This is a genomic window from Bacteroidales bacterium, assembly GCA_013141385.1.
GTDB lineage: Bacteria > Bacteroidota > Bacteroidia > Bacteroidales > Tenuifilaceae > UBA8529.
Map to the genome: position 1 here is coordinate 1 of JABFRB010000031.1, position 45,899 is coordinate 45,899.

The 45,899-nt window shown below is 35.3% G+C and carries 40 protein-coding genes; 15 read left to right on the forward strand and 25 right to left on the reverse strand.

Annotated elements, in window-relative coordinates:
- Positions 1-405 precede the first annotated feature (405 nt).
- On the forward strand, positions 406-702 hold the full coding sequence (locus HOO91_16715) for a nucleotidyltransferase (protein ID NOU19201.1): 297 nt from the start codon (positions 406-408) through the stop codon (positions 700-702).
- A 249-nt stretch (positions 703-951) separates the two neighbouring features.
- Here HOO91_16715 and HOO91_16720 read toward each other — a convergent pair whose 3' ends face one another.
- Positions 952-1,380: a GxxExxY protein gene (locus tag HOO91_16720; protein NOU19202.1), complete on the reverse strand. Its 429-nt coding sequence runs from the start codon at positions 1,378-1,380 to the stop codon at positions 952-954.
- A gap of 320 nt (positions 1,381-1,700) precedes the next feature.
- Between HOO91_16720 and HOO91_16725 the strand changes: the two genes are divergently transcribed.
- Positions 1,701-2,267 carry a dihydrofolate reductase gene (locus HOO91_16725; protein ID NOU19203.1) on the forward strand — a complete coding sequence of 189 codons (567 nt, stop codon included), beginning with the start codon at positions 1,701-1,703 and terminating at the stop codon, positions 2,265-2,267.
- Positions 2,268-2,759: 492 nt separating this feature from the next.
- Here HOO91_16725 and HOO91_16730 read toward each other — a convergent pair whose 3' ends face one another.
- From HOO91_16730 to HOO91_16745, 4 genes are all read right to left on the reverse strand, one after another.
- Positions 2,760-3,515 (reverse strand): triose-phosphate isomerase, encoded by a 756-nt coding sequence (locus tag HOO91_16730; GenBank protein NOU19204.1) that lies wholly within the window; start codon positions 3,513-3,515, stop codon positions 2,760-2,762.
- Positions 3,516-3,911: 396 nt separating this feature from the next.
- The gene (locus tag HOO91_16735) at positions 3,912-4,994 is read right to left on the reverse strand and encodes an ABC transporter permease (GenBank protein NOU19205.1); all 1,083 of its coding nucleotides are present in this window, start codon (positions 4,992-4,994) and stop codon (positions 3,912-3,914) included.
- Positions 4,995-5,144: 150 nt separating this feature from the next.
- A complete protein-coding gene (gene mazG, locus HOO91_16740) occupies positions 5,145-5,942 on the reverse strand; it encodes a nucleoside triphosphate pyrophosphohydrolase (protein NOU19206.1) in 798 nt (265 codons plus the stop codon).
- Between the two features lie 332 nt (positions 5,943-6,274).
- Positions 6,275-7,066, reverse strand: coding sequence for an SAM-dependent chlorinase/fluorinase (locus HOO91_16745; GenBank protein ID NOU19207.1), 792 nt, complete (start codon positions 7,064-7,066; stop codon positions 6,275-6,277).
- Positions 7,067-7,354: 288 nt separating this feature from the next.
- Between HOO91_16745 and HOO91_16750 the strand changes: the two genes are divergently transcribed.
- From HOO91_16750 to HOO91_16770, 5 genes are all read left to right on the forward strand, one after another.
- Positions 7,355-8,317 (forward strand): AAA family ATPase, encoded by a 963-nt coding sequence (locus HOO91_16750; GenBank protein NOU19208.1) that lies wholly within the window; start codon positions 7,355-7,357, stop codon positions 8,315-8,317.
- Positions 8,318-8,436: 119 nt separating this feature from the next.
- Positions 8,437-9,387 (forward strand): phosphoribosylaminoimidazolesuccinocarboxamide synthase, encoded by a 951-nt coding sequence (locus tag HOO91_16755; protein NOU19209.1) that lies wholly within the window; start codon positions 8,437-8,439, stop codon positions 9,385-9,387.
- A gap of 467 nt (positions 9,388-9,854) precedes the next feature.
- Positions 9,855-11,024, forward strand: coding sequence for a hypothetical protein (locus HOO91_16760; GenBank protein ID NOU19210.1), 1,170 nt, complete (start codon positions 9,855-9,857; stop codon positions 11,022-11,024).
- Positions 11,025-11,291: 267 nt separating this feature from the next.
- On the forward strand, positions 11,292-11,537 hold the full coding sequence (locus HOO91_16765) for an AbrB/MazE/SpoVT family DNA-binding domain-containing protein (protein NOU19211.1): 246 nt from the start codon (positions 11,292-11,294) through the stop codon (positions 11,535-11,537).
- Positions 11,528-11,851 (forward strand): type II toxin-antitoxin system PemK/MazF family toxin, encoded by a 324-nt coding sequence (locus HOO91_16770; protein NOU19212.1) that lies wholly within the window; start codon positions 11,528-11,530, stop codon positions 11,849-11,851. The genes HOO91_16765 and HOO91_16770 overlap by 10 nt, the downstream gene beginning before the upstream one ends.
- Positions 11,852-12,111: 260 nt before the next feature.
- On the opposite strand, the gene HOO91_16775 is transcribed toward HOO91_16770, so the two are convergent.
- Positions 12,112-13,152, reverse strand: a complete 1,041-nt coding sequence (locus HOO91_16775; protein ID NOU19213.1) for a hypothetical protein — start codon at positions 13,150-13,152, stop codon at positions 12,112-12,114.
- A 251-nt stretch (positions 13,153-13,403) separates the two neighbouring features.
- The gene (locus HOO91_16780; GenBank protein NOU19214.1) at positions 13,404-14,120 is read right to left on the reverse strand and encodes a hypothetical protein; all 717 of its coding nucleotides are present in this window, start codon (positions 14,118-14,120) and stop codon (positions 13,404-13,406) included.
- 673 nt (positions 14,121-14,793) lie between these two features.
- On the opposite strand from HOO91_16780, the gene HOO91_16785 reads away from it, so the two are divergent.
- The 4 genes from HOO91_16785 (at position 14,794) to HOO91_16800 (ending at position 19,668) form a co-directional block, all read left to right on the forward strand.
- Entirely contained in the window at positions 14,794-15,579 is a 786-nt protein-coding gene (locus HOO91_16785; protein NOU19215.1) for a hypothetical protein, read from the forward strand.
- A gap of 24 nt (positions 15,580-15,603) precedes the next feature.
- Entirely contained in the window at positions 15,604-16,854 is a 1,251-nt protein-coding gene (locus tag HOO91_16790; GenBank protein ID NOU19216.1) for an ammonium transporter, read from the forward strand.
- 108 nt (positions 16,855-16,962) lie between these two features.
- A complete protein-coding gene (locus HOO91_16795; GenBank protein ID NOU19217.1) occupies positions 16,963-18,729 on the forward strand; it encodes a HAMP domain-containing protein in 1,767 nt (588 codons plus the stop codon).
- Positions 18,730-19,005: 276 nt separating this feature from the next.
- Entirely contained in the window at positions 19,006-19,668 is a 663-nt protein-coding gene (locus tag HOO91_16800; GenBank protein ID NOU19218.1) for a response regulator transcription factor, read from the forward strand.
- 396 nt (positions 19,669-20,064) lie between these two features.
- Here HOO91_16800 and HOO91_16805 read toward each other — a convergent pair whose 3' ends face one another.
- From HOO91_16805 to HOO91_16855, 11 genes are all read right to left on the reverse strand, one after another.
- On the reverse strand, positions 20,065-21,147 hold the full coding sequence (locus HOO91_16805) for a hypothetical protein (GenBank protein NOU19219.1): 1,083 nt from the start codon (positions 21,145-21,147) through the stop codon (positions 20,065-20,067).
- A 329-nt stretch (positions 21,148-21,476) separates the two neighbouring features.
- On the reverse strand, positions 21,477-22,070 hold the full coding sequence (locus HOO91_16810) for a hypothetical protein (protein NOU19220.1): 594 nt from the start codon (positions 22,068-22,070) through the stop codon (positions 21,477-21,479).
- Positions 22,071-22,662: 592 nt separating this feature from the next.
- A complete protein-coding gene (locus HOO91_16815; protein ID NOU19221.1) occupies positions 22,663-23,058 on the reverse strand; it encodes a hypothetical protein in 396 nt (131 codons plus the stop codon).
- A 121-nt stretch (positions 23,059-23,179) separates the two neighbouring features.
- Entirely contained in the window at positions 23,180-24,220 is a 1,041-nt protein-coding gene (locus tag HOO91_16820) for a hypothetical protein (protein NOU19222.1), read from the reverse strand.
- An 80-nt stretch (positions 24,221-24,300) separates the two neighbouring features.
- Positions 24,301-25,311 carry a hypothetical protein gene (locus HOO91_16825; protein NOU19223.1) on the reverse strand — a complete coding sequence of 337 codons (1,011 nt, stop codon included), beginning with the start codon at positions 25,309-25,311 and terminating at the stop codon, positions 24,301-24,303.
- Positions 25,312-25,462: 151 nt separating this feature from the next.
- Positions 25,463-25,888, reverse strand: coding sequence for a hypothetical protein (locus HOO91_16830; GenBank protein NOU19224.1), 426 nt, complete (start codon positions 25,886-25,888; stop codon positions 25,463-25,465).
- 74 nt (positions 25,889-25,962) lie between these two features.
- The gene (locus tag HOO91_16835) at positions 25,963-26,685 is read right to left on the reverse strand and encodes a hypothetical protein (GenBank protein ID NOU19225.1); all 723 of its coding nucleotides are present in this window, start codon (positions 26,683-26,685) and stop codon (positions 25,963-25,965) included.
- Positions 26,686-26,705: 20 nt separating this feature from the next.
- On the reverse strand, positions 26,706-26,945 hold the full coding sequence (locus tag HOO91_16840; protein NOU19226.1) for a hypothetical protein: 240 nt from the start codon (positions 26,943-26,945) through the stop codon (positions 26,706-26,708).
- Between the two features lie 20 nt (positions 26,946-26,965).
- Positions 26,966-27,826 carry a DUF2589 domain-containing protein gene (locus HOO91_16845; protein NOU19227.1) on the reverse strand — a complete coding sequence of 287 codons (861 nt, stop codon included), beginning with the start codon at positions 27,824-27,826 and terminating at the stop codon, positions 26,966-26,968.
- A gap of 15 nt (positions 27,827-27,841) precedes the next feature.
- Positions 27,842-28,564, reverse strand: a complete 723-nt coding sequence (locus HOO91_16850; protein ID NOU19228.1) for a hypothetical protein — start codon at positions 28,562-28,564, stop codon at positions 27,842-27,844.
- 121 nt (positions 28,565-28,685) lie between these two features.
- Complete coding sequence (locus HOO91_16855; GenBank protein ID NOU19229.1) at positions 28,686-29,639, reverse strand: DUF2589 domain-containing protein; 954 nt, start codon at positions 29,637-29,639, stop codon at positions 28,686-28,688.
- A gap of 439 nt (positions 29,640-30,078) precedes the next feature.
- Here HOO91_16855 and HOO91_16860 point away from each other — a divergent pair, with 439 nt between their 5' ends.
- The 3 genes from HOO91_16860 to HOO91_16870 all read left to right on the forward strand — a co-directional run bounded on the left by HOO91_16860 (position 30,079) and on the right by HOO91_16870 (position 33,510).
- Positions 30,079-30,534, forward strand: a complete 456-nt coding sequence (locus tag HOO91_16860) for a hypothetical protein (protein ID NOU19230.1) — start codon at positions 30,079-30,081, stop codon at positions 30,532-30,534.
- Positions 30,535-30,585: 51 nt separating this feature from the next.
- The gene (locus HOO91_16865) at positions 30,586-32,616 is read left to right on the forward strand and encodes a tetratricopeptide repeat-containing sensor histidine kinase (protein NOU19231.1); all 2,031 of its coding nucleotides are present in this window, start codon (positions 30,586-30,588) and stop codon (positions 32,614-32,616) included.
- Positions 32,617-32,760: 144 nt separating this feature from the next.
- Entirely contained in the window at positions 32,761-33,510 is a 750-nt protein-coding gene (locus HOO91_16870) for a response regulator (GenBank protein NOU19232.1), read from the forward strand.
- A gap of 217 nt (positions 33,511-33,727) precedes the next feature.
- Here HOO91_16870 and pckA read toward each other — a convergent pair whose 3' ends face one another.
- From pckA to HOO91_16885, 3 genes are all read right to left on the reverse strand, one after another.
- Entirely contained in the window at positions 33,728-35,344 is a 1,617-nt protein-coding gene (gene pckA / locus HOO91_16875) for a phosphoenolpyruvate carboxykinase (ATP) (GenBank protein NOU19233.1), read from the reverse strand.
- Positions 35,345-35,520: 176 nt separating this feature from the next.
- The gene (locus HOO91_16880; GenBank protein ID NOU19234.1) at positions 35,521-36,204 is read right to left on the reverse strand and encodes a superoxide dismutase; all 684 of its coding nucleotides are present in this window, start codon (positions 36,202-36,204) and stop codon (positions 35,521-35,523) included.
- Positions 36,205-36,668: 464 nt separating this feature from the next.
- Entirely contained in the window at positions 36,669-38,597 is a 1,929-nt protein-coding gene (locus HOO91_16885) for a LysM peptidoglycan-binding domain-containing protein (GenBank protein ID NOU19235.1), read from the reverse strand.
- A 359-nt stretch (positions 38,598-38,956) separates the two neighbouring features.
- On the opposite strand from HOO91_16885, the gene HOO91_16890 reads away from it, so the two are divergent.
- Positions 38,957-41,890: a DEAD/DEAH box helicase gene (locus tag HOO91_16890; GenBank protein ID NOU19236.1), complete on the forward strand. Its 2,934-nt coding sequence runs from the start codon at positions 38,957-38,959 to the stop codon at positions 41,888-41,890.
- Positions 41,891-42,067: 177 nt separating this feature from the next.
- Here HOO91_16890 and HOO91_16895 read toward each other — a convergent pair whose 3' ends face one another.
- From HOO91_16895 to HOO91_16910, 4 genes are all read right to left on the reverse strand, one after another.
- Positions 42,068-43,591 (reverse strand): IS1634 family transposase, encoded by a 1,524-nt coding sequence (locus HOO91_16895; protein NOU19237.1) that lies wholly within the window; start codon positions 43,589-43,591, stop codon positions 42,068-42,070.
- Positions 43,592-43,818: 227 nt separating this feature from the next.
- Positions 43,819-44,202, reverse strand: a complete 384-nt coding sequence (locus HOO91_16900) for a glyoxalase/bleomycin resistance/extradiol dioxygenase family protein (protein NOU19238.1) — start codon at positions 44,200-44,202, stop codon at positions 43,819-43,821.
- Positions 44,203-44,287: 85 nt separating this feature from the next.
- Positions 44,288-44,644, reverse strand: coding sequence for a hypothetical protein (locus tag HOO91_16905; GenBank protein ID NOU19239.1), 357 nt, complete (start codon positions 44,642-44,644; stop codon positions 44,288-44,290).
- 99 nt (positions 44,645-44,743) lie between these two features.
- A complete protein-coding gene (locus HOO91_16910; GenBank protein NOU19240.1) occupies positions 44,744-45,442 on the reverse strand; it encodes a DUF4145 domain-containing protein in 699 nt (232 codons plus the stop codon).
- Between the last annotated feature and the right edge of the window lie 457 nt (positions 45,443-45,899).

Sequence of the window (45,899 nt, forward strand, 5' to 3'; positions counted from 1 at the left end):
TGATTCCATTGTAAGCCAAACAAGGGAAATTGTTCGCCCTGGCCGAAAGCATGAAAGAAAAAAACGCCCAAAGAAACTCTACTATATGAATTACAAACCTTTATAGCTTAAGTCAACGACATTGATACAAATATTAGAAATAACCACCTTAAAAATGCCAGTCACTAACAAAGGCTCATACGCAATGCTGGTTTTCTCCCGCTCTTCGAAGTTTAACGAAGCGTAACTTCGTCGTTTTTAAATAGCGGTCTTAGACCGCACCAATACCAAATTAAAATCTATTGATTTATTAGAATACCATTACTTTAATACGAGAATGTCAGGTTAAGAGCAATTAGGTGTTTTCGTGCTTTTGTGGCATTACCACTATTTGGCAACATCTTCCAAATTAACTATCTTTGTACTATGAACCTGATTGAACGAAATATTGACAAGATTCGTGACTTGTGTTCAAAGCACAAGGTTAAACGGTTATTCGTATTTGGTTCAGTACTGACCGATAGATTCAAAAAGGATAGTGATGTTGACTTAGTTGTAGATTTTCAGGGCGTAGATCTTTATGAATATGCTGACAACTATTTTGACTTAAAAGAATCACTAGAAAAACTTTTTAAACGTGAGGTGGATTTATTGGAGGAAAAAGCAATAAAGAATCCGTACCTACGACAATCCATTGATTCATCAAAGCAACTCATTTACTGATAGCGAACATTGTTATCAATCACCTTCCAAAGTTGAAAGAAGAAATCACCTCGAAATTAGAAGAATAAAAGGCTACACACAACCTACCTAACCTAGGCATTCAAACAAATATACAGGTAAAACTAAACAGTCATTTTTGTATTGCCAGTTCTCAGGTAAGAGCAATTTGGTGTTTTCGTGATTTTGTAGCATTAATTTTATTTAAACAGTTCTAGCCACCAAAACACCAAAGCACAAAAAACCACTAAACTATAACACAAAACGTTTTATTCCTTGCCCGATATTAACAACATTAAAGTTGATTAAGTAACCCAAACGTTTATCTGTTAATTTCATGTGGCTTAATACTTGGGCTTCCCAAACAGGATTTACTAAATCTACCGCCTTAATTTCACAGATTATTCTGTCCTCAACCAGAACATCTAATCTTAACCCTTCGTTAAAGGTGATTCCATCATAAACAATGGGAATATCAATTTGGCGAAGGCACTTTAACCCTCTTTTGGCTAGCTCGTGGCAGAAACAAATTTCATATACCTTCTCAAGCAAGCCTGGACCTAAATTCTTATGAACCGTATAAGCAGCATCAACTATTTTCTTACCCATAATATCTAGTTCATCAGGAATGGGCGTGTACTTTTTTTGGTGTAATTTGGTGTCTTCGTGATTTTGTGGCATAACCTCTAGTTTTAAACAAAGTAAATATTTTTCATCAATTCCTCAAAACCTCCGCTTGTCGAAATCTGTATGTTAACCATAACTTAGGCGAGCAAAGTTTAGCCACCAAAACACCAAAACACAAAAAGTTGGGTTAAGAACAATTTGGAGTTTCGTGATTTTGTAGCATTAACTTTATTTAAACATTTCTAGCCGCCAAAACACCAAAGCACTAAATTTGCTTGCTGCCCCTGCTCTCCGATAACAAACTATCGCCAAGAATTATTCAAATCAAACAAAAGGGATTAGAGTATTGTTTTACAGTCAAAATTGATTGCAAAATGAGAAGCTTAGTATATTTTATGCACGCATCACTCGATGGTTTTGTTGCTGGATTGAATGGTGAACTGAACTGGGTAACTGTTGATGATGAAATATTTGATTTTGTTACAACGTTGACAGACCAAGCAGATACGGCGTTATATGGTCGGGTTACATATCAAATGATGGAAGCATACTGGCCAACAGTAGGTGAACAGCCTAATGCAAGTAGACATGATAAGGAGCATTCAATTTGGTATAAGAATGTTTCAAAGGTTGTTCTATCAAAAACAATTAGCGAGGCGGGATTATTGAATACAAAGGTTATAAGTGATAATCTTGCAGAGAATATAAAGGAATTAAAGCAACAGTCGGGTAAAAATATATTGATTTTTGGTAGTCCAAGAGCGTCTCATTCACTTTTAAATGCTGGATTAGTAGATGAGTTTTGGATTTTTGTAAATCCAATTCTATTAGGAGAGGGTATTGCGTTATTTAAAAATGTACCGGAATCAATCAAACTAAAACTTTTGGATTTTAAAACATTTGCCTCTGGTGTGGTTGCGCTTCATTATGGAAAAGAGTAGAAGAATTCACGTCAACCCTCAGCATCACACATTAGCAATTACTTTCCTAAAAATCGCAAATTGCGATATCCCATGATACTTTTTGCTTACACGGTGGTTTGCTTCGGAGGGGATAAATGGTTGTGAGGGTGTAACACTTTTATTGGATTTCAAATTGTGTGAATTATGTTGATCCTAAGTTTAGGATCAGATTGTTGCTTTGTCATGCTGAACGGAGTGAAGCATCTAAGTTCCTTCGCTTCGCTCAGGATGACAGGGGGAGATTCTTGGCTTTGTTGATAACCGATTTTGCAAACCGAATGTAGTGAGTTCATCTAAGATCCTTCGCTTCGCTCAGGATGACAAAGGTTTCATATTACAGCTCATCATCATTAAGGAAAGGGGTTGAAATTTTCAGAGCATACTGTTTCTTGTCATGCTGAACGGAGTGAAGCATCTAAGTTCCTTCGCTTCGCTCAGGATGACAATGTACATTGAATTGATGCTATTCTACTAAAACGAGCAGGCAATAGCAATAAAATCATCGGCAACTAGTGATGCTCCGCCAATTAAACCACCATCAACATCAGGTCTTGCAAATATCTCCTCGGCATTGGATGGCTTGCAGCTTCCGCCGTAAAGTATGCTGATGCTATCGGCAACCTCTTTGCCAAATTTCTTGGCTATTGTAGTACGAATGAATGCATGCATATCTTGTGCCTGCTGCGAGGTAGCATTTTTCCCAGTACCAATTGCCCAAACTGGTTCGTAGGCAATTACAACCTGCATCATTTGTTCTTTGGTAAGTTCAAATAGCGATTCGCTTACCTGTTTCTCAACAACCTCAAAGTATTTGTTGGATTCGCGTTCATTCAGCTTCTCACCGCAGCAGTAAATAGGAATTAAGCGGTTCTCCAATGCTTGCTTTATTTTTCGGTAAAGCATTTTATTATCCTCGTTAAAGAACTCTCTTCTTTCAGAATGTCCTATAACAACATAGGTTGCACCAATTGATGAGATCATTGTTGCAGAAACTTCACCCGTGTAAGCTCCTTTTACCCATTCTGCGCAATTCTGTGCTCCAACTTTAACAGCAGTACCCTTGGTGAGTTTTGTAATCTCGTTGATACTTGTAAAAGGGGGAATTAAAACAAGTTCAATAGTTTTTGGAACAGTAATCGATTTTTCAATTACACTTTTAGTTAACTCCATCCCTTCTGCAAGGGTTGTATTCATTTTCCAGTTTCCTGCAACAATTCGTTTTCTCATAATCTTAATGTTTAAAATATCAATCTATATAAAAGCCAAAAGTACAAAAATTAGGAGTTGTAGGTAGAACGATTTAACAACAAAGTATTAATCTATATTATTTTATTGTGATGCTGTTATATTGTGTAGCAGTTTTGCTGTGGGGCTGTGATGATGTTTTGCTGTGATGCGGTTTTGCTGTTTTGCTGTTTTGCAGTGGGGCTGTGTTGTAGTGGTTTTGTAGGGCTATGGTGGAGTATTGCATCTAACACAACGTCTTTCAATATCCTTACAAAGTACAACATCAGTACAATAACAAAAACTCACGGCAAAACAGCCTCACAGCAAAACGGTTTCACTGTTGCACAGCCTCACGGCCTCACAGCAAAACTGTATCACTGTAACACAAACCTAGTTTTAAGTAAATTTGATTCGAGGATCGAGCATTGCGTAAACAATATCCACAAGTAAATTCACAATCACAAAAATCAAGGATATTGCAATAACGCACCCGATAACGAGTGGAACATCATAGCTTGTTAGGGCATTAACCATTACGTATCCAAGCCCTTTCCAGCCAAAGATATACTCAACAAAAATTACCCCAGCCATAAGCGAGGCAAACCAACCCGAAATAGCAGTTACAACAGGGTTTAATGAATTACGAAGTGCATGTCGCCAAAGAACCTTCCCAAACGATAGCCCTTTGGCTTTTGCAGTTCTAATATAATCCTGCGAAAGAGTTTCGAGAAGCGAACTTCTGGTAAGTTGGGTAACAATAGAGAGCGGCCTCAGACCCAGTGTAAGCGTTGGTAGGATTAGGTTTTTCAATTGAAGATGTATTCCCTCTCCAAAATCATCAACCACCCAAAGGTTACCAGTTAGATTTAATCCCGTGTATTTCCCAAGGACAAATGCAAAGAACCAGCCAATAAGTATTGCCGCAAAGAACGATGGGAGCGACATGCCAATTGCTGAGAATACAATGGAAAATCTATCGATAAATTTGTCCTTTTTGATTGCTGAGATCATCCCCAATGCAATGCCAAATATGGTTGCAAAAATCATGGAGGTAAAAGCAAGGATAAATGTATTTGGTAGCGTCTCGCTTATAATGGACGTAACTGTTTTCTGACTTTGGTAGGAGCGACGCAGGTATGGCGATTTGATTACTATTACTCTCGATTTTGTAAGTTTAACCAGTTTGATGTAATTCTTATAGGATGTTTTGTCTAAATATATATAGCTTGATTTTGAGCGTGGGTTATGGATGGAGATAGGAGAGATGTCGTTCAAATATTTAAGATATTGAGAAAAAACAGGTCTATCAAGACCAAGATCATGACGAACAGCTGCAAGTGATGTTGAATCGGTACGTTGACCCATCATCATCCTTGCAGGATCACCTGGTACTAGGTTGAAAAGTATAAAGATCAAAGTAACTACTCCCCAGATGATGAGGATGCTGTAGAGTAATTTTTTGATGAGGTATTTTAGCATAGTCTTTTAAGTGAACAGATAAAAGATAAAAGATAAAAGTGAAAAATGAAAAATGGTAAGTGTCAAGTGACAGGATAAACTAAGGAACTTTCTTTGACTCCCGTCTTCGGACTTCCAACTTTTCACTTTTCATTTTTCACTTTCCTCTTTTCATTTATCATATTTCTTTGCTTCTTCCCAAATTACATTCATTTCATCGAGTGTCATATCCTTTAGGGAGCGACCCAGTTTTATGGTTTTCTCTTCAAGGTAACCAAATCGTTTAATAAACTTTCTGTTTGTGCGTTCTAGTGCTGTTTCGGGCTCGATATTATAAAGCCTTGCAGCATTTACTAGAGAGAACAGAAGATCGCCAAATTCGGCCTCCATTTTATCAGGATTGTTAGCAGATATCTCGGCCTTTAGCTCATCCATTTCTTCTTCAACTTTCTCCCAAATTTGTGAGCGAACCTCCCAATCGAAACCAACAGCCTTGACTTTTTCCTGAATTCTATTCGCTTTTATCAATGCTGGTAATGCTTTGGGAACCCCTGAAAGGATTGTTTTATTCCCATCCTTTTCTTTTGTTTTTAGTTGCTCCCAGTTTTCAATCACATCGTTTGAGCTATTAACCTTTACCTCCCCAAATACGTGTGGGTGGCGGAATATCAATTTATCACAAAGACTATTGATAACATCAGTAATATCGAAAGCATTTTTCTCGGAGCCAATCTTAGCGTAAAATACGATGTGTAATAGGATATCACCTAATTCCTTTTTAATAAGGTTGAGATCATTATCGAGTACCCCTTCGGAGAGTTCATATGTTTCTTCAATAGTATTAGGTCTTAAACTTTCCAGTGTTTGCTCCCTATCCCATGGGCATTTCTCTCTCAATTCATCCATAATGTTAAGCAACCTTTCGAAGGCGAGGAGAGCATTTTTTTTGTTTGAATCGTTTAGGTTCATTGTTTTTGTTTTGCTTTGTTACTGTGAAGCAAGTTATTGATTTTGATTAATCGGTTAAATATGAAATATAAGCCATGATCCAGTTCGTCTATTGTTTTGAATACATTTCTGAAATTAATAGTATCTCAAACTGCGTCTATTGTTATGTTAACTTTATAACTCAATAAAAAACCACCCCTACCCCTCCTTAATAAGGAGGGGAATCAACCGAACTACTCTGTTATAGCCCCTTTTTAAGGGGTTGGGGTTTATTCTTCATATTAGATTCACATAACATTATCAACCTATGCTAATAATTTTAAAATATAATTTTTTACAGCATCACAATGTCACTAATCATAAAACTTAATCCTAATGCTCGATCCATTATTCAGGTTAAGTAGCTGCGATGCGTAGCCACTATTAATGGCAATTTCCAGCAATCCTGCTGAGTTAAATAAGGCTACGAGTTCACCAGCATCAACATCATTGTAATTAATTGATATTGTGTTAACCTTGTTATGTTGACTTTGAACGTGGATTTCGAATTTCCTACCTTGACCCACCTTATCGAATAAATCCTTAGAAACATTGGTAATGGCATTAAAGTAGGAATCGATATAAATTACGCCTCCTGTAATCGCATTGTTCTCATTTGTTGCTCTTAGTGGAATTCTCTGATCGAAATTATTCACTAAACTGGCAACTTCCGATAAGTCTTTGCCCTTGTAAAAAGCATCGATAGCAGCAATGGATGAACCAAGAGAAGCGAAACTTCCTTCGGCCTCAAACGGGAATGCAAATACGTTTTGTGGCGGTTCTTTGAACATCAAACCTATAATCCCATTATCAGGCACTACAAAATGATGATCGTTATGGCTAAAGGCAAGCATTCTATGCGATTGGCTCTCACTATTTACCATTACAAGGTGAATAGTTCCTTTAGGAAAGTGCTTGTAGCTGTATCTTAGAACAAAAGCCGCATGGTTTAGGTTGAAAATGGGTACTTGATTTGTAATCTCAACAATTTTCAGGTCAGGGCATGTGGTTACAAGTTTACCCCGAAGGACTCCATTGTAGTAATCGTGCTGGTTCCAATCGGTTGTTAGAGTAAGTATCTTGTTTGCCAAAACTTCGTTATCCATTCACATTCCTGATTATTCTACAAAGTTGTAAAAAATAAAGTAGCTACCCATAAAGATTGTAAAAAAAGGTTATCAGTTTTAATTAACATCAAACCATCAAGTATCTCTAAATTGTTAAATTTGGATTTTTATTTGAATGAAGAGATTTTGGAATAACGGAATGATGGAATTGTTGCTTTCTTCGATTTGTTCTTCTAGTATTCCAACATTCCAATGTAAGTTAGAACTAAAAATTGTTTCTATTTCACAGTGGTTATTACAATTAAATAATAAATACAACCTGCGAACATGGGTGAACGCATAATACTTATTGAAGGAATTGATCCTTTAGTGCTTTTTGGAGTTAAAAATGCTAAATACGACTTAATTGCCAAACATTTTCCTAAACTTAAAATTGTTGCAAGGGGTCACGAAATAAAGGCCATTGGTGACGAAGCGCAGATTAATATTCTGGAGGAGAAGATCAATAAGATGATCGAATTTTTCACCCGTTATAAATACCTTACCGATGCTAATATCCAGGATTTTCTTAGTGAATCGATGGAAACCATTGCTCAAGCAGAGGAAGATGCAACGGATATTCTAGTATTTGGAAATCATGCCAAGGCTATTAAGGCCAGAACCGTTAACCAACGTTTACTGGTTGAGATGTACCAATCCAACGATTTGCTTTTTGCAATTGGTCCTGCCGGTTCAGGGAAAACGTATACAGCAATTGCCCTTGCAGTAAGGGCTTTAAAGAACAAAGAGGTAAAGCGGATTATTCTCACCCGTCCGGCAGTTGAGGCAGGGGAGAGGCTTGGATTTCTTCCGGGGGATATGAAGGAGAAACTTGATCCATACTTGCAACCCCTATACGATGCGCTAAACGATATGATCCCTGCAAAGAAACTCCAAGAATATATGGAGGATGGAACAGTGCAAATTGCACCCCTTGCCTATATGCGTGGACGAACTCTCGATCATGCTTTTGTTATCCTTGATGAAGCGCAGAACACAACAATTAGCCAACTTAAAATGTTTCTAACCCGAATGGGTAAAAATGCTAAGTTTATTGTTACTGGCGATATCACCCAGATTGATTTACCCCGCAAGGAGGATTCTGGCTTGGTAAAAACCATTGGGTTGCTCAATGGCATTAAGGATATTGCAGTAATTTATTTTGATGCTCGTGATATCATTCGCCATACGTTGGTTAAGTATATTGTTAATGCATTCGAGAAGCAAAGTGAATCTAAGGAAGGGATTTAGGCTTTTGATTTATAAATTGGCAAAATTTTATCCTAAAGAAGAGGTTTATAGATTAACATCACAGATTAGATGGGGTACCAATAACCCAATAACTTGATAACTCAATAACCCAACTAAAAATGGAAAAGGCAATCGTTCGTACCGATTTTAACTTTCCCGGACAAACCGGAGTGTACCATGGTAAAGTGCGCGATGTATACAACATTAACAACAAAATGTTGGTGATGGTTGTATCCGACCGTATCTCGGCTTTTGATGTTGTTCTGCCAAAGGGAATACCATACAAAGGTCAGGTTCTGAATCAGATTGCATCTAAGTTTTTGGATGCAACAGCCGATATTGTTCCTAGTTGGAAGATTGCAACCCCCGATCCAATGGTAACCGTAGGGCACTTCTGTGAGCCATTCAAGGTTGAAATGGTTGTGCGTGGATATCTTACAGGTCATGCATGGCGCGAGTACAAAGCGGGGAAACGGAGTATCTGCGGGATGCCAATGCCCGATGGCATGAAAGAGCATCAAAAATTTCCAAAACCTATTATCACTCCAACCACCAAAGCCGTTGAGGGGCATGATGAGGATATTTCAAAGGAAGAGATTATCAAATTGGGTTTGGTTAGCAAAGCGGATTATGAGCAGTTGGAGAAGTACACCCTTGCTATATTTGAGCGGGGTACTAAAATGGCTGCTGCAATGGGGCTAATCCTTGTTGATACCAAGTACGAGTTTGGTAAAAAGGATGGTAAGATATACCTAATTGACGAGATTCACACCCCCGATTCATCCCGATACTTCTATGCCGATGGGTATGAGCAGCGTTTAGCAAAGAACGAGCAGCAGAAGCAGCTCTCAAAGGAATTTGTTCGTGAGTGGCTTATGGAGAATGGTTTTCAAGGGCAGGATGGACAAAAAGTTCCCGAGATGACCGATACTATTGTAAACCAGATAACTGAAAGGTATATTGAGCTATTCGAGAATATCACAGGCGATAAGTTTGTAAAAGCTGAAGGCGCTGATGTTGTGAAGCGAATTGAAAAGAATGTAACAGAGTTTATTAATAAGCATAAGTAGTATTTAAGTAACTTTAGATTCCTTAACTCAGACAGGGTTCAAAACCCTGTCTGAGTTTTTTATACCTTCCACCTCAAGTCCCTCGTTTTCCTCCTTTGGTTATAAAATCAAATTCCCCTTTGATGGGTTATATTTTTGGCTAACTTTGAGATATAGATTACAGGAAGGTATACATATCCATTAAAATTTAATGTATATAAATACTTTTGGGTATACGTATAAATAAGTTACCAATAATGCTAAAATGACAAAATGATTGCATATTTGACAAGGTTGAAAAAACTCAAATTCTATTGATAATTTTGTGAATAGACAAAGTTATTTAACAGTAAAATGACTTCATGCAATTTGTATGAAAAATTAGAATTGATGACGCAATTTTGAAATGTGTAAATGTAAATAATTTAACATCATCACTTTTAAGAAAGAATGAAAATTAATAAATTCATTTACCAAAAAAAATAATTATGCTTCCAATAGGAATTATTGTAATAGTCATTTCATCCATCATCAGTATTATTGCTATTTTTTTGGGCGATGAGACATTAAATAGTAATCTTAAAAAAATAATAAAAATAAGTGCAATTACTCTGAATATATTGCTTGCTTCAACTTCAATTATATTTTACTTAGCAGACTATAAACAAAAATCTGAAGATAAAATAATAGATGATAATAGATTTAAAGAAAATATTTCCAAACAAGAAAATTCATTAAAGAAGTTGATAGAAACTACTTCAAAATTAGATACTATTTCAGATAATCTTCAAAATAGTTTAGCTATTGAAAAATCGTTACTATATCAAAATCAAAGAAATTTAACATTACTTAAAGATATAGCAATTTCTTTTGAGTACGTATTTTCATGTAATCAAAAAGATATTAAAGGTTATTCCGATTTTGTCAAAGAGTACATTAGAAATAATGTTGTATTCAAAAAAAATATTGGTAGTATTATTGAGTTTTATAGTATGATTTATAAAAAATCAAGGGTACCTAGAAATGATTCTGATTTTTTAAATAAGACTTTTACTATAAGGGAAATTAATGATGTAAAGGTATATGTTAAATTTAGAAAAGATTCTAGTGAAAATATAGAATTTGATATAAGAAAAATAATAATTGAAAATGGTTTTGCTGAAAAAATTGATTCTCTTATGAAATTAAATCCTCAAAAATATCTTGATGAAAATTACTATAAAGTAATAGAAACAATTAGTAATTTTTCTTCAATTCAAGCATCATTTGATGATTTACTGATTCTACAAGGCGAAGATTATAAGAGGAATATAATTCTAGATTTTGATTATAGTACATTATCTCTAGGTTTTGACACGCTACACTTACAAAAGAGAATTATTGATGAAGGCTTGATAATTAGTTTTTTAGATTTATTTGATAAAAAATTCTCTTTAAGAAATGTAAGCAGTATTATTGGCGGTGGAAAAAACTGGCAAAACAGTACTGTTATTTTGCCAGATAAAATTAGTGATGTTAGAATTTACTATGGTAATAATTTTACACAGAAATTAGGCATTAATTCAAAAATATTTATTCCAAATTCACCAAATGGTTTGTACAAATATTTCGATTGTATACTTACTCCTCAAAATATGGAACTTAACATTTGGAAATAATAAAAACTTGAACAAAAATTAAGGATAGTAAAAGAAATCTCTATAAATAGCACTATTGGTAACACGTGGTTAAAAATATTGGGGTAGATGCGCAGATAAGCAGGTTTTTATTACTTTAGTAAAAGTTTAGCGTGGGACAGATGTTTGGTTTTTAACTCCCCAACATTTCCAACCACGGAAACGTTACCCACAATTTGATTCCCGAAATATTTTTGCTAAATCGAAATAAATGTAATAACTTTGTAGTTACATTTTAATATCTTAGTTATGGACATTTCAATTGTACAGATAGGAAATTCGAAAGGGATAAGACTAAGCAAGACCCTTCTTGAAAAATACAACATCAAGGATACTGTTGAGTTAATTCTTGAGAAAGGATACATTATTATTAAACCAAAAGCAACTCCTAGAAAGGGTTGGGAAAAGGCTTTTAAGAAAATGCATGAAAACCAAGATGACAAACCCTTAATGGCGGACATTTTTGAAGACGAAAACTTCGAAGAATGGAGTTAACTCAATATTGTATCGTGCTTGTCAATCTTGACCCCACGATAGGACGTGAAATAAAGAAAACGAGACCATGCGTGATAATCTCTCCTGACGAGATGAATAAGCATTTACAAACGCTTATTATTGCTCCTATGACGAGTCAGTCAAAAAACTATCCGACTAGGATTGAAGTAAAACACAATCAGAAAAATGGTTGGATAGTTTTAGACCAAATTAGAACGATTGACAAACAAAGAGTTTTGAAATCACTTGATAAACTTACAGAAAAAGAGATTGCCAAGGTAAAGTTAATCATAAAAGAAATCTTTGTCGACTAAATAACAAACTTTAGGTAACAGCGTATTTATTGGCTTCGGCGGACTAACACAAAACGCTCGGTTGTATTTGGGTTGATATCGCATTTGGAGTTCTTAACGCTTTTTAATAATTTTATTATCATGGGACGAGAGAGATTGGTCTCAAACTCTATGGCAAAACAAGAGTATTGATTCCAGCCGATTTACCAATGGCTGATTTTAATAAAATTATGACTGCATAGTACTAGGAGCTTTATAACAAACGGTATACTATACTCCAATTAATCAAGAAACATTGCATGCATTACCGCTTTATCAGGCTTTTCTTCAAAAACCCATATTAGACTATTCCCTTTTAAGTATGGTTTTCCTATTTTTCCAACCTCTAAATCAACAAGTTTATTTGTAGCTAAATTATAGGCAGGAACCCTATCAAAAGCGGGTGATTCCCATACCACATAATTTTGGTTTATCTGTGGGGTTTCGCCTCCTGTTGGATTGGTAGAGAGGGTAACCTTTTGTTGAGTTTGTATATCAAAAAGTTGAATTTTACCGTATTCATAGGGTGAAGAGCATTCCTTATAAACTAACTTTTTACCGTAAAGTGCAGGTTGAAAACCTGAACCTGATATATCGAGAATTGTCCATTTACTCTGTGCAATTTGGTATATGGCAATTTTGGAACTTACATTCTTTTCTGCATCTAATGAAATCAAATTGCAAACTATCTCATTATTATCAGTTCCATTAAATGATGGGTTATACAAATCATGCCCTTTGGGGGCATTAATCACCGTTGTTGCATTATTGTTTATGTCATATAAAAGAAGCGGGGAATCAACGCTATCGGCACCTGAGGGAATAAAAAAATCAAGAATTATTAGGTTGTAAGAGATATCAAAGTGAGGAAATTCAACCTTTGGATTTTCGATATTATGCTTAATTACTTTTACATCAGCACTATCTGAAAGTTCTTTAGTTAAGAGTTTCCAAGTCATAGGACTTCCTTCTTCAAAACCATATTCAACCCAAACTGCTTGGTTTTCGTATAGTTTTACAGGCATTACATTTTTGCTCTTATCGGCAACCTCATATAAAAGAACGGGCTTATTTTTATCTAAATTGCAGTAATAAATTCTTTTCGAATTTTTTTCGGCCTTTGTACCTGTGCTGTAAATGGCTGTATTTTTAAAAACAGAAACTGAATAGATATTTCCCTTTGAATGAAGAGTTAAAATATTGTTTTTTTCTTTGCACCCAATAAACATGCATAGTAAAAGGGTTATTATGTAAATTGGTGTTGAAACTAAGTTGTTTTTCATAAAGATAATTTTTTTCGCTGAAACTAACCGTAATTATATTAAAAATACTGATGTTTTAAAAAGGCGATTGTGAGAATAGGGGCTATATCAAAAATCATTATAAAACAATATTCTATATATAATTAGAGCAAACAGCTTTCAGTTGAATAATGCTTTAAATGTTTTGATATAGCCCAGATTTTCAATTTATTTTTAAATGTTTTTTGATTACTAGTATTGAATAAATAAACAGAGTACTTTTTTTATACTAATTAATAAATCATGCAGTTAGCATTTGCAGTAATACAATAGTACATTGTATAAGCATCAATAGTTTTGTTAGCACCACCACCAGTACCATACCAAGGATCTTGATAGTATACTTTGGAATTTGCAGTGAAATCATATCCTCTACCAGCAACATAATGGCCGCAATTTTGGGTCCAACCTGGTAAATGGTATGTTGAACTAGGATAAGTCATAAGAAGCCAAACTTCAGGTGCTGAGTAACCTCCAAATGACCATTGAACTTTATTTTTGAAATCGGTGAAACTTGCCAAAGAAGTAACTTCCCATACCCACCAGCTTGGTAGTACTAAATAACCAGTTAGTGGTGCACTATTAAACCAATCACAAAGTGGTCCAATATAAGTACCATAGCCAGGCCCAGAACCACAATAGTTAGCTATTGTAGTTTGCGAAGCTGGCTGATTGAAATAGTAATTTACCATTTTAGCGCTAGCTGGTCCACACCAGTAACTGGTTTCTTGTTTATAATAAGGAACAGCGATTGTTTTTGATGTTGGATATTTGCTTTCTCTACCAATGGTTTTATCCACATTTTTAGCAAATTCCCCTTTTGGGAAACCTTGGTTGAATTCTTTGTTAGTTGACATAGTTGGTCCTTCATTTTGAGTTAACTGATCTTTTGAGCAACCCAAAACGAGTAATGCCATAGCTGAACTAATAAATAATAGGTTTAATTTCATTTTTATTCCTCCTAAGTTTAGATTAATAATTAAAAATATACTAATAATCAAAAAATAATATTAAATAATTAATCTAATGTAATAAAATATTTAAAAATGTTTAAAATATGTTTAAATAAAAATTATTCTATAATGATTTAAAAATAGAAATAATCGATATTAATTATATAATATGCTATAACATAATATAATAACAAATAAACATTTTGACTAATATATTATTTGTCAAAAATACTAAAATATAAAATATGATCATAAAATGACAAAATGATATTTTAATACAAAATATAATTAAATAACAAACAATAATATCTTAATAGATGACATAAAAATATATAAAATATATTGCAATTAAATCATTTGTAAATATTGAATATATGAAAAACTTAATGGAGAAAGGCAAAGCACCTAAATAAACTCATATCGCATTTTGCGATATTTTAAGGAAACCCAATAGGTTAAATGGAGGGTTAATGTCACTTACAATTACTTTATAACGAGGATGTATGGTGTATTTGACCAAGGTGCGAAGATTAAATTGACTGTTTTTCCAACCTGTCAAAACATTCCTAAAACTACAACAAAGTATTAGTATACTTTCATACCAAGTTCTATTGATAGCCAAATAGGCAGCAGATACTTTTGATGCTCTAAACCTTAAACTTTTACTTTTATGAATAGATTCTTAAATGCATTCGCAGCATTGATATTCCTTTCAATGATATCTGTATGTGCCTTTTCCCAGAGCGAATCACCTGTTCAACTCGGAGCAGATGTTATGAGTCGTTACATTTGGAGGGGCGTAAATCTTGGCGGGAGTAGCCCAAGTATTCAACCATGGATTAAGTATAACATTTCGAGCAAAGATTCATCACATGTTATAACAGCAGGAGCATGGGGTGCCTACACCTTCTCGCAAACATCAAACCAAGAGGTTGACCTTTATCTTACCTATACCTACAAGAGTGTAATTAGCTTAACCGTTACTGACTATTTTTTCCCGGAGTATTACAGCACCAAGGGACGTAGTAGATATTTTAGCTACGATAAGGATAGTACCTGTCATGTTTTTGAGGGGGTTATAAGCTTTAACGGAACCGAAAAAATTCCTTTCACATTTCTATTTGCTATGAATTTTTATGGTAACGATGCTCGTAAAATCAATAACGATGGTAGTTCTGGAGATATATTTATGACAAAATACATTGAGATTGGTTATAAAAAGAATATCAAAGGAACCGATTTTAATGCATTTATCGGTGCTGCATTGGATAAACCAAACAAGGATAAAGGTGAACTTGGATTTTATGGAAATAAAACTTCAGGTATTATAAACCTAGGGGTGAAAGTATCAAAATCAATTCAAATCTCAGATAAATACGCTTTACCTGTTCAGGCTTCAATCATTACAAATCCTGAGGCAGAGAATATCTTTTTAACATTCGGCATATCATTTTAATCACACAATTAAAACACAATAAACATGTTAAACACAATTTTATTACAAACAGGTGTTCTTGATACAGGCTCAACTGGCTTTATGCTACTTGCAACAAGCCTTGTTATGCTTATGACTCCTGCACTTGCCATGTTCTATGGTGGTTTGGCAACTAAGCGAAACATTCTGGCAATTATGATTCAGAGTTTCGTTTCTTTAGGTTGGACAACCGTACTTTGGGTTATTTTTGGCTACTCGCTATGCTTTAGTGGTGGCGAAGGTGGCATTATCGGAAACTTCGATAAGGCATTCCTTGCAGGAATAAGCATGGATACGCTTTGGGCTGGTAACGGTAAAATTCCAGAATTCGTTTTCATTGCTTACCAGATGATGTTTGCCATTATTACCCCTGCGCTTATAACCGGTGCATTTGTAAATAGAGTTTCCTTTAAGGCTTACTTTATCTTCCTTACTGTTTGGCAAATTTTTGTTTACTACCCATTCGTACATATGATTTGGGGTGGTGGACTACTTGCTCATTGGGGAGTACTTGATTTTGCAGGTGGTATTGTTGTTCATGCTACAGCAGGTTTTGCTGCTCTTGCTTCGGTATTGTATGTTGGTGCTCGTGTTGATAAGAATTCAACTCCAAACAGCATTCCATTGGTTGCAATAGGGAGCGGTTTGCTGTGGTTTGGATGGTATGGTTTTAATGCTGGTAGCGAGTTACAAGTGGATAATATAACCTCATTAGCATTCTTGAATACTGATATTGCTGCTTCATTTGCCACAATTGCATGGTTGGTTGTCGAATGGTCAAGGGAAAGAAAACCCAAATTTGTAGGATTGTTAACCGGGTCAATTGCTGGTTTGGCAACCATTACCCCTTGCGCTGGATTTGTACCACTGTGGGTATCACCAATTATTGGAACCGTAGCTGGATTGGTTTGTTACTATGCTGTTCAATTTAAGAATAAGATGAAATGGGATGATGCGTTAGATGTATGGGGAGTTCATGGAATTGGTGGAGTACTTGGAACAATTCTTCTTGGTGTATTCGCATCAAAGGCTGTTAATGCAGCTGGTGCCGATGGTTTACTTTTTGGTTCTTCTTCATTCTTTTTAAAGCAAATTATTGCCGTAGTTGGTGCATCAGCATACGCTTTTGGATTCACTTACCTTATGCTTATCATCATCAACTTAATAACCCCTGTTCGTGTTTCGGAAGAGGAGGAACTTGCAGGGTTAGATAACGCTTTGCATGGCGAGAAAGCTTATGATGAAGGGGCTTTATAGTAACTATTGAGATGCATTGATTGATAGGGGCTCTGAAATATGAGCCCTTATTTTTTTAATTGTTTAGATAATTTCTTTCCTTTGATTAAACTTATTAAAATTTGGAGAATGTTTAGTCGGTCAATTAACAGAAAATTGATGGTGCTATTCTTTGCAGTGGGCGTATCGGCTCTTTCTGTAATTGGAATATACTCCTACTTCAACGCAAAGAATGCTTTGCTTAAGCGTACCCTCGATCAGCTTACATCAATTAGGGTAATTAAAAAGGGTCAAATTGAATTCTTTTTTAACGAGCGGTATAAAAACATTACACTCCTTTCGGAGAATCATTACCTAAAAAGCCTAGCCACGGTTTTAAACCATAAACTTAATGATCAACCTTCTAAGCAATACCCTTCATCGTATCTAAACTACAGCCAATTAGGATTCAATAGCATGTATTTAATTTTAGGTATTGAAGAGAGCAAACTTCAGATATTTAAGTTTCAAGGTACTGAAATTATTAAATTTGATACCGATTCTGTTTCCCTCAAGCAGATGATTAAGCTATGGAAAGAGTCTGTAAATACCAACAACCCTACAATTGTTGATTTCTGTAAACAATCTCTTGATGATAATGATCCATTATGTTTAATTGGTAAGCGGATTGTTAATCAGGATAAAAAAACAATTGGGGTTTTAGCCCTTCAAATTCCTATTAATGATATCAATAGTATTATGCTTGAGGATAGCCCCGAGAATGGGCTTGGAAAATCGGGGGAAGTTTATCTTGTTGGCGATGATTTTCTTATGAGGAGTAATTCAAGGTTTATTCCAAATTCTGTTCTGAATACCTCAGTAAAAACGAAAAGTGCAGTTAATGCGTTCAAAGATAAAATTGGTTCACAGATAATTGATGATTATCGAACTGTTGCCTGCTTAAGTTCCTACGATAGATTATCCATGCGGGGCTTAAACTGGGCAATTATTGCCGAAATTGATTACAGCGAAGCAATGATTCCCATAGTTTCCTTAAGGAACGATATTGTATTTTTATCTTTGATAATCTGTGTTTTCCTTTTCTCCATAGCGCATTTCATCTCCCGAACTATTACAAATCCTATCGTTAAATTAAAGAATGCTGCGCTAATGATTGGCGAAGGTGATTTGGATATTAAAATCAAGTCCTATTCATGTGATGAGATTGGTTTACTTACCGATGCCTTTAATACCATGGCAACGCAGCTTAAGGATGAGCGGCTAAAACGGATGTCGGCACTGTATGATGGGCAAGAACTTGAAAGGCAGCGTATTTCAAGAGAGTTGCACGATGGTCTTGGTCAAAAACTTATTGCCATTAAGCTTCTGCTTGAGAGCACAAGCAAGCAGAATATAGATGAAACAAGAGCCACACTCGAAGATGTAAAGGGCAGTTTCCTTAAAACAATTGAGGAGGTTCGGCAAATATCAAATAACCTTGCACCGAACATTCTTAACGAGTCAGGGATTGATATTGCGCTTAAAAACCTTTGCGATTCTGTTCAAAAATCAGCAAAAATTGATATTGAACTTTCTGCTCATGGCGATTACTCTACCCCTGATTCCAAGGTTAAGTTTTACATTTATCGGATAGCGCAGGAAGCACTTAATAATGCCGTTAAGCACTCCACTGCTTCAAGAATTCAAATTCAGCTAATCGGGAATTCGGAGAATATTATTCTTGTTATTGAGGATGATGGAAAAGGGTTTATTTACGATTCAAACTATTGTTTTCCCTGCAATGGAATTTACAACATGAAGGAGAGGGCACGGCTACTCAATGGTACAATCGATATTGAAACCGAACTATTAATGGGAACAACCATAAGGCTTAAAGTACCTAAAAAGCACGATTAAGGCTAATAGCCGAAATTCGTTTTAAGAAATATGTTAATATGTTTATTTGCAGGAACATATATTTATTTGGTGTGATATTGGAAGTTTGGAATGATGGAACTGGAGCGAATCCCGCAGGGATCGACGAAGTCAACCGGAACTCGACGAAGTCAAAACAAGAGGTTAGATTCTTACTTATTTCTTCCATTTTTCCATTGATTCAAATAAAATAAATTAATTGATATACAGATTAATACACTATTTATTGTGTAGAACTCACGTTAATAAATACAAACTATGAGCAGAACAAGAATACTAATCGTTGATGACCATCAAATTGTGCGAGATGGGATAAAACGTATTCTTACAGATGAGAATGATATTGAGCTGATAGGTTCTGTTGGCAGCGGTAAGGATGCTCTTGCTTTTATCAAATGCAATCAGCCCGATATTGTTATTGCCGACCTTTCCATGCCCAATATGTCGGGAATTGAATTGACCGAAACGATATCCAAGTTCTACCCTCAAATTAGGGTGCTTATTCTTTCCATGTTTAATAACGAAGAGTACATTATTAGCGCAATACAGGCAGGAGCAAAGGGCTATCTGCCAAAACAGGATTCAACCACCGAAATCTTACTCGAAGCCATTAGAACAATTGCCAGCGGCGATGAATTCTATAGTCCCTCTATTTCGAAAATTGTATTAAAGAGTTTCATCAACAATGCTAAAAATTCAGGTGTAAGTGATGTTGCCAAAAAGCATCAGCTTACCTCCAGAGAAAAAGAGATTCTTAAACTTTACGTTGAGGGCTGTACCAATAACGAGATTGCCGAAAAGCTTAACCTTAGCGTTTATACCGTTAAAACTCACAAAAGCAATATTATGCAGAAGTACAACTTTAAAAGTACCGTTGAAATGATAAAGTTTGCACTGCGTAACAATATTGTGGAGTGGTAGGGTTAATGTGTTTTAATATAGTAAGTTATAAAAAAGAATTAATATCTGTAATTTTAAACCTTAGAGTTCCGAACTTTTTCATACTATTATGGTACTCTGTACCTATTTACTCTTATGGTTTTGAAATGCTACAAATATTTAGATGCCACGCTCCCAAAGCCTTAACTCATAAGATTAAAGGTTCTCCTAGCGGCAGAACCGCATAATATTTGTAGCCCCAATATAATTCTAGATCATCAGGTACATCGCACCGTTATATTAAACTCTGTATCAGAAAACAATCATCTTTTAGTATATCGAAAGTACGTTAATCTAAATAATATAATAGCAAAAACGGGCATTGAAGCCCGTTTTGTTGAAATTATCATAAATGTTTTTTAGCGTACCCTTTGCGTTTTATGGAAGTTTGAATGTGAAAGCATCCATTGTGGTGAATTTCCAGGTTTGCCAGTTATTATTATAGGTGTAAACAGGATTTCCTTGATCATCCTTTGTAATAGTACAAGCATCGAATGTGGCGACGAACTCAACCGTTACTTTTTTCCCATTAACGGTTACTAGCTGATAACCAACTGCATTGTCAATGAATTTTTCGGGTTTAACATCTTTGTTGGGATATTTGCCGTTCCACTTTTTGCTTCCAACAAGGAAGGGTGCGCCGCTTGGTGTGATAACCTGTTGCATGTATTTTGTGATTGTCCCATTTTGGGCGTATACTGGAACATCACCTCGTGCGTAGAAATGGTCGTGCCCGCAGAAATATACCCCCGAACGGTTGCTTATTGATTCAATAAATATGTTGCGTGCTAAAGAATCATCATCAAGACAATCAGCATGTTTTGCTGCAAAAGCAGGTGTGTGACCATAAACAAATACCTGCCTTGCGTTTGGATGATTCTTCAACTCTTGGTTTAACCACATTTGATCAACTCTAATGCTATCCTTTTTTGTTGGGCCAGAATGCATGTACTGCTCCATTCCAATAAACAAGGAGCCTTTGTATTCAAAGCTATAGGTAAATCCAATTTCCTTGGTTGGTCCATTTTTGGGTAACGAGTACCCAATATTCTTTATCCATGCTGCTTCAACGCTATCCTCGGGTAAAATATCCTGATAGCATTCATGGTTTCCACGAACTGGATATAAGATAAAATCCCCTTTTTCACTAGGTAAACTAACCCCTTGCGATTTAGCAGCACCTAAAAATGCCTGAAATTGTTGGCTGTTGCTTGGTGGGTTATGCTGATTATTGTACCAACTAACATTACCACAAATAAAATCGCCGGGAGCAATTATAAACTTTGCACCCGATGATTTTAAATGATTACAAACGGCCTGAACGGCAGCTACGTTAACCCCTGAAACACCGCTCTGATCGGCATTACTTCTAGTATCGCAGATAACGCCAAATTTGTATTTTTGTGCGCAACAAGCACTGATAATTAGGACTAATCCCAATGTTAAAATATTTCTTCTCATAATTATTAAATTTATAGTTTAGATTTTAGAATTCCGTTTTAACAATCTCAATTTGCGCTATTAGTTTTTCAAGTTACAACAAATTCGAATATTATCAATTCATATACAATTTATTGTATAATTAGTCTCAGCCATTTGCAAAAGAGGGTGTCTAAAAAGTCGGAAAGAACTTAACCACAAAGTTCACTAAGTACATCACAAAGTGTTTATTTGCAAAGCTTTTGCTTCGTGTCCTTTGTGTATCCTTTGAGTTCTTTGTGGTTAAATTTGACTTACTATACAGCCTCTTCTTTATCTAAATAATATAGAGTTATATTTTATGTGATTGTTTAAGAGGCGTTTACCGGTTGATCCATATTTATAGTATTTAATATAAAATGGATAGCAATTACGGTTAGTGAAATCCATTCGCCCGCTAATATGGATATATAACCTAACAAAGCAAACGGTAGTGCGATAACGGTTAGTATTGCCATAATGATACTAAACACTTTGTATTGGTCTTTATAAAATATACCAGTTACAATTGCATTGCCTACAAAGAAAATTATAGCAAACGTATAGTGTGGTATTGGGTACTGGTCGCATGGGAAGCAAATTACACCTATTAAGCTTAAACCTAAAACAACATTATACCATTGACCATGAACACTGATGTTCAAAATGTTTACATTTTTAAAGTATACAGCACCATTAAAAACAAATAGCATTGCGGCTATACTTATCAGCATTCCAAATACATAGCTATGAGCCATATACACATATTGGCTGATGCTTGGTCTAAAGGGATGGTTTACTCCTCCATCGTTAAACCATAAAATTAGAGGAATTAGGACGCAGAAAGCGGCAATAAATCTTTCAAACATTTTAAAAGTAAATAAAGGATCCGATAGTTTACTTTTAATTACAGTTAATAAACTCATATTTCCAATACTTTCATTGACTTACTCGTTTCGCTTTTCAGTATCCGCGGTGGCATTTTGTATGTTTTTGCCACAAACGTTATGCTACAGTATCTGAGAACTCTAACTTGTTCAGTTAAGCTACAATAAACAGGCTCTAAAATTATCAGGTTTATACCCGTGTAACGAAGTTAACCTTTTTTGCTTTACAAAGCAATTTTTGCGGGATTACTTAAAGTGGCAGGTGCAATGCAGGTAATAGAACGACGAAGATATATTCGCCAACAAAAATGATAGGAATTAAAACAACTAGCGTACCGAATTAATAAAATTTTTATGACTATCCGTGATCATTACTATTCAATATCAGACTGCCTGTCATTCCTGCGAATGCAGGAATCCATTTCTTCAACTAGATTCCGGGTCTTCGCCCGGAATGACAATGGATTCAGTTTTTCATATAGTTGTATTTGCGGACACTCATAAAAAAATTTATTGTAGAAAAAATCATCCTATTAATAATTTATTGGATTAATAGGATGATAATTCAATTTTCTAATCCTTAAAAGGAAAAACAGTTTCTGGAATTTTAGAGAAAGTTATTTTGATTTTTTTAGTTACTTACTTCTCTACAACATACCCAGTAAATAATGAGACCTGGGAATTCTTTTAATATATCGCTAAGTAGCAGAGGATTATTCTCACTATAATTTTTCAAATCCTTAAGTAATCTACCCGTTTTAACCTCAAAAATTCCACAGGTTTCTTTAAACTCTTCAGCAAACCAGCATGAATAATCATAAGTTTTTTCATTCGGGTTAACACTTTCTACGACTGTTCCTCCTGGTTCATTACTTTGCTTAAGATGATTTAGAATTTTATAACCGGTTTTATTGGGCAAAATAACCCCATCATTAACAAAATAAACTATTTTGCCCTTTTTGAGTTCTAGGTCTTTCTGCTGATTAGACCATCTTCCGCCATGTGCGGATACAATAACATTGTACATATTTACCTCCTTTTTTAATTAAATTAATATATTTATAAAGCATACTATCCCACTGGAATCTTAAACTTTAATGGAATTTTGCGTTGCTGATTGTTTATGAATTTGTGTTATTGATTCGATACTAAGCCTCAACATTTTCCTTTGCCTTATTTTGAAGCATAAAGGTTTTCTCAGGATTTTTCTCTTGTAAAAGATTGATGAATAGGGTTGTTAATGCATCATTTTTTACATTCGCATCTACGGACTTCTTTTCAACCTGCATTACCATAAAAACTGCCCGTGGCAATGATTCTATACCAAACTCTTTACTTGAACTTATTTTTTTAATGTGTGGTTCAAGTTCCTTCATGGCAATTTTCATCAATTCATCCTTAAACGGCATGTTCATGTTTCCTGATAGTAAATCTTTGATTTTTACATGTACTGGGCCAAAGGTGATTTCCTTGTCTAGTATCTTATGGATAACATCCAGCTCATCGGTTAGCTCTTTAAGCTCATTTATCTTCTCAATAATGGGCTCAATTAAATCAAGTATTCTCTTACAGTAGGTATTGATTTCTTTTAGGGTTGTAAAAATAGGCTCAACCATTTCATTTATTTCTGCAATATACCTGTTGGGCTCCTTAAGCAATCCATTTAGTTTTCCACTTAGCTCTTCAATCTTTGAAAGTTGTGAGTTCTTATACCTTGAGTCGCTCAACTTTTTGTTAGAAAGTAAGGTCTTCTCAAGTTTTATTAACTCTTGCTCAATGAACCTCTGAAGTTTAATGAGAGGTTCTGCAAAACGGGCTAACTTCTTTCTTATCTGCCCAAGCTTTTCACGCTGAGGCTTTATTTGTTTCTCAATACTGCTAACCTGACGGCTGATTTGATTAACAGTTTGTTTTACCTGTTTAACAATGGGTTCCAACACTTGGCATGCCTGCCCAACGTATGGCACAGGTTGTAAGGCCAACAGTGCTGCATCCAACGCATCTAAAGCGAGATCCAACTCCTGAAGTTTTTCGTCGAGCACACGCGAAACATCTAGCAAGTCTTCAGTTGATTTCATCATGCGAAGAAGAATCTCCAGTTGAGAGGTGATAACCCCAGTATTTTCGATTAAGCACCTGAAATTGTGCAATAGCTTTTTTATTTCAGGGAGATTAGGTTTGTCTGGCATATTGTTGTCTCTTTATAAGTTTAGGTTCAAAATCCAATCTGATTGATAGCACTTATACATCACAAAGTGTTAAGTTTTCTTTAGATTTTCTCCGTTGGGATGCCAATACATTTAAGAGAATTTTTCAAATTAGTAATACCCCATAAGTGGCATTTATCTTTTTGCACAATATCAACGCAGTCGTTATTTTTATTGCCTCCAATCTTGAATGAAAAGATAACTTTGGAAATATTTGGGCATAGATTGTTGAAAGCAATTAGATGTATTTTTGATACAAAATAATCCATGTACCCCCTGTTATTCATTTCGATATTATATAAATTAACTATTTCCTTCCTATCGCATACCAACTTTTTACCTATCTTAAATCTCTCAACGATATACTTAGAAAAAGATTCAATAACTATTTTATCATCCAGAGGAGAAATTGCAATTTGAACCCCATTACCGTTAAGAAATTTTGTGCATAAGTGTCCCAGAATTGGAAACATAAAACCATACTGCTTATTCTTCCGATCTACTGCACTTCCATGAACACCTGGTAGGAATTCGCGCTGGAAGCTAACAAAACTTGAAGTGTTTGATATATAAGATACTGGAAAATGCAGAGCAGTTTCATTAATCATTAAAATCTCTAAAACATTTTTAACACATGTTGTATTAAGTGTATAGTATGATTCAAGAGGGCCATTACAAGGATCGATGAGTATTAAGTTAATTTTAATATTCACGTTTTTTTCTTTATACTCTTTTTCTAAAATATTGGCGCAGACAGTACATGTTATAGCACCCCTACTCCAACCAACAAGATTAAAGGTTGTATCCTCTAAAAAAGAATCAGTTGTGAGTTTGTAAGCAACAAAGGCTGTCTGAAAAATATCATTTCCTGCATATGCAACTGCACCTATCTTTTTTAATGCTCCTTCTAACCCTGTAGAGTATTTTTTTATTAATGATTTATTTTTCTCGGTTGCTATACCAGGTATACTAAGTTTAAGTCCGTTAGTATTCTTGGATAGGATTGTTATTAAATTATTCTCAGCAGTATTGTCATGTAAGGTTCCATGAAAGAAAATAGTTACTGTTTTCATCTGTAAAGGAGTTTAGCATGCTAGCTAAAAGCATGTTGATTTATTATTTTCGACACTTTTTTATTAAAAGAAACACCCATGTTTTGTTTATCCGAGATGAACCAACAACTTAAGCGGATGGATTAATTACATGAGTGTTTCATATTTACAATTACTTAATTTTATTGTAAAGGGCATCAAGGAATAGTTTTGCTAAATCAGAATAGTCTGGATCTTTAATTTGAGTACAACCATAATCTGATGTTCTAAACTTATGTAGTTCCTTATTTTTTCCAGGTGTCAAACTAAAATGGAAGTATCTTAATTTTCCATCTTTGTAGTCCTCCGTTGTTTCAGATTCCACCTGAATAGTAAAATGAGGAATTTTGTTTTTTGTATCTGCTTTGTGAAGTATCAGCTTATCAATTCCACCTCCTTTAACAAGAATATTACTATCGTTATTTAAATAAAAAATAATATACCCATTATTTGAAAGGCTTCCATCACAAGTCCAAGTATGCGTGGTATCCGTTTGTGCTAGATTTATTATTGTTGTTTTGTTCAACAGTTTTGCAAGCATTTTAATCGTTATTTTCATTTTCTAAAGCATTAAATGTTAATGTTTTACAAATAACTCAATTTGATGTTTGGTAACAGCCAAACAGGCTATAGCTATTTATTATTGACGATTTTATGTATTTCATTATAAGCCATATCCACATCGTGGATATTGTTATAACTCTTTATGTTTTTTAAAGGTATTAATCCACTCGGATAGTTAATTTCAGTACCATCAAGACTATATGCTTGAAAATCCTTATAGTTCATTCTTTGGGCAAAACCAGATTTTGAACATAACTTCTGCTCGTGGTCAGCCAAATTCCACTCTTCAATTAGCTCTGTGTTTCCCTCCTTAATGCATTTTACATATTCTTTGTTTTTTGTCACATAGTGAACAGCATGTCCCAGCTCATGAGCAAGCACCATCCATGATGGCATCTCCGCCTTGTAGTACTTGGTCGAATTTTTATCGTTATTTTCTCTACCATAGTATTTAAAGTTGACGAATGGATCCCACAGGATAGTTGGTTTTTCAACATTACAATCTTTGTCATCAATAGATAGTGTTTCTTCCTTAACCAAAAATTCGCCAGCAGCTCCTTTGTAACAAACTAGTTCTATTTCTACATCCTTCAATGTCTTTAGTATAAACTTCCCTGTTTCAAGCTTATCCATCTCCTTTAACGCTTCCACTAAAATCTGATCGTAATGTTTTTTGTCACTGATTTTTTTAAGATTTCCATTCATTTTTCCAAAAAGGAATAATCTGCTATGATTATTAAAACTTTTTGCAACATCAATTTGGCTGTTTATTGGTCTAATTGTAAGTTTCATAATTTTAAAATTTTTATTTGTTAGTAACTTATGTTCTTTTTAGCATTTTCAAACTCCTGTATGGAGTGGTCAAAGTTCTTTAAAGCTTCTATCCCCTTTTTTGACTGTGAAGTATCTATATTTAGCTCTATCTGGCAGTTAACATTAAGGCATTTATGGGGTTGACCCATTAGCAGCTGCATCATATTAACGGGAATTGGGAAACCACATTCGGGGCAAGGGATTGTTTTTGCTTCGCGAAAACTATTTGATTGTGACATATTATTAAAGATTTTTTGGGTTAAGATTCTTCAATTTGAAATGAGATGGCATTACCCGCCGAAAATTCGTTGTTGCTTGTTGATACTTTTATCAATGCCGATTTCGCATTTAAAGGAGCTATGAATTTTATCCAGATTCTGATGCAACCGTTTTCATCTGTTTTAGAGTTGGCATACTCATCCTCGTATTTTATTGTAAAATCGGACAGCGTTTTTTTATCAACGATAATGCTCAAGTGTTCCTTTAAAAGCATTATGTTGCTAATCGGATTATTCTCATGATTAAATACCTGTACAAGAAGATCAACATTTACTTTACGATCTTCGTCCAAAATCAGTTTGTTGCGCGATGAGCTTAGGTTTATGTAGCCAACAGGAAGCAAAGCATTTTGATTCGATTCAGAAAGGGCAGATGTACCATCGTCCATTACCTGAAAAAGTTTTGTTAACCCATTAGGAATATCTGCTTGCTCAACCTTAATTTTTACGCTCATCTGCGTATCCTTATTCTCCTTTTCTTTGCTAGTAATTGCAGCCCTAAACTTGTAGTCTTTTGAAACAGGATCGTTGCCGTTATTCTTTTTCTCGTACTCCGACAATTTTTCGTAGTGTATATTCAAATCAAAATCGACCTGAGCTTCTTTAATTTGCAGGTTAGGAATTGGAATTAACGATAGCAGAGGAATTTTCACCTCCACCTTTTGTCCACTTCCTGGCCTTATATAGTAAAAAGTAAATTGCTCCAACTCATTGCTATTCGGTTTAAATCCATACTTTCGGATAAAGTCGATAGTTGACTCATGAGCAATCCTCTCTGCCTGCAACATAGCATTTAGTGGTGCAGAGATAAATTCGTAAATTTCTACATATCTGTTTTCCATGTTTTAGGGGAGGTATTAGACAAAAAAGTCGTTATCATGACTACTAGCCGTTAAAGGCCCATTGGATCTTACCGAAGAACCGGTATCCAAAGGATTATCTTTATCCTCTTTCTTTTTCCAGTAGTGTTTTTCGATAGCTGTTACAAACTTAATTTCGGAGGTTACCATGTTTTGAAGTTTTTCCGATGATAGTTCCACATCCATTTCTGAGGCGTTTGCTGTATTTCTTAATGAGTAGATTTCATCATTGATATTTATCAACGCTTTTTTAATCGCAATTTTCAGACTCTTTGGTAGTTCATCTTTATCCAGTTCCTTTATTTCGCGGGTTCCCTTCAAAAAATCTTTTACACTAGAAGCAATTTTATCGGCTATTACCTGAATACCATCAACTCTTTCAAAGTTGTTGATATTCTCTTTAATCAGCAGATCGAGTTCTTCGGACAAATCGTTAAAAGATTTTATTTTAGTTAACGCTTCAATCTTATCAAGTATAATTTTTATGGCGTTCTGAATAGTATCACCCGAAAGGCATTTTCTTGAATAATTTGTAGGATTAAATGCGAATTTCAGGTTTACTTCCACAGTCTTTAGCTCAGCACGAGGCATAGGAAATGCTTTTAGCAGAGGATCGTCCTTATAAATCATAGCTAAATCTTTTACAAACTCATTGGTATTATGCCCTGCTTGCGTTACACTCTTAAGTATTTCACCAATTATATTCTCAAGTTTTGCCATATTGTTATTTTTTTTAAAAACCGGTACAACCGTTTGTACCGGTTTTAATTGTTACTAATCTTTTAGGATTTAGCTAAATATTTTATTTGGAGTTTAACCTGCCATCAAATATTATAAACTATTAGGCTTTTTTCACCTTAATTGAAAACTCCTGACTAGATAAAGTCTGGATTTCGGAAGTAAGTTGAAAAACAATGTCCTTTTCGTAATTTTCTGTGCCTGTGTCCTTAAGAATTTTCATTACTAGAGGTAACTCGCCTTGGTTATTACTATCACTTGTTGGTAACTCGACTCCTGTATTAACAATTTCAGTAAAAGTATCACCCACCTTAAGCTGTGCCTTTACAACTGCATCCTTGAAACTAATTTTTAGTTTTTTACCTGCAATTGGAAGCTTTTCACCATTTAACAATTTAGCTTTAAGTGTAAACTCTCTGTCCTCAGTTAATACTTTTACATCAGTAGGAGGACCCTGAATAAAGGTAATACTACCTCCTGCAGGCGTAGAATCAATACTTTCATGGAGTATTTGCAGTACCGTAGCCATGCCTTTAGGCATATCGTCCTGAACAGCGTGGACTGAAATATCCATAGTGTATTCTACCGAATACTTTGAATCCCTTACTGCAGTGGAGTCTTTCTTTGCAGAAACTGACGCATTGAAATTAATTCTCGGACCAAAAAATCCAACGCCATAGCTACCACCAGCAGTAACTTTTGTATCTATATGGCTTTTATCAACCGTTTTTTCAGCTGATGATGCGTTAATCTTTGCCTTGAATGTAATAGAAACATCATCAATTCTAAGATAGGGGATTGGTACAATGGTAAGCAGTGGAACAATTAGGTTAACCTTTTCTGTACCTTTTACATAGGTAAAAACTACATTTATTGCCTCTTTTGTTCCATCCTCCTTTACATTGAAACCAACCGAGCGAATAAAATCAACGGCTGCTTTTGCTGCCTTACTTTGGGCATCAACTGCTGCCATAAGCGGACCACCAATCAGGTTGTCGAAGGGCAAATCTTGTAACTGACCAACAGCTACTTTGCTAGGGGTTGTGTCAACTGCCATAAAATTTTGTTTTTGAGTTAGTAATTTATTTTTCTAATCATCACCTGTGTTTTTAATAAATGATATCTGAAAACTTACAGGTTACTATTTATCATTGTCCGGACTTTGATAAAGATGATTTACAATACAATACTACTTTGATATTCAAATCGCTTTTAGAAAATGTCTATTAGATATGTGTTTGGGGGTATAAAATGATAAAATGGAGGAATAAGAGTATTATGAAATATTAATTATTCCTAAAATAATCGTATTCAATAATTAGCCGAGTGTGCTAATTCTGAACTTATCTGTGTGAATATTTTAAATTCATTAATCGTTAAAATATTCCTCTAATTTTATTACTATTTCTTTACGTTTATATTTTATTTTAGCTATTATTGACACATAATTGTATTGTAGTACATATTGTTTTAGTTACTTAAAATCAGCAACATATATGGAAGAAATAGCTAACATATTTAGTAGAATTACTACAAGTAAACTAACAGAAATTGGTTTTACACTAGTGACTGTTCATCTGGTAGTTAGAGATAATCGTAGTCGGTTCTATTTTGTTAAGAACGATTCTCCAAAAGAAGGTAAGTTGAGTTATGAGGTAATTGATTTTGATACTATCCTTTTGACTGATTACCCAAGGGATATACAGGGTTTACCTACACCATCTGTTGACTTCCTTTTCGCTACAGATAAGAATCCAACAACTGAGTATAATAACTTTGAGCTATTTATTCAATTTGTTACTGAGAGGACTTATCCGAATTTGATGGCTTTAAAGTTTCAGGGATTTAATTCCAATCCGTCGAAACAAGGAAAAGAAAATGGGGATGGGTCTTATGAAGACGAAACCGATAAGGGTATAATTTTCTTCCCCGATATCAAAACGAAACCATGATAGATATCTAAAACTTTAAATAATCGCAAAATGCGATAATCTTATCATAAAATGTTATTAATAAAGTTTACCATTTTACTTGCCTTAACCGTAACACAAAGCCCATCGCATGAGGTAAATCAAATAGATCAACCAAGTAACGCAAAAAACAGTATTAACAACCTTTTAGGCAAAGCAGAGCAAATCCTAGCGAAAAGTGCTGATAGTAGTCTTGTTCTTGCAAGCGAAGCTGCCGCCCAAAGCAAGCAGTTGGATGATACTTTACTGCTAATAAAAAGCTACAGAGCCCAAGGTAAAGCAAAAAGCTATCTAAACCAATACAATGAAACTATTCAACTCTTTGATAGTGCTGTAATACTCTCCACAAGTTTACATAATTCCCCATTAATTTGGGAGTTTAATAACGATATTGGGGAGATTTACTCATTAAAAGGAGATTATGTAAATGCACTAAAATCATACCTTGAAGCACTTAGAATTGCCGAGAGGGATAAGGAAAAGGAGAACATTGCAAAATCGAATAGTAGCATTGCCATAATTTTAAAAAATCAGAAGGATTATCGGGATGCTATTAGCTATCTGGAAAAATCATTAAGTATTTGGCGTGATCTAAATAATAGCCAAAATGTTACACGAACAATAATCAATATTGCAGGGAATCTTGCACTGCTTGGTGATTATGATAAATCGTTGGAAAATTTACTCCAAGCCGAAAAATATGCCTCTGAAATCAAAGACACAAGCCTACTATCCGATATCACAATTTCAATAGCAAATATTTATAGCTATAAATCAGACTTTAAAGAATCGGAAAAATACTACCTAAAAGGGGTAGCACTTAAGAAATCTTTAAATGACATAGGGGGATTAGCCATAATCTATAATAATATGAGCGTTTTCTACCTTAATAATTTCAACTTTATTAAGGGTGAAAGGTATGCAAAATTGGCTCTGGATAATGCAAAACTATCGAACCTACAAAACATACAAATGGCCAGCTTCAAGAGCCTATCATATATATACTCAAAGCAAAAGAAATTCGAAAACGCCTACATCAATCAAAATAGCTATATCCGACTCAAGGACAGCTTGTTTACCATACAAAAATCTGAACAATTAGAGGAGATTAGGGCAAAATACGAGGCCGAGAAAAAGGAGCAGCAAATTAAAATCCTCGAAGGCGAAAATCAGATTAAGGAAATATTAATTAGGCAAGGGAATTTTGTTAGAAATACCCTAATTGGTGGTATTACAATATTTATACTGCTATTCGTATTCATTTTTAGGGCTTATAGGGAAAAGAAAAGAATAAATATTCTATTGGAGGATAAAAACAATTTGATTGAACAGCAGAAGGTAGATTTGAGCAATAAGAATATCGAATTGAATAATGTAAATTCAACTAAGGATCGGCTTTTTTCTATTATCGCACACGATTTGCGTAGCCCAATGAGCTCAATGGAGGGTTTATCGGGTATTATCCGGCAACTTCTTTCATCAGGCAAAACAGAAAAACTTGATGCTATTGCCCTGCACATCGATCAAACAATTAACAGGCTCAACTCACTGCTCGACAATTTATTAAATTGGTCATTAAGCCAAATAAATGGTCTACATATTAACTCAGAAATCATTTACATTAAAAAGGTCGTACTCTATTCCGTGGACATTCAAAAATCGGCTTTGGAGGCAAAGAAAATAACGCTAAATATTGATATCAATGATGATTTAAAGGTATACGTCGATCAAAATATGCTCCGTACAGTAATTAGAAACCTTATAAGCAATGCTATAAAATTCACGCCTAGTAACGGGTTTATTAATATCTCCGCATCTTCTGATAATGGGCTTGTACGTGTAAGTGTAAAAGATTCTGGCATTGGTATCACTTTTGAAAAACTAAACACTATTTTTGAAATCAATAGCACAAAAATTTCAGCAGGCACCAATGGTGAAAAAGGAACTGGTTTGGGTTTAACCCTTTGCAGAGATTTTATAGCACTAAATAATGGGAATATTGACATAATAAGTGAGAATGGTAAAGGAACGGAAGTTTTCTTTTCTTTACCCTCCAAACAATAATATTATATGATTTTATAGAAGAGGATAAGTAGTAAGTGCCTAGAGTACTTAGAGTATCTTGATTATTTATTTTCAAACTTTAGGCACTCTAACCTTTAGTTCACTTTAAGTACTTGATTATCTATTTTATTATCTGAGCATTACATGAATACCATTTCTGTTTTAATAGTTGAAGATGATTTAATTGAAGCCCTTAGGCTTGAAACCGGCCTTGAGGAGTTGGGCTTTAAAGTATTACCAGTTGCAGATAATGTAAAAGATGCTTTGGGCTTGTTCTATTCAACCGATCCTGATATTGTAATAATTGATATCAAACTTAAGGGTGATAAAGATGGGATTGAGCTGGGTGATCACATTACTTCAGATCAAAAGTATGAGAAACCAATAATCTACCTAACATCAATTCAGGATAGCCTGATTTTTCAACGAGCTAAGGCTACAAACCCACATGCTTACCTTATTAAACCAGTAGATTCGCAATCATTACAACATACAATAGAACTGGCACTTCAACAATTCGCAGGAAGCAAGTATGGTTTTAGCAATAATAGCCTTGATAATGGAATAGTTCATCGCGAATCCATATTTGTTAAAAAGGGGAAAAAAATGATTCGCCTTGAGATAAACGATATTAACTATATCGAAGTGGAATCCAAGTATTGTACGCTTATATTAGAAACCGAAAAAATGTTAGTCCGAAAATCGCTAATCGATTTACTAGATTTCCTACCACCACAAGATTTTCAAAGAGTTAATAGAAATTTAGTTATCAATCTTAACAAGGTTAGGGAATTTGATCTTGATGATATGACCGTTACAGTAAGTAAATCGGTACTTCCCATTAGCACAAAGTATAAAAAAGATCTGGTGAAAAAGTTAGGTTGTCTTCAATAACCTCCAAGAATGCTTTAAAGTCCGAAGGACTTGAATCTGAATAGCCCCCAGTGAAACTGGGGGTGGTTAAAGTATAAATATCAGAACCCTAAAAGGGTTCAATTTGGGTACAATTAAAATTCTGAATATTTGGAAAATTTCTTGGAAGATATACGAATAAAAAAGGGTGTCTTCGACTTTTTGGACACCCCTTTTTATAAAAGATAATAATATCAATTTAAACGATAGGACCTGCTGCAATTAGCTTTTTGCCAGCATCGTTATCGGTAAAATTTTCGAAGTTCTTAACAAACTTTTCAGCAAGTTCACGAGCTTTTACGTCCCATTCTGCTGGATTTGGCCAGCTATTCCTTGGATTCAAGAATTTGGATTCAACTCCCTTAACAGACTTTGGAACCTGAAGGTTGAAAACTGGAATAGTTTCAAACTCTGCATTCTCAATACTTCCATCAAGAATAGCATTGATTAAAGCACGGGTAGATGGAAGATCAATTCTTTTACCAACTCCATAAGAACCACCAATCCATCCAGTATTCACTAAGTATGCTTTGGAACCATGTTTTTCCATTTTTTTAACCAATTCACGAGCGTAAACGGTTGGGTGAAGCATTAAAAATGCCTGACCAAAACAGCTGCTGAATGTTGGTTGTGGTTCGGTTACCCCACGCTCAGTTCCTGCTAATTTTGCGGTAAAACCGCTTAGAAAATGGTATTGGGTTTGATCGGGAGTAAGTCTCGATACTGGAGGCAGTACACCAAATGAATCGGCAGTAAGGAAGATTACATGTTGAGCATGTCCACCTTTGGATATAGGTTTTACTATATTTTCGATATGGTAAATTGGGTATGAAACCCTTGTATTTTCGGTTTTACGTTTCGATTTAAAATCGATCTTCCCATCTCCATCAATATCAAGATTTTCAAGAAGGGCATCCTTGCGGATTGCTGCATAAATATCAGGTTCTTTAGAAGGATCTAGATCTATACACTTTGCATAGCAACCACCCTCGTAGTTGAACACTCCATTATCATCCCAACCATGCTCATCATCGCCAATAAGCGCACGGTTTGGATCGGCGGAAAGGGTAGTTTTTCCTGTACCTGATAGACCAAAGAAAACAGCAACATCGTCTTTCTTGCCAACGTTAGCACTACAATGCATTGATGCAATTCCTTTGAGTGGTAGGTAGTAGTTCATAACCGAGAAGATTCCCTTCTTCATCTCACCACCATACCATGTTCCACCAATAACTGCCATTCGCTGGGTTAAATGGAATGCAATATATACCTCACTATTTAGGTTCTGCTCTTTCCACTTAGGGTTCGATGTTTTTGATGCTACAAGTACAACAAAATCAGGCTTAAATGTTTTTAGCTCCTCATCGGTTGGACGAATGAACATGTTTTTTACAAAGTGTGCCTGCCATGCAACCTCCATCACAAAACGAACATTAATTCGAGTATCGATGTTTGCGCCACAATAGGCATCAACAACGTATAGTTTCTTTTCGCTTAGCTGCTCTGCGCTTATTTTTTTTAAATGATCCCAGATTTCGGCAGTAATGGGTTTATTATCGGAACTTTTTTTGCCAGTTTGAGCCCACCAAACATTATTCTCTGATGAGCTATCCTTTACAATGTACTTATCCTTGGGTGAACGACCAGTAAATATTCCTGTATCGACATTAATTGCTCCAAGATTTGTAAGATATCCTCTTTCAAAACCCTGAAGGTTTTTATCTGTCTCATGAGCATACAATAAATCATAACTCGGATTGTAAATTATCTCTTTAGGTTTTTCTATACCATAAACTGATAAATCAATATTTGTCATAAAAATTAGTTTTGAGTGAACAATCGATTTAAATAAGGCTATGCAAAGTTATTTTTATAAATGACAATTATCATAGATAGCTATATGTTTAATATCAGTTAAAAATTGATACTAAAACCATATAAAATAAAAAAACCTAGAATAATCTAGGTCTTTAAAGTTATGAACTGAAAGTTTTATTTTTGAGTTTTTTGATAAAGTTCAGAAACTTTAACCCAATTAACCACCTTCCAAAAGTTTGTAACGTAATCGGCTCGTTTATTTTGATACTTTAGATAATAAGCATGTTCCCATACATCAAGTGCCAGAATGGGTTTACCATGTTTTGGTGCGATATCCATTAGCGGATTATCCTGATTTGGTAGCTGTGCTACAAAAAGTTTACCTGTATCATCCACTGCTAACCATGCCCAGCCGCTTCCAAATAACGTATTTGCGGCTTTTTCAAACTCCTTTACAAACGCATCGTATGAACCAAACGATTCATTTATAGCCTTAAGTAGGGTAGCACTTGGCTCACCACCCTTTGGTGACATTATTTCCCAAAAAAATGCGTGGTTATAGTAACCTCCACCAAAATTCCTTACCTGTACAGGGTATTTACCTACATTGGCAAATATCTCTTCCATACTTTTTCCATTCAAACTATTTGCATCAGCCGCCTTAATAAAATTATTATAGTAAGCACGAAAATGCTTATCGTAATGAAATTCCATGGTGGCTTTATCAATATAAGGTTCTAGTGCATCGTAGCTGTATGGTAATGCAGGAAACGTAAAACTTGAGGCATTTTGGGCTCTTATTCCAATCATAAAAAGTTGGAGAAAAAGAATGATTAGCAGTACTTTATTTGTTTTCATATCGACAGTTAATTAGTTGTGGTTAAATGTGTTTTTCTAAAACTTTGCTTTTTCCTTTTCGTTAGCAAAAGTTGGAAGTTTTAATATTTATTTTCGATCGTAACACACTATAAAACAAAAAATTCAATGTAATGTTTAGTCCATTTAAACAGAAATAAGCCATATCTAATCTAACCCAGCCAGATGTATCTTTGATATTATGTATTATATGAAAGACAAAGAACCCGCCAGATGGCGGGCCATATATCTTCCAAATAATAATACATGAGTTTGAATTTCAACAATGGTTCGGTCATCTTTTTGGTGGATTTTTGTGACTTGGTGATTTAGTGGCTTTTAATATTTTTTAGCCACCAAAACTCAAAAGCACCAAATTACACCAAATCAGCAACATAAAAATATCAGTTTAAAATTTACCGAACTATTGTTTCAGAATATTAAAAAATAATTAGTTTAAATGAATCCTAATTCTCTTTTACGATATCTAAATCTTGGGTGTAACGTAGTATAAATATCGATTTATTTTCAAAACCATCTATGCTACTGTTTGATTCAAACTTAAAGTCGGATTGAAGCAAGTCTACATCTAGGTTTTTTAAGCAATACTTAAAATCAATCCCATATTTTTTCATCGCTTTCAAAAAGTAAAATCCAATGTCATAGCCTTGAAATGCGTATTGAGATGCTTCGGATCTGTAGTAATGACGGTAATCGTCAACAAACCTTTTAACGACCTTTCTGGAATAATCAACATAAAAAGGGGTAAAAAGATGCAAGTTAAGTTTATAGTAATACTCTATGGGAACATTCTTGTATTTCTGCCAATGTGGAAAACCATAAACCTTTACCTTGTAGTTATAGTAAGTGTTTAATGCAAATAGCTGGCTGAGAAAATCGGATACAAACGCTTCACTTTCAGAGGCGACTACAAAAATATTCTCCTTATCTTTAATTATGCTTTGATTCAAATTATCTTTAACTTCAGTTGTACTCACACCAGATTTATAAAGGAATTCCTTAAAATGTATAGAATCAGAATTTGCACATTGTTTCATTCGATTTGTTACAAATTCTTTGTACTTCTTACTTACTGCTAACGTTGCGCTATCATCCTCATATACAAATATCAAGTTCTCATCCTTGCAAAAATCAACATTGGATACAAATTCATTAAATTGAACAGGTAACGATGCATTTACCTGAAAATAGTAAGGATTACCTGCCAGTAGATCATTATTTTGGGAAAGAGGAGAAACAATATTAATCCTGTTTTCTTTAGAAAAATCGCCAAAAGGTTTAAGCAATCCTGGATAAACCGGTCCAATTATTAGATCCGATTCTCTTAGCCCTTTTTCATTAAACAATTTTTTGGAATCGTTTACATTCTTGGTGGTGTTAAAGACTGATATATTGAGCGATAGCCCATCGCGCTTTAAAGAATCAACCGCAAGTAGAAATCCCTCATAAAAATCCAAAAAATTATGTGCTCGCGATGAGATTTTTTCCACTTCGTTCGACTTCTCAACAAGTTTGCCATTTGAATCCTGAAGAGCTACATCAGCAGAATCAACATCCTGTTCATCAGGGAGTAATGGTAGAAGAAGCGAAATATTGAATACCCGTTTTGAACGCTTATAATCAAAAGTATCGCACCTAACTTTAGGAGAGTAAATAGTTTCATTTTGTGATACCGTTTGAGTTTTAACATTACCTAATTCGATGTTTTGATTATTTATATTAGACAGGAATTGCTCTTTATTTTTAGGGATCTTAAGTATTGAGCCGGATTTAAGGCCATTAATAAGTACATCCTTGTTTAAATCCTCAATGGTATGAATATCAACTTTATATAACCTTGAAATTGAGTAAAGTCCCTCTTTGGGTTTTACCTGATGGTAGATATACAATCCAGAATCTCTTTTAACTTCCTGATTTAATGTGCTTAGCCGTTCACGAGGAATTAGTAGCACTTGGCTAAGAATAAGCCCACTCTCAACATCGGGGTTTGCTTTTACAATATCATCTATTGAAACCTGATATTGTTTGGAGAGGCCAAAAAGGGTTTCACCTTTCTTAACGATATGATATATATACTTATCATTCTCCTCTTGTTTGGGTAAATCCTTTGCAGGAATCTTTAATGCCTGATCAACCTGAATGCCTAAATAAATATCAGGATTGTCCATTGCAATTTCCATTTGGCTAACACCATAAGCTTTACTTATTGCATATAAAGATTCTCCTTTTCGTACAATATGTATGTAGTAGTATTTACCTTCAATTTTTACCTTATCCGTCGATTTCTTAATCTGAACCACAGTCTCAGATTGCTGAGAGTATAATGCGCTGAAGAATAATAAGAAAACTATTAAAAGGATGTTTTTTAATCGCATTTTTCTTTGAATTATTTGAAACTTTGCAAATGTAAGTAATCAATTTCGTTTACCGAAAACTCTTAAAGATTTTCCCTATTACTAAATTGCTTTGGATGCAATATGGTGATAATAGATAATATGATTGTTCATAATAATACCTAATGAGGAATAAATAATCCAAATTGTCATTCCTGCGAATGCAGGAATCCAGTACTTTATAATTTAGATTCCGGGACTTAGCCCGGAATGACAATGGATTGTGTTTTACTTATAGGTATTATAACGGATATGCATAGAAGACAATATTGTATTAATTTTTCACATCTTACTATTCACATTTCACTTTCTTTAGCTATAATTGCGACCGAAATTTAGCCATGCCGATAGAACTCCCAAAAACCGATTTCTTTGCTATTACCCTTCAGCAGCACAGACACTTAGGAATGATATTCAATCCCTATATCATTCGTTTAGTAAGTAGCGAAGGGGGAATTTATACGATAGTTGAAAATATTCACGATGCAAATCATAAAAAATGGGAGCAGGTAATTCCCTTAGAATCAGCAGAACTATTAAAAACTCTTAATGAACTCACGGATAGCTTTGTTCACAAGCAATTCAGCAAGGGAAAGCAAAGTATTTCAGATTTTTATAAATCAATATCAGGAAATGAGCAAGTGCTACAGTTTGTTAAAGCGTACATCGAACGTAGAATGTTGAAATGCTTTGAAATACTCTGCAAACTTCAGATTCCTGTTTTTTTGAAAGAGAAAAATTTCAATAATCTGTACGAAGATCATCTATTAAGCCTTATTCCCGATTTAGCTCTTCCTGTCTTTCACTTTGCTGTAACCGATACTGAAAGTCGCTATAGGATAGATGCTTCTTGTAATGGAAAATCCATTAACCTAACCACAAAAGGTTCTGAGGTAATTTGTAATGATCCTTGTCTTTTAAGGGTTGATAATAGCCTATATAAGTTCTCTGGCATTGATGGAAAAAAACTAAGCCCCTTTTTCACAAAACAGCATATCTCCATACCAAAATCAGCCGAGCGAAAGTACTTCGAATCCTTTGTACTTAACACTATTAGAACGCAATTGGTTGAGGCGGTAGGTTTTACAATTGAGAATAGTAAACCCGATAAAAAAGCACTGCTTTCGCTGGAACAACGTCTTGCAGGTGGTGCAGGGCTAATTCTTAAATATCAGTATAATGGCAAAACCTACCTTGCCAATTCAAAACCAGATCCCGAAGTCAACCTGATTATTGAAAATGATAAATATAAATTTATCAGATTCGAAAGAGATATTGCTTGGGAAAAAGACTGTAAAGAAAGGCTTGCTGAACTTGGGTTAAAGAAAATTGGCGAGTCGGAGTTTTTTCCCGAAGGCGTTGCCAATTCTATGGACGGACAACCACCATATCAGCTAATTGAATGGATAAATAGGAACCAGAAATTGATTATCGATTCTGATTTTGAAGTTCAGCAGAATCTAGGAAAAGATAAGTATTACATTTACGAATATCGGGTTGAGATTAACTCACAATCCACCGAAGATTGGTTCGATTTATACGGTAAGGTAATTTTAAGCGGTTTCGAAATCCCGTTCATCCATCTAAAAAAGAATATCCTTAAAAATATCCGTGAGTTCATATTACCAAATGGGCAACTCTTCATACTACCCGAAGAGTGGTTCACTCGGTATCGACCATTGTTCTTTCTGGGAAAAGAATCGGGAGAGAAGCTGGCTATCCAAAAATCTCTTTTCAACCTGCTGATTGATTGTAAAGTTGAAGCCCCAAGTGCGCAGGAACTCAAGGATAAGTTTAATAGCAAATCGCCCGAAAAGGTTAAGTTACCAATTGGCCTTAACGCTGAACTCCGCGATTACCAGAAGGAAGGTTATATCTGGATGAACCTACTCCAGCAAAACGGTTTGGGTGGCTGTTTAGCCGATGATATGGGTCTTGGTAAAACCATACAAACCCTTTCGCTTCTCCTATCAACAAAGGAAAAGAGGGATATAAAGTTAGAATCGAATAAAGATGAGGTAAACCCTAACACCAATACTTTTGGGCAAACCTCATTAATTGTAGTCCCTACCTCATTGGTACACAACTGGATTCGAGAGATGAACCGATTCACCCCCGATTTAACCTACTACTCGTATACTGGAGGAACTCGCACAAAGGAAATTTCGGAGATTGTTAAGTATGATGTTGTTATATCAACTTACGGGATTGTCCGTAACGATATCGATTTACTAAAGGATGCTCGTTTTAAGTATATAATTCTTGATGAGAGTCAGGCGATTAAGAATCCAACATCAAAGATTTATCGTTCCATACTTCTGCTGAAAGCAGCAAATTACCTTACAATCAGCGGAACGCCCATTGAGAATTCGCTTTCGGATCTATGGGCGCAGCTGAATTTCCTGAATAGAGGAATGCTTGGTAGCATTAAATCGTTTAACGATGAGTTTATTCAACCCATTGAAAAGAATAACGATACCGAAAAGGAAGAATTACTCAAGAATCTTATACAGCCCTTTATTCTTAGACGAACCAAGGAACAGGTTGCCAAAGATTTACCAGATTTGACCGAGCAGGTGATTTACTGCGAGATGTCCGACCTACAGCGTAAATGCTACGAATCGGAAAAATCATCGATCCGAAATAGCATTATGGAGAATATTGCTACAATGGGGTATGACCGCTCAACATTTGCCATTTTCCGTGGGTTAACAAGGCTGCGCCAGCTTGCTAACCACCCCAACATGGTTGAGGAGTATGTTGGTTCCGATTCAGGTAAATTTGAGGAAATAACCCGAAGCATCGATAGCATTGTAGCAGAGGGTCATAAGATACTTATATTCTCCTCATTCGTTAAGCATCTTAAGATTGTTGCCAGCTACCTCGAAGAGAATGGGATATCACACGAGGTACTAACTGGTGCTACCACAAATCGCAAGGAGGTTGTGGATCATTTCCAGAACGATCCAACTGTAAAGGTATTTCTAATTTCAATAAAAGCTGGTGGTGTAGGGCTCAACCTTACCGCTGCCGATTATATCTTTATTCTCGATCCGTGGTGGAACCCTGCGGTTGAAAATCAGGCAATTTCAAGAGCTCACCGCATTGGACAGGACAAAAACATATTTGTTTACCGCTTTATAGCCATAGATACCGTTGAGGAGAAAATTATCCGCTTGCAGGAGAAGAAGGAAATTCTTGCCCAAACCTTTGTTGATTCTACAAATCCTTTAAAGATTCTTGGGGAGGGAAGGATTTTGGAGATGTTGGAATAAAATTTTATATGTATATCCGCTATATTACCTATAAGTAAAACACAATCCATTGTCATTCCGGGCGAAGTCCAGGAATCTCTTAAAAAAGATAGATTCCTGCATTCGCAGGAATGACAATTTGGATTATTTATTCTTCATTAGGTATCATTACGGACCTGTTTTCAGCGTTGCAACACCCTAAAAATTTCTGCTGATTATTTGGTATAATTCGGTCTGCTCTTCATCCATTCTGAGTAGCCTAGATTTAGTATGTTTGGACTCTGGCAACATGTATGTTATCTGGTACATATTATGTGTAAGCTCCGCCGCTTTCCTAAGTGAGAGTGTTGATTTCTCCTCACACAAAACGCGTTCTAACTCCTTTAAGATGCAGTATGCCGTAAATGATATGCAGATGTGGGCTTCAATACGGTTTCTTAACCTGTGATAGATTGGCCGTATCCGCAGGTCTGTTTTCGACATTCGAAAGGCTTTCTCGATGTGCCATAGATTCTTATAGCTCTCCATAACTTCGCTATCGGTGAGCGTTGTATTGGTAACATAACCCTTTAAACCACCCCATACCTGGTCATGATTATATTTTTCGTAGTCTATCACTATCACCACCTCGCCGTTTAGCTTGAGATACTTATTGTAGCCTTTATTATTAATGCTTGATTTGGTCAACCTTCCTGATTTCACCTGCTTTTCTAAGCGTAACAGGCCTCGCTTCCGATTGTAAGCATCTTTCGCTGCCCGTGCGGCAGAGTAGCTCACAATCAGCCTTGTATTTACCGATTTCTTTAGGCTTTTGGTTGTTCCGTCAACAAATCGTGTTTCGAGTATCTCCTTCTTAAGCCTTTCGGGCTCATTTTTTATTCTTGCACCAAGAATATACTCGTAGTTACTGGCTTCTAAGGCTTTTATATTGTCGTTCGAGAGCAGGCCGGCATCGGCTACAATAATCGGTTTATCCAGATTGAATTTCAGGCTTATTTTTTCAATGAACGGGATGAGGGTATGCCCTTCATAAATATTGCCTTCATAAATATCATAGCCAATGGCATAGCCGCCAAGCCCAACCAGTAAGCCGATATAAACCTGAGGGCATTGGTGCTTACCATCCTTGCTAAAGCCGGTTTTGCGCAGATCGTCCTCATCGCTGGCTTCAAAGTACAGCGTGGTCATATCGTAAAACACAACGCTGATTTTGTTGTTGAGAACTTTCAGGGTATGGCTAAACGCAATTTTTTCAATATGAGGCTTGAGCTTACCGTTCAGCTTATCTAAAAACCGATACACTGCGTCAATGTCAAGGCTCGTCCCCTGATAACGGTATAAATAGTCGATGGTTTTGAGTTTGCTCAGGGGGAAAGCCAGGCGGGCGATGACCAGATGGCGGAATAAAGGCTCCTCGATTGCCCCAAAGCCAACGTAATCGTATATTTTCCCGAATACAATCTCGGGGCCAAGCGTTCTAATGCTCGCATTGTCGAGTACAGAAAAAGCATGCTCAATGGCTTCGTCGCTATGGCTAACGAACAGCTTAGGCTGCCCGCAGAGCGTCTCGATCTCTTGGCGGGCGAGGTTGACCAATTTCTCAATTTCCTGCTGCGTGGTGGCAGAACCTAAAGTTTTGACAACTTTATAACGCCCGTTCAACTTCTGTATAACCTGCACAGATTGACTTCCAGAGCGATTTTTTAACTTACGTACAAACATGGGGGAAATCTTGCAACACCCAAGTTAAAAATACTTTTCAGTATTTACAAGGGGTTTAGAGGGTGTTGCAAAAAAGTGCGGAAAACAGGAAGATAGATTCCTGCATTCGCAGGAATGACAATTTGGATTATTTATTCTTCATTAGGTATCATTACGGACAATCATAAAATTTTAATCGTAGCGGACCTATTACAAATTGTGTTTTCTTGCTTGTCCTTGAAATAGCGTTAAGCCAACAGTTCAATCCTATTTCCCTCGATATCAAGGACTACACTCTCAAAATAACCATCTCCTGTTAGGCGTGGTTCTCCAACAACTCTAAAACCATCGGAACGAAGTGTTTCGGTGAGAGAAAGAACAGCTTCTTTTGAACCTAACCTAAATGCAATATGGGTTATTCCTAACCGCTCTCCTGTATCTAAGGGATTGTTAATTGATTGCTTGCGCATAAGTTCCAGTTTTGCACCACTTTCAAAGCTAATGAAATAGGATTCGAACCCTTTTAATGGATTTATGTACTTCTCATTGCTTTTTCCCTCGAAATATCGGGAGTAGAAATCCCTCATCGCTTCTAAATCGTTTACCCAAATGGCAATGTGTGCTATGTTCATTGGTATCTTTTTCTGTTAGTAGTGTAAATGCTTTTCCAATTACAAATTTACCCAGCTAGGGTACAAATTGTACCCTAGTTGTTTTTTATTCGTAAGGTTTAAAGTCAATGATGAATACATTTTTATAATCATAAGAAGGGTGTAACGTGATACAGGCACTTAATTCATTGTCTTTTGTATTTCTTAGTTTTACCATTACTTTTTGGCTGATTTCAAATGTATCTTTAGCCATATTAACCGTTTGATAGTAATTATTTCTGCTAATACCAATTTCATGTTTAATTGTTATTGAATCATTAGGAAATTTCAGAATACAGGTTTGGCAATTCATGTCAAAACTCACAATCTCAGCCACAAAATACTTCTCTAAAACTCCCTCTTTATCATCATTGCACCCGTTGGCAAGTAGGACAACACAAAGTGCTATAATTAGTTTTTTCATGGTTTTTTGTTTATCGTAAGATGTAAAAAGTTTATAATTAGCTACGTTTTCGTTTCTGATTTTTTGGCGACATATGGAAAATGGTTAGCACATTGTTTTTTACTTGTTTGATAATTCTTCAATTTTTTTATGAAGATCATCAATCCTGCTTGGTAAAATGTAAATATATTCAATGAGATAGTCTAATAAATCCATCATTAGAGTTATGATGTTTTCATTTGGTGTTTTTTCTAAGTCAAAATGAGCACCAATATTTCCACCTTTTCTCAGAGCATCGGCTAATGTCAACAAAGGTTTTTGTAAATCTATATGGTTGGGAAGTTCTTGTAATTGCTTCCCTAACGGTAATTTTTTCTTTTCGTCTGGAAGAATTTGCATAGTTATTCCTTCCAATAATCTTCTGCACAATACTGCAGTTGCCGTCCATTCTCCTACATTATATACATTTATTGAGGATTCATAAGCTTCTTTTAGTCCACCATTAAACTTCACAGAATCAAAAATTCCGTCTAATGGGCTTCTTGTTCTTGGTTCAGGATGAATAAACAATTCTCCTTCTTTTGGATCATTATTATTTTCTTTAAAGCCAATATATATAAAAGTCGCCAATTTTCTACAGCCAGAACATGCTGAATTACAAAAAAGTACTGATTGTGGATTATTTATTAATGTCCAATTCATCTTGAAGTTGACTCTTCTACCACAATGGGGACAATACCAATCAACTGAATCTGGTAAGATTATGCCTCTCCAAGTACTTGTTTGAGCAAATGCTTCTTTAGGAATAAATTGTATCATAGATGTCAATTATAATGTTTGCCAATTCGTTATATGTTTACCATTTGTCAGATCCTAAAATCCAAATCAAATGCATAGATGAAAGTAAACGACTCTCTACCTCAAAGTTATAATTTTCCCTAAATTAACCTATGATATTGAAATGAATAAAAAGGTCTTAAAGAATATTCCTTTGAGACCTTTTAATCATCTTAACTCTGTCAGGTTCTTCGAACTCTGACAGGTTGTGCCATGACCTGACAGAGTCTTAAGACCTGTCAGAGTCTAGTATAATGATGCAAGAAACCCCGTTAGGCCTTTAAATCCTAACGGGGTTTCTTGAAATTATAATATTGAGGTGTTTATTTAAGCACTAATTTTAACATTCTGATATGTAATGGGATCACCTTCAACCATTCGAACAATAAGTTTATGAAAAATGGTTTGCTTATGTATCGATCTGTTGATCCTAAAGCAG

What these genes read in the sequence shown, in the direction of transcription:
- HOO91_16880 (NOU19234.1), bottom strand. Translation starts at nt 36,204, where the DNA reads ATGAAAACAAATAAAGTACTGCTAATCATTCTTTTTCTCCAACTTTTT.
- HOO91_16790 (NOU19216.1), top strand. Translation starts at nt 15,604, where the DNA reads ATGTTAAACACAATTTTATTACAAACAGGTGTTCTTGATACAGGCTCA.
- HOO91_16805 (NOU19219.1), bottom strand. Translation starts at nt 21,147, where the DNA reads ATGAGAAGAAATATTTTAACATTGGGATTAGTCCTAATTATCAGTGCT.
- HOO91_16855 (NOU19229.1), bottom strand. Translation starts at nt 29,639, where the DNA reads ATGGCAGTTGACACAACCCCTAGCAAAGTAGCTGTTGGTCAGTTACAA.
- HOO91_16760 (NOU19210.1), top strand. Translation starts at nt 9,855, where the DNA reads ATGCTTCCAATAGGAATTATTGTAATAGTCATTTCATCCATCATCAGT.
- mazG (NOU19206.1), bottom strand. Translation starts at nt 5,942, where the DNA reads ATGAACCTAAACGATTCAAACAAAAAAAATGCTCTCCTCGCCTTCGAA.
- HOO91_16885 (NOU19235.1), bottom strand. Translation starts at nt 38,597, where the DNA reads ATGCGATTAAAAAACATCCTTTTAATAGTTTTCTTATTATTCTTCAGC.
- HOO91_16845 (NOU19227.1), bottom strand. Translation starts at nt 27,826, where the DNA reads ATGGAAAACAGATATGTAGAAATTTACGAATTTATCTCTGCACCACTA.
- HOO91_16865 (NOU19231.1), top strand. Translation starts at nt 30,586, where the DNA reads ATGTTATTAATAAAGTTTACCATTTTACTTGCCTTAACCGTAACACAA.
- HOO91_16870 (NOU19232.1), top strand. Translation starts at nt 32,761, where the DNA reads ATGAATACCATTTCTGTTTTAATAGTTGAAGATGATTTAATTGAAGCC.
- HOO91_16735 (NOU19205.1), bottom strand. Translation starts at nt 4,994, where the DNA reads ATGCTAAAATACCTCATCAAAAAATTACTCTACAGCATCCTCATCATC.
- HOO91_16840 (NOU19226.1), bottom strand. Translation starts at nt 26,945, where the DNA reads ATGTCACAATCAAATAGTTTTCGCGAAGCAAAAACAATCCCTTGCCCC.
- HOO91_16895 (NOU19237.1), bottom strand. Translation starts at nt 43,591, where the DNA reads ATGTTTGTACGTAAGTTAAAAAATCGCTCTGGAAGTCAATCTGTGCAG.
- HOO91_16755 (NOU19209.1), top strand. Translation starts at nt 8,437, where the DNA reads ATGGAAAAGGCAATCGTTCGTACCGATTTTAACTTTCCCGGACAAACC.
- HOO91_16750 (NOU19208.1), top strand. Translation starts at nt 7,355, where the DNA reads ATGGGTGAACGCATAATACTTATTGAAGGAATTGATCCTTTAGTGCTT.
- HOO91_16900 (NOU19238.1), bottom strand. Translation starts at nt 44,202, where the DNA reads ATGAACATAGCACACATTGCCATTTGGGTAAACGATTTAGAAGCGATG.
- HOO91_16725 (NOU19203.1), top strand. Translation starts at nt 1,701, where the DNA reads ATGAGAAGCTTAGTATATTTTATGCACGCATCACTCGATGGTTTTGTT.
- HOO91_16830 (NOU19224.1), bottom strand. Translation starts at nt 25,888, where the DNA reads ATGAAAATAACGATTAAAATGCTTGCAAAACTGTTGAACAAAACAACA.
- HOO91_16850 (NOU19228.1), bottom strand. Translation starts at nt 28,564, where the DNA reads ATGGCAAAACTTGAGAATATAATTGGTGAAATACTTAAGAGTGTAACG.
- HOO91_16825 (NOU19223.1), bottom strand. Translation starts at nt 25,311, where the DNA reads ATGAAAACAGTAACTATTTTCTTTCATGGAACCTTACATGACAATACT.
- HOO91_16835 (NOU19225.1), bottom strand. Translation starts at nt 26,685, where the DNA reads ATGAAACTTACAATTAGACCAATAAACAGCCAAATTGATGTTGCAAAA.
- HOO91_16715 (NOU19201.1), top strand. Translation starts at nt 406, where the DNA reads ATGAACCTGATTGAACGAAATATTGACAAGATTCGTGACTTGTGTTCA.
- HOO91_16815 (NOU19221.1), bottom strand. Translation starts at nt 23,058, where the DNA reads ATGTACAATGTTATTGTATCCGCACATGGCGGAAGATGGTCTAATCAG.
- HOO91_16860 (NOU19230.1), top strand. Translation starts at nt 30,079, where the DNA reads ATGGAAGAAATAGCTAACATATTTAGTAGAATTACTACAAGTAAACTA.
- HOO91_16890 (NOU19236.1), top strand. Translation starts at nt 38,957, where the DNA reads ATGCCGATAGAACTCCCAAAAACCGATTTCTTTGCTATTACCCTTCAG.
- HOO91_16800 (NOU19218.1), top strand. Translation starts at nt 19,006, where the DNA reads ATGAGCAGAACAAGAATACTAATCGTTGATGACCATCAAATTGTGCGA.
- HOO91_16810 (NOU19220.1), bottom strand. Translation starts at nt 22,070, where the DNA reads ATGAGTTTATTAACTGTAATTAAAAGTAAACTATCGGATCCTTTATTT.
- HOO91_16820 (NOU19222.1), bottom strand. Translation starts at nt 24,220, where the DNA reads ATGCCAGACAAACCTAATCTCCCTGAAATAAAAAAGCTATTGCACAAT.
- HOO91_16910 (NOU19240.1), bottom strand. Translation starts at nt 45,442, where the DNA reads ATGATACAATTTATTCCTAAAGAAGCATTTGCTCAAACAAGTACTTGG.
- HOO91_16720 (NOU19202.1), bottom strand. Translation starts at nt 1,380, where the DNA reads ATGCCACAAAATCACGAAGACACCAAATTACACCAAAAAAAGTACACG.
- HOO91_16765 (NOU19211.1), top strand. Translation starts at nt 11,292, where the DNA reads ATGGACATTTCAATTGTACAGATAGGAAATTCGAAAGGGATAAGACTA.
- HOO91_16775 (NOU19213.1), bottom strand. Translation starts at nt 13,152, where the DNA reads ATGAAAAACAACTTAGTTTCAACACCAATTTACATAATAACCCTTTTA.
- HOO91_16905 (NOU19239.1), bottom strand. Translation starts at nt 44,644, where the DNA reads ATGAAAAAACTAATTATAGCACTTTGTGTTGTCCTACTTGCCAACGGG.
- pckA (NOU19233.1), bottom strand. Translation starts at nt 35,344, where the DNA reads ATGACAAATATTGATTTATCAGTTTATGGTATAGAAAAACCTAAAGAG.
- HOO91_16770 (NOU19212.1), top strand. Translation starts at nt 11,528, where the DNA reads ATGGAGTTAACTCAATATTGTATCGTGCTTGTCAATCTTGACCCCACG.
- HOO91_16795 (NOU19217.1), top strand. Translation starts at nt 16,963, where the DNA reads ATGTTTAGTCGGTCAATTAACAGAAAATTGATGGTGCTATTCTTTGCA.
- HOO91_16745 (NOU19207.1), bottom strand. Translation starts at nt 7,066, where the DNA reads ATGGATAACGAAGTTTTGGCAAACAAGATACTTACTCTAACAACCGAT.
- HOO91_16785 (NOU19215.1), top strand. Translation starts at nt 14,794, where the DNA reads ATGAATAGATTCTTAAATGCATTCGCAGCATTGATATTCCTTTCAATG.
- HOO91_16730 (NOU19204.1), bottom strand. Translation starts at nt 3,515, where the DNA reads ATGAGAAAACGAATTGTTGCAGGAAACTGGAAAATGAATACAACCCTT.
- HOO91_16780 (NOU19214.1), bottom strand. Translation starts at nt 14,120, where the DNA reads ATGAAATTAAACCTATTATTTATTAGTTCAGCTATGGCATTACTCGTT.